This window comes from Anisomitus miae (SeqCode), from assembly GCF_054906395.1.
Genome location: NZ_JBRACL010000006.1, coordinates 6369 through 64039 on the forward strand (window position 1 = coordinate 6369; position 57671 = coordinate 64039).

Genomic DNA, 57671 nt, shown 5'->3' on the forward strand with positions numbered 1-57671 from the left:
GAAGAAGAAGGTATAAGATTACAAGTAGGAGCGAATAGGGAGCAAATGATAGGATTGAGTGTGGGGAACATGAGGAGCAGGGAGTTAGGGCTAGGAGGAATAGATGTGATAGGAGTAGGGAATGCGGAGGAAGCGATAGAGAGGATAGATGAAGCGATATCGAGGGTATCTAGTCAGAGGGCGGATTTAGGAGCGGCACAGAACAGATTGGAGCATACGATAGCATCAACGGATAATACAGCGGAGAATTTACAGGCAGCAGAATCAAGGATAAGAGACGTAGACATGGCAAAAGAGATGATGGAGTTAACTAAGTTAATGGAGTTGGAAGGTTAAATTGGAAGGTTAAAAATGAGCAAACTAAAAATTACTGATAGCTGAGATAAATAGAATAGCATCAGTAATTTATATGTGCTGATAAATCAGGATATCTTCACACTATTTGAATATTGTAGGTTTTAGAAATATTTCCTATTTCAATCGTGATAGTTCCAGCACGTGATTCTTGGAATGGACAAAATGTTCCATCAATATCAAAGATTCCGACATCACTTGTTAGTTTTAAGCTTGGAATCAAGTATACGTTTACTGGATTTAGATTTACATCGTATGCTAAAAAATTTAATTTTCTATTTTCTGTCTTGCATATTTGAAGAGAGTCTTCATAGTGAACATCTTGAATATCCGATACATACGGCAATAAATTTTTTATCATAACTGAGTTTGCTATATTTCTATTTTCCTTTGGAAGATTTACATTTTCAAGTGGATACATACCAGGCTTCCTAATCATCATCGAGGTCGATCCTCCACCATCTAGGTTTATGGCCTTATATACATCCTTTGATTTTAGAAAATCTCCGACTTCATTCAAGGACATGCCCTTTGAAAAATCTTTTTTATCCACTGTAAAAATTATTAGTGTATTTCTCTTGGTCAATCCTAAAGCTGTTCTATGACTTTTCGAAGATACAGAGGAGCTATTCCAAACTTTAGAGAAATAGTTTTCGTTAGGAACCTCCCCATTATATAGTATAAATTCATGTCCTGTAAGCAGATGTTTGATTTCTGGAGTAGTGTAATTTGAGGATTTTATGATATTAAATTTTATTTCGACTTCCATACCATTTAGTGCTCTCGAGAATAGATGTTTCTTTTTGTCATATGCAACAATAGCTAACTCGTTTTCCAGAAGTTTGTATGTAGCTGGTGCATCATTTATGATATTTGAAATTTTTCCTTTTATAGTGGTTGAGTTTTTAAACGATGTTTCTGAATTATCGGGAATTATAGTAATTACAAGAGCATCTTCCCTATCTTTCGGAAGATATATAACGGAGTTTTCGTTATTTTTATAATTGAAAATGTTTACTGTATTTTCTATATAGTCATTTCTGTTTAATGAATCTATGGGTATATGAATTTTACTTGAATCTTTATCTATAAGAGTCAAGCTATTTTTAAAAATATATTGGTCTATATCTACACGATTGTCATCAATAATTGCAAAACATGGTCTTAAGATTTCTTCATCTTTTGTTACTGGTGTCGAGAAGATTTCTTCATTTACAACATTGCTACATGAGGGTATACCAGTTTCCAAATTGAAAAAATCTCCATTTATAGCGGCTATTATGTTTTGACCATTCCTTTGTTCGGTAAATACTTGGTTGCTCAATGTATCTTTTCCATTGGTTATATTTTTTGATTTATGGCATAGGAGAGAATATGTCGAATTTAGTAAATTTAAATCCATTTCTATGTAATTTACATTTTGATGATTCGAGTTTTTTCCCATGAAATTATGAATGATTTCATTTACATAAATAACACCTGGAGCTATTTGAATATTTGATATAGTTTTTCTGGTTTCTTGAAATGATTTTGCATTGCAAACATTTTGAATATTTACAAAGGTTAAAATAATCAAAATAATTTTCTTGATTAAATTAATTTTTATCACCTCGAATAGTTTTTACTTTATTATTGGTAATTTAAAATTAAAAAATACTTAATAGATCATAGAAGATTTTAATAAAATCTCTATAAAATGACCTAATTTTAAATTAGAGATATTTTGTATTATGGATGTTGTAAAGTTTGTATTGTATTTTAAATTCATTTTTATTAGAATGGTTATTAAGTTTGTTTGGGTTAATCGAAAAGAATTATTTTGAGAGGAAGAGATTTTATGAGCGGAAGATCGGCTATTCGGGTTAAAAATTTTCAGGCAGAATATGATTTTAGAATTTGTAATTTGAGTGTAAGTATTTATTGTGTTGGCAACGGGAAGATGGTTTTAGACATGTTCAATAGACAGAGCAGGGAAGTTATTTTTCATAATGTTGAAATTAAGGATGGAACGCAGTTGATTCAGTGTGATTTGGAAGATGGAGTTTACAATTTTAAAATTTACGAAGTCTTTTCTAGTGATGATTATTCTGAAAGGTACTTATTGTATGAAACGAATTTCACTTATAGCAATCCCTATGACCCAAAAGATGGTGAAATCATAATAAAAAATATAAAATATGACGGGATGGAGTATGCCCTTAGGTATTATTATAAAATCATAAATATTGTTAAAGATGAAAAGGATGAGAGGATATCCTATGGAGATATGGTGGGATATGATAAGTTTGATATATTGAAAAGTATAAATGAGCCTTACCGAGTTAGAATAACATCTTTAGATGACGAAGTTAGAGAGGTTTTCTTAGAATTTAAAGATGAGGAAGAAGATGACTTTTTGTATTTTCTTTTCCATAGAGATAAGAGAATGCTTTTGAAGGATGAAGAGAAGATAGAACAAATCGATTATGATAAGTATTTTGAATTAATGGATGATAAGAGCAGTTATTTAACAACTAATTGTAAGTAATTAGAAAAGACCATCTCAATGAAATGAGATGGTCTTTTGGTTAAGTATGTTAATCTTATTATTTGAAAATAAGGTATGAGGATAGTGTTTTGTAATTGACAAATTATTATTCATTTAATTTAAATATCTAGGAAATAAAATGTTATTTTCAATTTGAGTATGGGCCATGATGTGGTCTTGAAGTTTATGAAGTTCGTTGTATACTAAAATTATGGTTTTGCAAGAATCTTTAGGTGGAGTATAATTATCGGTTAGCATTGATAATTCTTTTAATGTTGGACCTACTATAAAATGTTCATCTATGGCTTCTTTCATTGAATTAATCATCAATTTATATTCTTCGCTTTCTTTTGAAACCTCTCCATTATTAAATTTTATCATTGTTTTGAATATAAGCTCTTCTTCTAAAATCAGATGTCCATCAAAGATATCTTTTATTTTGCAAAAAAGTTTATGGATTCCCCAGAATAAATCTCTATGTTTTGTTATATGTGCTCTCATTATTTTTAAAAGTGGCTCATTTATTTTAGGAAATTCTCTTCTTAGTCCTTCGTGGAAATGAGATATTATAAAATCAATAATTTCTTCTGAGGATTTATTTATAAACTCAGTCGACTTAATAACTTCACTGTCACTTGAGGGTTTGAGATTGCAAGATTTTTTAATTATAGTTATTAATTCGTTCGCAATGGATTGAGAGTTGAGGTTTAATTCTACCAAGGCATCTTTTAAAAGTTTCTGTCCCTCGCAGCAGAAGTCAATGTTATATTTTTCGAAGAAATCCTTTGTGTTTGGATGTTTGTTTAAAATATCGCCTATCCTTTGTTCTAAAATTTTAAAGTCGTCAGCACTATTGTTTATATTTAGTGTTTTCATATATCTGTCCTCCTAAGACCAGGATTAAAAAAATAGTTACTAAACTTATAAAAATTGTTTAGTACTACGTAGATTATATCATTCTAAAAATAAAATTAATAATGGCTTTTGAATCTTAAAAATAAAAAGCCAATATATCGAATAAGACATATTGGCTTCAATAGGGAAAATGGAGTGTTATATTATGATAAAGTTATTGTAATCTAAAATGTACCTTTCAGTACACTGAGTATATCGTATGATAAAATAAAAAAATTAATATTTAGAAATAAAAAATTATAACTTTGGACACAATTAGAAATTATGAAATGAAAGTCTGAGGTTATTTTTATGTCATGGTTTAGGAAAATATTTGTATCTATGTATTTGCTGTTTAACATTTTGAATATTGCTAGTGCCATGGAATCCAAATTCGATGAGGAGTTAGGGAAAAACAATGAAAAGATGAGGGAGTTATACAAATCTGAGGGAAAAGTAAATGAAGAAATAGAATTTTTAGAAAACCAACTTGTGAGCATAGCCGATGAAATAAGTTCTAAACAAAAAACCATAGAAAAGTATAACGCTTCCATAGATGGATATGAAAATAGCGTACATATTTTAAATAAAAATGTAGATGAACTAAATAAAGAGATATATGACGTAGAAAATAATATTTCTAAAAATATAGAGAGCATGAATCAGCTACAGAATGAGATTGATAAATTTAAAGATGTAATAAGTAAACGTATTAGGAATTTGTATATGCACATGGATGTATACAAACCTATTCTAAGGATCTTGTATACTTCTGAAAATGTTATTGACTTATCCGAACGTATAGACAACATGATTAAATTTATAGACATTGACAGATCAATGATGGAAAAGTTTTTAAAAAACATATATGATTTGGAACTTGTGAATAGTAATACTGAAATCTTGAAGCAATCCTTGGAATCTAAGATGGCTTTAATAAACGAGAGGATCAAGGAGAATGATGAAAATTTGATACAATTGAAAGAACAGAAGGAATTAAAACAAAAGGAGTTAGACGAAATAAGCGAGTTAAATAATGAAATTAAGAATCGATATGCAGGTTTATCAGATGAGAGGAAGCTTATTCAGCAAGAATTAATAAAAATTCATCAAGATAATTACAAAATTCAAGAAGAACTTAAAAAATATTTAGATAGCCTAAATCAAGATAATAGAAATACAAATTCAAAAGTTAATTATGGAAAATATTTAAAGCCTGCCCAAGGTATAATTACGTCAAAGTATGGAGAGAGAGTTCATCCTATTGCGGTACAGAGGAGTTTTCATACAGGAATAGATATAGCAGGTAATAAAGGGGATCTAATTATGGCATCTTTGAGTGGGAAAGTGGTTAGTGCAGGGTGGTACAATAGTGTTTACGGAAATGTTGTTATAATAAATCATGGTAATAACATACAAACGTTTTATGCACACTTAGATCAAGTAAATGTTGAGGTTGGTCAGGACGTAATGGGTGGTGGAATAATTGGGAAAATGGGGAACACAGGACTAAGCACTGGAACTCATCTTCATTTTGAAATACGTGTAAATGGTGAACATGTAGATCCATTAAAAAGAATTAAGAATTAATTATTATTTATATGTAAAAATCTTTATGTATATAAATTTATGTATATAAAATATACGCTTATGAAATAAATAAACAATGTGAATTATGATTCACTTAAATCCTATTTTGAATTTATATTGAGAAAATTTTATACCAAAGTTGTTTTAAATTACGAATTAATGAGCATCATTAAAGAGAGGGTTTAATTGGTGTATTTAAAGTAATTGATAACATATAATGTACAACAGTATGAAGGGAGTGATATTTTGGTATTAGCTAGAGTAGTTTATGAAGGACAAGAAGAAATAATTGATGAATTAAGATTGGCTTTGATGGATATATCTAGGGGGAAACCTTTTCTAAAAGTATTGGAAAAAAAATATCAGAAAACCAATTTTATAGATATAGTTTGCGATCCTTTGAGATGTACGAAGAAGCTTAAGAATTCTATATTTCACGCTATAGCTCTTATAGTATATAGATTTATAATAAATATTTTTGCAGAAAAAGAAATAAACTATTTTTTTGATAATTCGTATTTTTTTATTAAGTATGATGAAATAAATGAGGTTAAAGAAAAAGTTTTAAATATTTTAATGAGTGATAATTTTCGTGATGATAGTAATATGCTGTTTATTGAAAAAAAAGCTGATATACTGAATAAGATTGAGAACTGTATTGAAGAAAAGAGTGAGATAAATATAACGGGATTTATTCGATTCAGAATGAGAGAATTGTTTCAGGATATCGAGGAGATCGTTGATAAAGTAGTTGAAAGACATATGATCGAGAGGGAATATAACGAATTTATAAAATTGTTAAAGTATTTCGTAGAGATACAAGAAAATAAAATTGATGAAGTTAATATTATAATAAATAGAGGTGGAACATATATAATTTTAGATGAAAATCAAAATAATATATACGAAATGTTCTTAGATGATTTTAGTGATTTTAATATGTCAATGGTTAATACAAATAAAGATGATTTATTAATAAGTGGTCTTATAACTAATTCACCCAAAAATATAATCATACATGGGGTGGAGAATAGTTTAAACGTAGAGATTATAGAAACTATAAAACAGGTATTTGAGGAAAGAGTTAGCTTCTGTCATGGATGCTCTAAATGTTTTAAAACATTAAATAAATTAATTAAGTGACTTTACATTTTGTAGTAAATACTGTATAATCATTACTGAATTTAAGAAGAAACTGCCGTTTCTCACCTCAGGGTGTTTCTTATTACTGGGGTATGTTTGTGATTTGAGAGTGTTTTAGATGCTTTTTAGAGGGCGGTATTTTGTTTTTTTGTACCGTCCTCTTTACTTTTTTGTAAATGGCGTGTTTATTTTTGAATTCTTAAAATATTTGGAGGTGGCTAGTATAGCGAAGGATGTTCAAATCAATGGTGATATTAAATTTAAAGAGTTAAGAGTTATAGGTAGTGATGGCTCACAGCTTGGAGTTATGCAAACTAAAGAGGCTTTGAAGATTGCTGAGAATCAGGAGCTTGATTTAGTGATTATTTCACCAACAGCTAATCCCCCTGTATCTAAGGTTATGGATTATGGCAAACATATTTATGAATTATCAAAGAGGCAGAAGGAAGCTAGAAAAAATCAGAAGGTTATAAATATTAAAGAAATTAGAGTTAGTCCATCTATAGAGGCACATGATATTAACATAAAGGCTAATAATGCTAAAAGGTTTCTCAAATGTGGTGATAAGGTAAAAATTACTGTTAGGTTTAGAGGTAGAGAAGCAGATTACAGTTACATAGGGGAGAAAATATTAGATAATTTTGTTGAGATACTCCAAGATTATGGAGCACCTGAGAGAAAGGCAAAGTTAGAAGGTAAGAATATGAGCTTGGTTGTGTCTCCGAAAAAGTAGAAATAATTTTAGATTATTAAATTTTAGGAGGTGTTTAGCATGCCAAAGATGAAAGTAAAAAAGGCAGTGGCTAAAAGGTTTAGAGTGACAGGATCTGGAAGACTAAAAAGGGCAAAGGCTTTCAAACAGCATATTTTAACAAAAAAATCAGCTAAAAGAAAGAGAAATCTTAGGAAATCTGCATATGTTTCGGTTACACAATTGAAGACTATGAAGAAATTAATTCCGTATATTTAATGATTAATTATTTGGAGGTAAGAATGGATGGCTAGAGTTAAGAGAGCGATTAACGCCCGTAAAAATCATAAAAAAGTTTTGAAAATGGCTAAAGGTTATTATGGGGGAAAATCCAAATTATTTAAAACTGCTAATGAAACCGTTATTCGTGCTTTATGGAATTCTTATGTTAGCAGGAGACTTAAGAAGAGAGATTTTAGAAAGTTATGGATAACTAGGATTAATGCAGGGGTTAGAGAACATGGTATGAGTTATTCAAGATTTATGTATGGTCTTAAGTTATCGAATATAGATATAAATAGAAAAATGTTATCTGAGATGGCTATTAATGATAAGATGGCTTTTAGTGAACTTGTTAGTATTGCTAGAAGTAATTTAAAATGATTGTGCGGCTTTTTAAAAATGTCGCATTTTATTTTACAATTTTGAAGTTCGTGAGGATAAAGATTGAGTAGGTTAAATAAATTACATCCTGTTCAAATATTAGTTCTTTTTTTCATAATTGTTATATTAATTGGGTCTGTTTTGCTTAGTCTCCCAATTTCTAATGTTTCAGGTACTTATACTAATTATATAAATTCTTTGTTTACGGCTACGTCTGCTACGTGTGTTACAGGGCTCGTTATTTTTGATACTGGTACATATTGGAGTGATTTTGGAAGAACAGTGATTTTAATACTTATTCAAATAGGTGGTCTTGGTGTGATGTCTTTCACAACTTTTGGAGCACTCAAATTTGGTAAAAAAATTTCTCTATCAACTAGTTTGCTTGTTAGAGAAGCTTTGAATTTTGAAGGATTTCAAGGACTTTCTCTGATAATGAGATATGTTATAAGTTTTACTGTGTTAGTAGAATTTATAGGTACTTTGTTAATGGGTTTTGTATTTATTCCTGAATATGGTTTTTCTAGAGGGTTATACGTCAGTCTATTCGTTTCTATATCTTCCTTTTGTAATGCGGGGTTTGATATATTTGGAAATTTTTCGAGTCTTACGGGATATTTTAGTAATTCTTATATTTTGATAATATGTATGGCTTTAATAATTATAGGTGGTATAGGATTTGGTGTTATAACGGAGTTTATTACATACCACCATACAAGGAAGGTATCATCAACGACAAAAATTGCCTTAATTGTAACGCTAATTGCGATTTTTGCAGGAGCGATTTTGTATTTTATGTTGGAATACGATAACCCAAATACTTTTGGTAATATGAACTTAAAGGATAAAATCATTAATAGTATTTTTGCATCAGTATCACCGAGGACAGCAGGTTTTAATTCTGTAAATTTGGAAAGTATGCGTTCGGGTTCTATATTCTTAACGTGTTTGCTTATGCTAATAGGTGGTTCTCCTGGATCAACTGCGGGAGGTATAAAAACTACTACTGTTGGGGTTATAGTACTTTTTATATATCATTATGTAAAGAATCAAGATAAAACAATATTTTTAAGCAAAAAAATTTCATCAAAGACTATTGATAAAGCATTTGTACTTACGTTCGTATCTATGTTTTTTATAAGTATTTTTATAATTTTGATAGCTGTAACTCATAAAGATGTATCTTTTCAATCTGTTGTATTCGAAGTTTTTTCTGCGTTTAATACGGTGGGTCTCACTATTGGTTTAACTTCAAAGTTAAATTTAATGGGTAAATTATTTATTATATTGGCTATGTATTTTGGAAGAGTGGGTACATTAACTTTATTGTTTGCTTTTACAAATAAAATTGATAAGAGTAAAAAATGTATTAAATATCCAGAGGTCAGTATTACGGTTGGATAAATTTAATATGAGGAGATGCTATTTTGAGGAAGAAACAATTTTTAGTTATAGGAATGGGAAGATTTGGTTTTAGTGTAGCTACATGTCTTTACAAGGCAGGGTATGATGTTTTAGCTATAGATAGAGATATAGAAAAAATTGAAGAAATTTCCAATGATGTAACTCATGCTCTAGCCTTTGATGCCACTGATGAAAAATCTTTATCTAGTATAAATATTGAGGATTATGATACAGCAATAATTGCTATTGGAGGTAGTATACAAGAAAGTTTATTGGTTACACTTATGGTTAAAGAACTTGGTGTAAATGAGATAATTTGTAAGGGGCAGGGGGAGTTACACGGTAAGCTGTTACGTAAGATTGGTGCTAGCAGAGTTATACTTCCTGAGAAGGATATGGGTATAAGATTAGCTAATAATCTTAAATTTCAGAGCTTATTTGATTATATAGAAATATCAAAAGGTTCTTCAATTGCAGAATTTACTGCTCCAAAAGAATGGGTTGATAAAACTATAGGTGAGATTGATATAAGAGCAAAACATGGTGTTACATTGATAGGTATAAAGAGTAGTAGAAATTCTGAAATATATGTTAATATAAATGCAGAAACTGTGATAAATGAAAATGATTTACTTGTTCTTGTTGGAAGAGATGATAAATTATCTAGACTACAAAGTAAGTTTACGTTTCCCAAAAAAGAGGATTAAAGAAATTGAGATATATTGATAGTGATGATAACAAAATGTTTAAAGAAATTTGTAAACTTAAAAATAAAAAATATAGATATGCAAACAGAAGTTATTTAATAGAAGGAGTTAAGTTTGTTCGTGAAGCTTTGAGTAATGATTGCAATATAAAGTATTTGGTCATAGATGAGTCTAAGAAAAATTCATTGTATGAAATATTTGATCTTAGTGTTTGGAATCCAAGAATTATCGTTTTACATAAAACATTGTTTTCTAAAATAAAGCAAACAGAAAATACTCAAGGTATAATTGCAGTAGTTAAGATGGATGATCCATGTTTGAATTTTGATTTTTCTAAGGGAGTGTATTTCTTAATAGATAAAATTCAAGATCCTGGAAATTTGGGAACCATTATTAGAACTGCTGTTGCAGTTGGTGCTTTAGGAGTTATAATTATAAAAGGTACAGTAGATATTTATAATGATAAGGTTTTAAGATCTACTATGGGTTCTGTTTTTAAAACAACTATTTATATGATGGAGAACTATTGTTTTTTAGATCAGTTTGTAAAGAATGATTTTAAAATATTCTTGACGGATCCTAAAAGTAAAAATATTTACTATGATGAAAATCTTACTGGTAAAATAATTATTGCTGTAGGTAATGAGGCAATAGGTGTATCTGATAATGTGAAAGAGTTTATGTATAAGGATATTTCTATTCCAATGTGTAATAATTTTGATTCTTTAAATGTGGCTCAGGCATTGAGTATAGTAGCTTTTGAATATTTGAGACAAACCAATAGATAAACATAATTTTAATAAAAATGAATTCTTCAATTTTTATTAAGTTAAAGAATATTTTGGGTGTTTTACATGCAAAATTTATGTGAGAGGTTGATAGATTTGAAGGATAAATTGTACGATTTATTTAATCGTGTTAGCCAGCAAATTAAGGAGATCAATTTAATAGATGAACTTGATGAGCTTAAGGTTAAATACCTCGGTAAGAAAAGTGAAGTAATGCAAGTCCTTAAAAATATGAAAAACTTTTCTGATGAGGAAAAAATTAGTACTGGTAAAATTGTAAATGACGTGAAACGAAAAATGGAACAATTATTCTCTACAGCCTTTGAAAATATCAAAAATCTTGATGTAGAGAAAAAGATTAAAAATGAAGTGATTGATATTACTTTACCCGGAAAGAAAATTAAAATAGGACATAAGAATCCCATACAAATCGTATTAGATGAAATTCAAAATGTATTTTTGAATATGGGATTCTTCATAGAAGATGGACCTGATATTGATACCGAGTATTATAATTTTGATGCTCTAAATATTTATAAAAATCACCCAGCAAGAAGTGAGCAAGATACTTTTTACATAGATGATAAGCATGTTTTACGTACGCACACTTCTTCTGTGCAGATTAGAACTATGGAAAATCAAAAACCTCCTATAAAGATAATTTCGCCAGGAAGAGTTTACAGATCTGATGATCCTGATATGACTCATTCACCAATTTTTTATCAAATGGAAGGTCTTGTGGTTGATAGGAATATAGATATGTCCCACTTAAAGGGGACACTTGAAAGATTTATAAAAATAATGTTTGGTGAAAATATAAAAACTAAGTTTAGAGCTCACCACTTTCCATTTACAGAACCATCAGCAGAAATGGATGTAAGCTGTTTTGTGTGTAATGGTAAGGGGTGTTCTGTTTGTAAAAATAGTGGCTACATTGAAATATTAGGTTGTGGAATGGTTCATCCATATGTTCTAGAAAGATGTGGAATTGACCCAGAGGAATATAGAGGATTCGCTTTTGGATTTGGTATTGATAGGATGGCTATGCTTAGATATAGGATAGAGGATATTAGACTTCTGTACGAGAGTGATTTAAGGTTTTTGACTCAATTTTAGTTAGTGGAGGTGTTATTGATGAAAGTATCATTTCAGTGGCTTAAAGAGTATTTCGATGAAGATTTGGATTTATATGATTTGTGCAATAAGCTTACGGTCAGTGGTACCAAAGTTGAAAAGGTTGAGTCTAGCAAGATTAAGACAACTAATGTTGTTACAGGATTTATAGATGAGATAAAGCCTCATCCAGATGCAGATAAGTTGGTTGTTTGTAAGGTTGATGTTGGCGAAAAAATTATACAAATAGTTACGGGTGCTAAAAATATGAAAGAAGGTGATATTGTACCAGTAGCCCTACATGGTGCGGTGTTACCTGATGGAACTAAAATTAAAAAAGGAAAATTACGAGGAGTAGAATCTCATGGAATGATGTGTTCTGAAGAAGAACTTGGCATCAGTAGTCATTCAGATGGGCTTATGATTATGAACAAAAATACTCCTGTGGGGCGAGATATATGTGATGTTTTAGATTCGGGATATGACATTATTGAATTTGAGATAACGTCGAATAGGTCTGATTGCTTTAGTGTGGTTGGAATTGCAAGAGAGATAAAAACAATATACGATTTTGAGATGAAAGATATCAGCAAGAAATTTATTGTAGATGATTCGAAGAAATTAGAGGATATGTTAAAAGTTAAATTAAAAAGTGACGATTGTAAGAGATATGCAAGTAGGATAATACATAATGTAAAGATTTGCAATTCACCTAAATTTATACAAGATAAGTTAATAAGCTCTGGTATAAATCCGATTAATAACATAGTGGATTTAACTAATTATGTAATGCTTGAATTTGGTCAGCCGATGCATGCTTTTGACTATGATGCGATTTCAAAGCATGAAATTGTGGTGGGTAATGCTGATAGAAGTGAAAAAATTGCGATGTTTGATGGCACTCAAAGGCATATAGACAAATCGATGCTTTGTGTGAAAGATTGTGATAAAGTTCTAGCGTTGGCTGGTGTTATGGGAGGAGATAGCTCTAAAGTTACTGCTTCTACAAATACTATTGTTGTTGAAAGTGCAAATTTCAATTTTAGCAGTGTGAGAAGTACTTCTAGGTCTTTGAATTTAAGAACAGAGAGTTCTCTGAGATTTGAAAAGGGTATTGATGATAATATTGTTATAGATGCCTTAGATAGATTTTGTAGTTTGGTATATGAGTTTTCCTATGGAGATATTGTTGATGGTACTATTGATATTGTGAATAGTTCTTATAAGCCAGTTTCTATAGACATTACGACTAGTTACATAAATGATTTTTTGAAAACTTCTATTCCTGAGAATGAAATTATAAAAATTTTAACAAACTTGGGTATGGAGGTAATTGAAAATGGTGATAAATTAACCGTTAATATTCCTACATATAGAAGAGATATTTTCATTAAACAGGATTTAGTTGAAGAGGTTGCAAGAATATATGGATATGATAAAATTCCATCATCGGAACTTGTTTGTTCATCTTCAGGCATTGGTAAAAGTAAAAAACATAAATTTCTTGATACTATATTAGATACTATGGTGGGCTTTGGATTTAATCAATCAATGGGATACTCTTTTCATAATCCAAAGATATTCGATAAATTAAATTTAGATATGGGAAATGTCCTGAGGGATGCAATAAGGATAAGGAATCCTTTAGGAGAAGATTATAGTGTAATGAGGACCACAATGATTCCATCTATGTTAGATTCATTGTGTAGGAATTATTCTTATTCTAATGATGATGTTTCGATTTTTGAGATGGGTAAGGTTTATTTTAAGAATAATAGTAATGGTATTGAAGAAAATAATATTTTATCGATTGGGATGTATGGAAAAAGTGTTGATTATTTTTCAATAAAAGGTGTTGTTGAATCTCTGTTTGAGAAATTTGGAGTAGTGTTTTTGTTGGAAAGAGAGGATGAAAAATTTTATCATCCAGGTCAATCTGCTAAAATCATGTTAGGAAGAAATAATTTAGGTAGGTTTGGAACTGTTCATCCTAGTGTTCTCAAAAATTATGGAGTAGATATAGATTTTTTTGTAGGGGAAATTAATATAGATAAGCTCTTTAATTTGTACAAGTGGGATAAAAAGTATAAATCTATTCCTAAATATCCAAGTGTTGTTTTTGATTTAAGTGTAGTTGTAGATGAAGCGGTGCTGACTCAAGATATCGAAGGAGTTATAAAATCTAAATCTGGGAATATTCTTGAGAGATTTAAGGTGTTTGATGTATATAGAGGTCCACAAATACCTGAAGGCAAGAAGAGTATAGCTTATAGTATAATTTTTAGAGATAAAAGCAAAACTTTAAATGATGCTGAGGTTAATGGAGTAATAGACAAAATTCTTAGTAGCCTTAAGGAAGATTTTGGGGCGGAGCTAAGGAAGTAATAAAAACAAAAAATGGAGGAATGTAATAATGAGATTAGTGTTATTTGATGCTAAGAAATATGATAAAGATTATTTTAATTTGTATTCCAAGGACTCTGGGATAGAGATTACATATGTTGAGGAAAAACTCTCTCCTAGTACAGCCCACATGGCAAAGGGATATGATGGGGTGTGTGTTTTTGTTAATGATATTGTAAATCAAGAAGTTATAGATACGCTTTGTGAATTTGGTATTAAGATTATTGTATTAAGGTGTGCGGGATATAATGGTGTAGATATAAAATATGCTAAAAACAAAATAACTGTTGTAAGGGTGCCGGCATATTCACCAAATTCGATTGCTGAAATAGCAACGGGTATGATGTTAAGTTTGACAAGAAAGCTTCCACAAGCTGTAAGCAAGACTAGAAAATATAATTTTTCACTTGAAGGTTTAGTTGGATTTGATTTGGTTGGAAAAACTGCTGGAGTTATAGGTACTGGGAAAATAGCCCAACAGTTTATAAAAATTTTAAATGGAATTGGAATGAATGTTATTGCATATGATTTGTTTCCTAATGATGGAGTATCAAAGGAATTAGGATTTAAATATGTAAATTTGGATACTCTTTATGGGGAAAGTGATGTTGTATCTTTGCATTGTCCTTTAACTCAGGAAAACGTCCATATGATAAATGATGCGACTATTTCTAAAATGAAGGATGGTGTAGTCATTATTAACACAGCTAGAGGAGGATTAATAGATACTGAAGCTTTGATTAAGGCTTTAAAATCTAAGAAAATATACGGTGTTGGATTAGATGTTTATGAAAATGAGAAAAACTATTTTTTCAGTGATTGTTCGGAGAATGGAATTGATGATAATGTTTTAAAAGAGTTACTTTCGTTCGAAAATGTTATAGTTACTTCTCATCAAGCTTTTTTAACAAGAGAAGCATTAACTAGTATAGCTCTTGTTTCGATAGATAACATAAAGAAGTTTTTGAATGGTGAGTTTTTGAATAATGAAGTTTTTTATGATGAGGAACAAGGTAGAATAGTTGATTTTAGACAGTAGACATGTTTTACAGCAATGAAGAATTTTTATTGCTGTAAAAATTTTTATAATAATACATAATATGTGGAAATTTGTTGTACGAGGTTTATGCCAGTGACTATGTATATTGTTAGAAGATTAAGGGTTATATTTTTAGGTATATTTGTTCAAATTGTATTTGGTCCTATGTATTTGACGTTTTCTCAATTTAATACAGGACAAGCAGCACTGAGGTATTTTGAAGATAGATTTGAAATTAACATTCCAGCACTTCCTACAGGATATGAGTATATATCATCAAGTTTAAAAGATGTAGACATAAAATTGGAAGGTACGAAATTGGTGATAAGTAATTTGGTACCGGATCAAGTTTACAATGGTGTAGAAATAATATTTTATGATAATCTAGGTAGGAAATATGAAATTGTACTCAATAATATTATAACATCTCAACCAACAAAACCTGATAATAAATTTGTTTATGACGTTTATACAAATGGTTTAGGTAGGAAACCTGATCACAGTGGGTTTAAGTATTGGTATGAAAGTTTAGAATCATTTAATGTAACTGCAGTGGAGTTTGTTAAAGAAATGGTTAATTCAGATGAATTTGCTTTGACTTATACCAATGATAGTGATCGGATAAATGCTTTGTATAAAACTATTTTGGGAAGGTATCCTGATCAAGATGGATTTGATTATTGGAAGTCTAAATTTTTAAATTTAGTTAATGGTTTAGGCTTTAGTCATAGACAAGCTATTTCGGAATTGGTAGATGAAATGGTGGAAAGTAATGAATTCATAGATATAGTTGGAGATTCTGGATTTTTGTATATGATGTAGTTGATAATGTAATTTGAATATTTCATAAAACGTAAAAGAGGACTGTATAAAATCTTAATTCAATTTTATACGGTCCTCTTTTATGTCTAGTATAATTTTATTTTCAGACCAGAGCTTTCTCCACCGAACAGATCTTGAACTTTGATTAACAGTTCGGTGTAATCTTGGACTGTTATTTTTAAATTATTTGTGATTGGAATATATTCTTCATCATTAATCTTATATAAAATGTGTTTAACCGTATCATGATTAGACGTAGTCAGATATATTCTTATAACGGAATCACTTACAGACACTGATGGATTTTTAGGTTTGTTCATTATATCTGCAATAATATTTATTAATAAATTCGAACATTTCGTTATGTCATTTGTATTGACTTCACATACTATCCTTACAAAATCTAAATTATTGGAAATTATATTTCGAAAATTATCTTTATTTGTAAACTCAGAGGAGTTAATAGAGCTAAGAGAATTATATTTTATTGATTCGTTTATAAATAATGAGAGCTTACTATTATTATCTAAATTTAAAAGATTAACTTTGTTGAGAGTATCTTCAAATTGTAGATCTAACAGTGCTATTATATTTAAATTTAAAATATCATTTATCGAAGAGTCTATAGAATTATTCATATTTGAAGAATTATTTATAAATAATATTGATAAGTTATATTCTTTTTGAAATTTTTCAAATAGTCTTAAAATTTCCATAATCACGGCTATGTTGTATGGATTAAATTCATTTTTTGAATTAAAGTATGTTGTACTTAGTAGCAAAGTTTCCGATTTTTGATTTCTACGTTCAGACCTTTTGGTAAATAGTAAATTATTATTTATAGATTTTTGGGAATGATTGTATATAATTTCTTCATTAAAACCAATATTATCAAAGACATTTACAATTTTTTTGTTTAACTTTTTGATAAAATCTGAATTTGAGTAAGAATTTTTTTTCATTTCTTCTAATTCAGTAACTGAATTTTGAATATTTGAAAAATCGAATGTTATTTCATCAATTGAAAGGTGATTACTATTTGAGTTTATATCTATGTTTACGCTGAAGGTTTTTGAAGTTGTCATACTTGAGTAATACCTGTTTGATACCACATTTTGCGAACAAGAAGTAAAACAAAATAGAATTATTATAAATAAACTTAATTTTAACTTCATTGATACTTCTCCATATGTAGTTATTTTTTATCAACACTATTCTTAAGATTGTTAAATTTATTGTTAATTGAGTTCATAAGAGTATCGGTAGTATTATCATCAAAATTTTTTATAAATATGTTGTTAGAGTCTAGAATTTTTTTAATTTCTATAAGTTCATTATCAATATTTTTTAGATCCATGTCATTATATTTTTTACCAAAGTTATGTAAATATTGTTTTATGCTATCTACATTTGAAGAAATTTTATTAACTGCCGATGATAATTGGGAAAAATTATTTTTATCCATAATTAAATCCTTTCTTAGAATAATTATAATTTATATCATATAAGGCATATTTTTTATTTTGAAATATTTAAAAATTTTTATAGGACATTTTTTAAAATAAAAAACAATAGAATGAAAGATAACACTATCATTTAGGAGGACCGATGTGGTTAATAATAAGATTAAATTGATTAGTTTTATCTTATTTGTAGATTTTGTGGTATATATTTTTTCAAATTTAGTTATTCTTGAGTATGGTACATCACAAGCTTACTCTATATTTGCACTTTGCATAAGAGATGCAATTATTTTTTTATTTTCAATTGTTGTATATTTGTATTTTTGTAATACAGAAATTAGCTCTATGATATTGTTACCAAAAATAAACAATAAAATTATTAAGAATTCAATAATTATAGGATTATCATTTTATTTTATCTCAAGTGGAATTAATTTAATTTTTACAACAATATTTAAATTTACTTTAAAGAATACATTGTATTTAAATAGTATATATGATTTGTATGATTTAGAATTAGGGTTTCTTTTATATATAATAATTCATACAATTCTCGTTGAAATATTTTTTAGATCGATATTAAATGATGGATTTAAATTTCTTTCATACAACATTAAACTTATTGTAACTTCTATCATCTTTACATTATTCTTTTTTGGATTATCACAAATTTTTTATGGATTCGTATTAGGTATTTTGTTGATAGGTTTTTTAAATAGAGTTGGTAATATTACCCCTGTAGTAATTGCAAGCACTGTAGTTAATATTTTAAATTATTTAGTGAAGTTATTTGGTAAGAAAGTTATGGTAAATTTTAGTGTAGAAAAGATATTTTTGAAATCAGATATATTCACAGATTTTTTATTTCCAATAATTATAGTTTTATTTGGCTTAATTGTATATTTTATTTTTGTAGATAAATTTAGTATGAAAAAGAGAAATAAAATAAATGATGTTCAAATTAGACAATCAAATGTAATTGAGCTTGACTTTATAAAAGGATTTAGGAACATATTTAACATATATTTACTCCTATTTATATCATCAGCAATAGTAATGATGGTAATAAGCTACGTATTTTTGGATTAATAATTTTTGTAACAAATATTTATGTATGTATATATACTACAATACATGAATTTTAAAGGAGAATGACTTCGTGTTCAGAAATAGATTAAAAAATTACGGATTATGGGTGTCAGTAGCAGCACTTGTTCCACTTGCATTGTCAGCTTTTGGAGTAAGGTTTATAGATAATCAAAAATATACAGAATTAATTAATTCATTGTTGGCTGTTTTAGTAGGATTAGGAATAGTTAATGATCCTACAACAACAAATAAATGGTTCAATGATGATAAAAATGATCCTGAGCAAATCATTGGAAAAGATGATCATGAATAAGTATTTCATTCAATAAAGTGACAGATTTCTATCTGTCGCTTTTAGTTTTTTGTATAATAATTTCTAAATTGGCAAAAAACAAGTACATAATTTTATAAACGGAGACTATATGCTAAAATATATAAAATGCTTAATATTTACATGTATTTTCATTAATCTAGTCATATTTACTCAAGGTATTCGGTGTCATTGTAAAAATGTGTACGTAGGTGAATCTGCTGATCGAGTAGAAAAACATTGGTGGGGATATAGGAGATATGTAACTAATGAACAAGTTTCAAGAATTTCTAGCCAATTCGATTTTTTAGCTGCAGAGCTAGGGTTTGTTGGAGGTATATCTATACCTATAAGTTTTTTAAATCCTTTTGCAGGAATATTTGTTAGTAGTGTTCTAGAGTTATCATCATCGTATTATTGGCTTTTATCAACCTACGTTTCAAAGATAAATAGAGGTAATGGTGTAATTATTGATTTTAGTAATGGAATTGTATTTAGAATAATTGGTATATGAAGCTATGAAATTTATTCATAGCTTTTTTATAAGTTCAACATTGAGTTCATATCGTACATACTCGGTTTCTTATCTTTCAAAAATAATGCTGCTTTTAATGCACCCTGTGCGAATACATCTCTTGACAAGGCAGTATGTTTTATCTCTATTATTTCATTGTTTCCAGCAAACATTATTTCATGTTCTCCAATTATGTTTCCACCACGTAATGAATGTACACCTATTTCATTTGAATTTCGTTTACCTTCACCTAAACGACCATATTTGAAATTAACTTCTTCACCAAAAGTTTGCTCTATAAATTCTTTAATTGTATTCATCAATATAATGGCTGTTCCACTTGGAGAATCAATTTTTTGATTATGGTGTTTTTCTATAATTTCTATGTCATAATCTTTATATAGAGATTTTAGACCTTTTTGTATAAGAATTTGTAAAACATTTATTCCAATACTCATGTTATAAGACATAAATATAGGAATTTGTTTACTTGAATTTTTAATATTTTTAATTTGCTCTTGAGTGTGACCTGTTGTACAAATTACAATTCCAATTTTATTTTTTATAGCATGACTTAGAAGCTTATTTATAGAATTTGGATGAGAAAAATCTATTATAACATCAATTTTTTCTTTAACATCATCGATATCTTTATATACTGGTATTGAGCAATTTTTGTTTACAGTATTATCGACACCACATGATATTTCAAGGTTGTCATAGTCAAAACTTAAGTTTTTAATTGCGGTACCCATTTTTCCATTTATACCATTTAAAAGTATTTTTACCATTTTTCCTCCGATAGTTTGAAGAATATTTTTATATTAAATTTATTTTTTTCATCTCATTTTTTAGAATATTAAAATTCTTTTCATTCATATCCACAAGAGGTAGTCTTAAATTTCCAACATTTTTATTAATGATATTTAATGCAGTTTTAATAGGAATAGGATTTGTTTCAATAAATAGAGCATTTATAAAATCTAAATACTTTAATTGTAATTCTAAAGCTTCTTCTGTTTTCCCATCTATGTATTTATGGGTCATGTCATGCATAACTTTTGGTATTATGTTTGCAGCAACAGAAATAACTCCTTTAGCACCAATACTCATAAACGCTAAAACTTGATCGTCATTTCCTGAGTATAGATCTATTTGGGGACATAGTTTTCTGTATAAAATTGCTTGGCTTATATTTCCTGAAGCTTCTTTTACTGAAATTACATTTTTTAATTTGGATAGATCTAGAAGTTCTTGTGGAGATATGTTCATTCCAGTTCTTGATGGGACATTGTATGCCATTATAGGTAGGTTAACTTCATCATTCACTATTTTAAAATGCTCATACAATCCTCTTGAAGACGTCTTATTGTAATAAGGTGTTATTATGAGAAGTCCATCAGCTCCAGCTTCCTTTGAAAATCTAGACAATTCAAGTGTTTTCATAGTGTTGTTTGTACCAACTCCAGCAATAACAGGAATTCTTTTGTTTACGACTTCTATAGTTGTTTTTATTGTTTCTCTTTTTTCACTGTCGCACATTGTGGAACCTTCTCCTGTGGTACCACAAACAATTATTGCATCCGTACCACTTTCAATATGCCATTTTAAAAGTTCCTCTAACTTATTAAAGTCTACGCCATTTTCTGTAAATGGAGTCACGATAGCTACACCAGATCCAACAAATAAACTCATTATTATTTATCTCCTTTTATTCTTAATTATAAATTCACCAATTTGAACAGCATTCAGTGCTGCACCTTTCAAGATATTGTCGGCAACAACCCAAATGTTTATAGTATTGTTTTGTGATTCATCTATTCTAATGCGTCCAACATAGACTTCATCTTTACCTGAAATATATCGAGGCATTGGATATGAGTTGTTTTTTATATCATCTAGTACAACAATTCCTTTAAAACTTCGGAGCTCGCTTAAAATTCTATCTAAGGTTATCTCGTTTTCAAATTCTATATTTATACTTTCGCTGTGCGAATTCTCAACAGGTACCCTTACGCATGTCGCAGTAATTTTCAAGGAATCATCATTTAGTATCTTTTTTGTTTCGTTTATCATTTTCATTTCTTCTTTGGTATATCCATTTTCCAAAAAAACATCAATCTGTGGAATTAAATTTTCCTTTATAAGATACTGGAATTTGCTTAATTGGGCTTCGTCGTCAATGTTTAAGTCTTTAATTCCATAATTTCCAGCACCTGAGACTGCTTGGTAAGTGGAATAAATAATTCTTTTAATTTTAAATCTATCATGAAGAGGTTTTAAACATACTACAGCTTGTATTGTTGAACAATTTGGATTTGCAATTATCATACTATCTAATGCATCACAACCATTTACTTCGGGAACCACAAGAGGAATTTCAGAATTCATTCTGAAAGCACTTGAATTATCAATTACAATACAATTTTTATTTGCAAATACGGAAGAAAATTTTAAACTTGTATCTTTGCCTGCAGAGAAAAATGCGAAATCTAAGTTGTCCTTAATATTATCTTCAGTCAATTCCATAACTTCAAATTCTTGATTCTTAAATTTTAATTTTGATCCAGCAGATTTCTTAGAAGCATACAAGTAAATGTTATCTATAGGAAAAGCTCTTTTTTCTAGGACCTCAAGGAATGTTCTTCCGACTTTTCCAGTTGCTCCTACAATAGCCACATTATATTTCATTGAAATAAACCTCCAAGGTGTAAAGTACATTATTTATTATATATAAATAAAATTAATAAGAACAGTCAAATTTAATAAATTATTTTATTTAAGTATTCAGTATATTTACATAGGTCATGGTTAAAATATCAATATATAAATATATACTTTTACACTTAAGAGGTGATTTTTTATTAATAACAGTAATGCTCTGAAACGTATTATAAAGCAGAAATTAAAATCTAATAAAAAATTAACAGAACTTGAGCAACTTAGAGAAAATTTAAAATATGAGATTGCGGAAGAGTTAGGACTTAAAGATAAAGTTGATCGATATGGTTGGAGTGGATTAACATCTAGTGAAACTGGTAAAATTGGTGGCATAATGACAAAACGTAAAAAAGAGCTGAATGTACCTAAAAATGTTGATATTTTAAATCAATCAAAATAATATATAAGATTGTGCTTTATTGGATATAGAGTAGTGATTGAGAGCACACTTTAATTAACAAAATAAAAGAGCAACGATTGGTCGATACGTTGCTCTTAAATTTTTTTATAATGCATATTTACAAAATTTCTGACTTGTTTATCTATAATCAAAATAGTATCTAAGTCTGGATTTTCTATCTTATCATGACATTTTAAAGATTCGTAAATTAAGGTTTCTATGTCTAGAAATTTTATTTTTTCATTCAAGAATAATTTTACGGCTTCCTCATTTGCAGAGTTATATACTGTTGTCATACTCCCTCCAGATTTTCCAGAATCAAAAGCTAGCTTTATGCAAGGATATCTTTCAAAGTCTAATTTTGTAAAGTTTAAAGTTTTCACTTTGGATAAGTCCAGAGATGATAAAGCATTACTATGAATTCTTTTGGGGTAAGATAAGGCATATTGAATAGGGTTTCGCATATCAGGTGTACCAAGTTGTGCCATTATGGTAGTATCATTAAATTCAACCATTGAATGAATTATGCTTTCTCTGTGCAGTATAACATCTATTTTTTCATAATCTATATTGAATAAAAAGTGAGCTTCAATAACCTCAAGACCTTTATTTACCATGGTAGCAGAATCAACAGTTATTTTTGCTCCCATTTTCCAATTAGGATGGTTTAAGGTTTCATTAACAGTTACATTTCTTAATTCAAATCGATTTCTATCTCTAAAGCTCCCGCCAGAGGCAGTTAATATTATTTTTTTAATTTCTTTCTTGTTTTCGCCATTAAGACATTGAAATATTGCAGAATGTTCACTATCAATAGGAATTAAGTTAACGTTATTTTTTCGAATTTTTTCGTTTATAATATGTCCTGCTGTAACAAGAGTTTCTTTATTGGCTAATGCAATATTTTTACCATTTTCTATTGCTAGTATTGTAGGGAGTAATCCAATGTTTCCAACTAAACTGTTTATTATAATGTCAGATTTATGGAAGGTAGCCACCTCAAGTAATCCTTTTTCACCGTATGTAAATTTTATATTTTGATATTCAGAAGATAACATTTCACAGTCTTCTTTATTCATTACGCATACTAATTCTGGTGAAAAACATTTTAAAATTTTTCTCAACTCATGTATATTTCTACCAATAGAGATAGAATTAAGATTAAAGAGGTTTTTATTATTTTTTATAACATCAATTGCTTGAAGTCCAATTGAACCTGTGGCTCCTAAGATTGAAATATGTTTCATTTTTATAGTACCTTTCTAAGATTTTATTTTAATAAGGCTTTGTATTTTGTTGATTATACTTTCAGAGTCTAGGTTACTCAGCTTTCTTAAATTCTCTAAGTCACCATGTTGAAAAAACGAATCTTCAATTCCAAAAATCTCTATATCGTTTTTATATTTGTGTTTTATGGCAAATTCACATATACCTGAGCCAAATCCACCTATTTTGCAACTTTCTTCAATTGTTACAATTGGTAGATTAGATTTAAAAATTTCATGAAGTAAAATTTCATCCATAGGTTTTATAAATCTGGCATTAATAATTTTGATATCTATGTTTTTGTAGGATAATTCTTTTGAAATTTCAAAAGCAATATCTACCATTGGACCAAAAGTTAGAATTATGAGATCAGTTCCTTCCTTTTCTATAGTCCAACTTCCAAATTCTATGTCCACAAAATTTTCAACGTGTGCTAGTTTAGAGTACCCTCTTGGGTATCTAAATGCTATAAGCCCTTTATCAGAGTATTTGTACAAGCAATTGTATAATAAGTTTTGTGCTTCGGTCTGATTTTTTGGCATGATAATTGACACGTTTGGTATAGGTCTTAAAAAACTTATATCGTAAATTCCATGGTGAGTGTCACCATCCCCAGTCGCAAAACCACATTTATCCACTGCTAAGATCATGTTAATATTTTGCCGAGCTATGTCATGAATTATTTGATCATATGCTCTTTGAAGAAATGTAGAATACATGAATAGTATGGGTTTTAAATTTGATAGTGCTAGTGATGCGGAAAAGGTTGTACCATGTTGTTCGGCTATTCCAACATCAAATATCCTATTAGGAAATTTCTTAGCAAAAAATTCTAATTTTGATCCTTTAATCATAGCAGGCGTTATACAGATTATTTTATCATCATTGTTGGCAAGTCTTTCCACAGTTTCTGAAATCACAGATGACCAAGATCTGTGATTTGATTTTTTATTTTTGATTTTGAGCCCCGTGGAGATGTCAAATGGTCCTATACCATGCCATGATCCTCTGTTATCGTCTTCTGCAATTTTCAATCCATTACCTTTTTTAGTTATGACATGTAGTACATGAGGTTTGTTTATAGATTTTAAATTTTCGAGACTGTTTATTAAGTCTTTCATGTTATGTCCGTCAATTGGTCCAGAATACCCTATGTTTATATTTTTGAATAAAGTTTTTATGTTTCTGTGATAAGGTAAATTCATATTTTTAAGATTTGAAATTTCGTGTAGAGAGTTATGTAAATTTAAAAATGGTTTTTGAGTACTGGGATTCATTGCAGATATATTTGGAGAGATTGACATTTGGTTATCATTTAAAATTATGATTAATTTTCGCTGTTCGTATCCAATGTTGTTTAATGCTTCTAATGCCATTCCCCCTGTAAGAGCACCATCTCCGATTACAGCCACTATATTTTCATTTCTGTTTTTTAAATCTCTATTTATTGCCATTCCCATACATGCAGATAAGGACGTTGAACTATGACCAGTTTCCCATACATCGTATATGCTTTCATCTCTTCTAGGGAATCCAGATAATCCTCCAAATTTGCGGAGATTTTTGAAAAATTTTGCTCTTCCGGTCAGTATCTTATGTGTGTAACACTGATGACCAACATCGAATATCAATTTGTCTTCATCAAAATCAAAAACGTAGTGTAGTGCAATTGTAAGTTCAATTACTCCAAGATTAGCGGAGACATGTCCACCAGTTTTACTTAAAGAATATATTAAAAATTCTCGTATTTTTTTCGCTAATGAATATAAGTTTTCTATTGATAGAGTTTTAATAAAATTGGGATTTACTATATCATACAAGTAATTAAAATTTTTCATTTTTATCCATCCTAATAATGTTTTTAAAGATTAAAACACGTTTAATTATAACACATAAAATTATAATTAAAATTTTAAACTGAAGTATTTGACTATAAAGTACCAAAAAATTATCTGAGTATATGAAATATACTGAACATATGTAAAACTAAAATATCATTTGTATTTTTATGAATACTCACAATATTAACTATGGATTAACTGATATAGAAAAAAAGATAAAATTTTTAATAATTTGAACAAGTTAGTTTTTTATTGAAACCATAATAAAAAATATAAAAATAGAGAAAACTTACTAATAGTAAAATTAAGGAGGAAATTAATTTGGGAAATAAATTAGCTAGAATTATAGTTGGTTTTTCTATTGTGATATTTTTTAGTTTAAATAATGTAGTGATTTCATTTTCACTCCCATTTTCAAAAAATGTAAAGGGGTATAAGCTCTTGAGAATAGATTATGTTGATACAATAAAATCAAAAGTTTTATTGTATGAGCATGAGAAGAGTGGAGCACAAGTTATTCACATAAAAAATGATTCTAAGGTTAAGCTTTTTGATATAACGTTCAAAGTTCCTACAGTTAATAACAAGGGGACTAATCATATTTTAGAGCACATATTTTTTTCTGGGTCAGAGAAATACCCAGTGCGAGATGTTTTTCCTGCATTGTTTTATTTAAATAATTTGGAAAATATAAATGCTGCAACGGATACAAATTATGTTACATATTACGTTTCTTCGAGAGATAAAAATCAACTTAAGACAATCATGGATTATTATTTGAGTGCATTATTTCATCCAATTGTATATAGAGATGAAAATGTTTTTAAGCAAGAGGGATGGAGAATTGAGTTAGAGGAAGTAAACTCCCCTATAAAATTAACGGGAGTTGTCTTAAATGAGATGAAGGGATATGTATTTAACGATGAATTCTATAAATCCATTGCTTCCGTGGATAGTTTGTATAAGGGAGCACCAGGAGCTTTTAATGGCGGTGGAGATCCTTATGTTATTCCTGAACTTACAGTCGATGAGCTCATAGAATCTCATCAAAAATATTATACTCCTTCAAATTGTTTGATAATTTTATACGGTGACATGGACACTGAAGAAGTTTTAAAATTTATGGATATAGAACATTTATCCTTTCATGGTAGGAGAGAAAAAATAGAAGAGTATTCTATAAAGGAAAACTTAGATGAGAAAGTCTATACGAGGTTTAAGTATCCTGTTCCTGAGAAAGATTTGAAAAATAATAAACACATTTTCATAAATGCATTTGCTACAGGGAAGGTTAATAACGTTAAGGAAAACTTTGCACTCAAGTTTCTAGTTTCAATGATGGATACCGAATTTTCTGGTATTGAAAAAAGGTTTATTGAGAGAAACTTGGGAACAGATTTTGCTATTGATTTTAGAAATATAGGATCCAAACAATCCTATGTGATGTTTTCTGCAAATTCTGAAGATGAAAAGCAACAGGAATTTGAAAATTTTGTATACGAGGAATTGGAAAGATTTAGAGATAGCATTCTTACAGAAGAATATTTGAAAAATTATTATAAAATCACCAATAACGTAATTGATAAAAAAGTAAGTGACTCTCCTGAGAGCTTTATTATGTGGAATATAATAAATACTTGGTCTTCTGGTGGAGATATAATCGAAAGTGTAAAATTTTATGAAAATTTGGATTATTTACAAAATTATGGGGTAGAAGATTTTATTAACCTTATAGATATGCATTTTATTAATAACAAACACTCTTCTTTCATTTGTCTTGAACCAGAATTTGGAATTATAGAAAGTAAGGAGAGGACTTTAAGAGAGAGTCTCGATAATTATAAGGATTCCATGAGTGAAAATCAAAAAATAGATCTTGTAAATCAAACAAAGGATTTTAATTTATGGATCGAGAAAGATGATTCGCCTAAGATATTGGAAAAATTATCTAATCCATTTAAAAATGAACATGAAAAATTAGGTGATGCCCGAGTTCAAAATAAAGGTGGTGTTTACGAATATGTTTGGGGAAAGATTAGTGATGATAAATTTATAAACGTGTCGTTGAATTTTGATTCTCGAACTATTCCAAGAAGTAAAATCCATTATTTAGCTCTATTTTCAGATTTGCTCAAAGAAGGATTTGGAACTTCAAATAAAACCAATATAGAGCTTATGAGTGAACTAAAACAAACTCTGTCAAATTTAAATATTACCTTGGACGAAAATTTAAACTGTTTTGATGGTAATGTATATAATCCAATGTTTAAAGTGTCTTTTGATACTACGAGTGATAGGATGAAAGAGTCTACGGAAATATTGAATGAATTTATAAATAATATAAATTTTAAGAATGTAGAGCTTGTGAAATCAAATTTGAATAAATTGAAGTCATACTATGAGTCAAATCTTATAAATCCAAACATTGTATATTATGAAATAGATGGTTCAAATTATGATGGAGGAAAATACAGAAATTATGTAAAGGGACTTCCGTACATAAAGTTTTTGATAAATATATTCAACAAATTAAATGAAGATCCAAATTTTATAAACAATATTGTTAAAGATATAAAGCTGGTAAATGATATTGTGTTTAACGTAAATAATTTGAAGATAGGAATTATATCTAATAATGAAAATTATAAAAACGTTAAAAAATATCTTGAGGCTGAGCTTATTCCAAATCTAAATACTGAAATCAATAGAAGATATAAATATAAATTTGATACGGTAAGAGAAAGGATATCTATTAAGGCTCCTTCCACTAATGTAACTCTGTATGCTCTCTTGAATTTTAGGGCTAGTGGTAGGAATTATACTCCTAAATTTTTGGTTGCGGAATCTATACTTGGAGAGTACTTATACAGAAATTTAAGAGTGAGAAATGGAGCTTATCAAGTCAATTCTTTGGCAACGACTCAAGGAACATTAGCAGTAGTAGCAGGATTCTCTCCAGTTTTAACTGAGCAATTGAAGTCCATAAATAACATAGGAAAGTATTTAAGTGATATTGATATCTCGGAGTCTCTTCTTGAAAAATATAAAATAATTACGATATCATCTCTTGCAAATACCTGTGATGAAATAGATAGGGCAAGGACTGAAATACATAATTATTTGACTGGAATGACTAAAAAGGATTTTAAAAATATGGTAGATCAAATAAAGACTACGACAATTCAGGATATAAGAAGTATAGGGAAGACAATTTTGGATATTGGATTTAATAAAATTGGTGTTTTTGGAAATGCAACTGTGATAGAAGATAGTAGTAAAAATTTAAGTAATGTTTTTACTATTCCAGTAAAGAGTTAATTTGTAAGGCAACGGATACTTTTTAGGTATAGTTGCCTTTTATTTTGTTAAAGTAACAAGTAGTTAATGATTTCATATATTTAAGTATGTATTTAAATAAAGAGAGGATATGAATGTCTGAGTACTTAGAAAGATTGAAGAAATTGGTGGAAGAAAATTATGATGTAACTGTACTCAATATTATTAAATTTAAAAATGTATATAAGATTATTGCAGTTGAGGGGAATCTTTGTTTAAAACAGTTTAAATACAGTTTTTGCAGACTTAAACATGTACTTGAAGTATTTGAACATTTTCGTGAAAAGAATTTTGAAAATATATTAAATGTAATTTCTTCCAATACAAATTACAAATACGTAGAACTAGATGGTGTATATTTCTATATGACACATTGGGTGGAGAGCCGAGAACTAAATTATAGTAATATTTATGATATTGCCAAGGCTTCTAATCATATTGCAAAGTTTCATAATTATAGCACTAATTTTAAGAATTCGGATGATACAAAGGGAGATGTTAGATGGTTTAGATGGATTGATATATTTAATAGGAAGATAAGCGATATTTTAAAATTTAGAGATGAAATTTTAAAAAAAGAATATTTATCAATTTTCGATAAGATATATTTGAAAAATGTAGAAAAGAATATAGGTATGGCTAATGAGTCTATTGAAAATTTGTATAAATTTGATTATAAAGAAATCATGAAAAAGCACATACGGGAAAATTATATATGTCATCATGATTTGGCAAATCACAATATTTTGCTTGATGGGGATGATAAAATTTATTTTATAGATTTTGATTACGTTATATTAGATACCTTTCTGCATGATTTTGCAAGCTTTATTATGCGTTCAATGAAAATTGGAAGATGGAATATAGATAAATTTAAAATTATAGTCGACTCTTATAGAGATGTAAAATACATGTCGAAACAAGAGCTATCTTTAGCCATGTCTTTTTTATTATTTCCAAATGATTTTTGGCAGCTTGGATTTCAGTATTACGTGGAAGAAATTAGATGGAATGAAGAAAAATTTTTAAGAAGGCTTACACGATTTGAAAATGATAAATATGATAGAGCCGAATTCATTAGAGATATAATTTCAAAGCAATAACCTTGGGAGTTTTTATGAGTTTTAGAAGTTATGTAATGTCTAGAAACATATATGATGATAAACAAATTTTTAAATCCAAAATACAGAATTTTACAGATGAAATTTTAACCAAACATATTTATACTTTATGTGATTTGCATGGAAGATTGAGAGGATGTACCATACCGATTAACAATATGATAAATAAAATGGTTGATGATTTTAAAATTTCGAGAATATTTTTGGAGAGAGACCTGAGGAGATACAAAGATAACTATCACAATGAGTTTGAATATAGCGTTGGAAAATTTGGGGACAAGATGCTTCGAAGAATTGAAACTGTACTTGATGTCATTGAAAATAATGATTATGAAAATGTAATTTTAAGAAGTATAAAATCCAAAGAAATTTCTGTATACAATGTTTTTCCCCATCAAGTTTATGCAGATCAAAATTCAAAAATTTATGTGAAGAATATAGATGAATTTTGTGAAAACATTATTGAATATGACTATATAAAATTTTTAACTAAGATTAAAAGAACAGGAATAGACATTGATTTTATTAAAATCTGTACTCGTATATGCGAACTAGAAAAATTAGATATTAATAGTTGCAATATTATCATGGCTTGTGTTAGTTTTCCTTATGAATTTATTAGGGTTATATCAAAATACAGAGATTTAGGTGAAAATTTATCTGATTATTCAGGAAAAGTGGATTTTGATATGGTGTTAAAAAAAGATGGTGAAAGTCTTGTGTGATTTTGGAATTATTGAAGATGAAAGATTTGATTTATGCAAGTATAACTTGTCTTATGACTTTATTTACGATACAGTTGGTTTGCATGCATTGGAGTGTTACCCAGTTAGAGGTGGGTTTCAAATAATTGACGAGCATAAATGTAATTATTTTTTAACCAAGGTAAGCAACGAAAATTTTAAAAGATACAGGCACATTCATAGTATTTTAAAATCTCTCAAAAACAAAAATGTTGATATATTAGATATTTATTCACGATACGACGGGGAATATATTTTTGGTGATGAGTACGGAGAGCAATATTTAATTTTTGAACTTGGAAGTGGAGTTTATAAAAAACACCACGAATTTAATTTGTTTGATGTGTCGAACAGTATTAAAAATTTTTATGAGGCATCGGGAAACTGTACACTTGATTATGATTATATAAATTATTTCTCAGATGATATGAATGAGATAGATATCATAAATAATCACATAAAGAATTTAAACAAGGTTGATAAAATAATTTCCTTAAAGTATAGCAAGGATTGTTTTGATTTGAATTATGATGTGAGCCGCGAGATTATATTTGAAAGGCTATACTTTGCTAAGGATTTCTTTTCAAGTGAGGAGTATATTTCTTTTTTTGGAGATCCCAAAAATTTAAAATTCATACACGGTAATCTCTCTAATAGATCATTCATATACCAAAATAACGATTGCCTATTGTCAAATTTTCTGAATTCCTCAATGGGTCTAATCATAAAAGATATTTCAATACTGGTGATTAATATGGAATATAATATTGACATTGTAGATCTGATTAATTTCACGAGATTATTAATTCCAGATTTTGATATCAATATGAGGTTTTACAAGAGAGCTATATTGAGTTATTTAAACATATACAATAGTACTTTCAAATTAATCAATGGGAAGTATTTGTGTAATGTTGGTTCTCAAAATATGGTAATGACTAATGAGAAATTAGATGAATTTAAAAATTACAATACTAAGCTAAATGATTTTGTAAAAAACATATCCTTCACATAATTAATGTGGAGGATTTTTTATTTAAAAATGTTTCTCAATTATATATTTTAACAAACAGTCACAACCGTTTTTAATAAGTTCATACGTTAAATCAAAATTTCCTGTATAATAAGGGTCAGGAACATGATCATAATCGGAATCATTTATGAAATCTGTTATTTTATAAATCTTCTTGTTAGATATAATTTTCAAAACATCCTTCATATTTGAGTCATCCATAACAACTATGTAATCACTGTCAATTAGATCACGTTTTGATAATCCTTGGGAGTAAATATTCGAAAAATCTATTTTATGTTTTTTCAAAATATTCTGAGTTCCTATATGTGGAGGGTTTCCGATATTGTAACTTGAAGTGGCTTTTGATGCAATAGAGATCTTGTCTTCAAGATTATTTTCCCTAACGATGTGTCTCATATATGCTTCGCTCATAGGAGATCTGCAAATATTTCCCAAACATATAAATAATACTTTAACCAATTATGCATTCACCTCGTGTATATCTAGATGTGTCAATTGTAACATAAATAGATCGTTTTGAGAATTTAGGATATTGGATTTATTTTGTTTGCATAAAATCAATAAGCTATTTTAATAATAAATTTTAGAGGAGGTATTCTATGGACACATATTCACATTTAAATATAACTGACGTGTTGGAGATAATAAGGAAAGTAGATCCTGTGAAGATACTCGATGTAAATGTCGGGTTTGGAAGATGGGGAATACTCTGTAGAGAATTACTTGAGAGAGATAACAATGGTAAGATTAAACGACCTGATTTGTGGAATATGAAGATAGATGGAGTAGAAAATATAGATACTAATTATCTACATACTTACCATGATATTTTTTATGATAACATTTATAGACAGAGTGTACAGAATTTTTTAAAAAATCACGTAGCTTTATATGATATAACTATTTTTTCAGATGTATTAGAGAATACACAAAAGCAGGTTGCAGTTAATATGATTAGGGATGCAATGGATATATCGAGATTTATTTTAATTTATGTTAGATTGGGTGATCATAACAAATCAGAATTAGATATCAATAATATAAGCTATTGGGAGGAAGATGATTTTTTAGATTATTCTATTGTTAGCAAAATAATTTTAAGTGATAGGTATGGAAATAGATATGGAATATTTCTCCTAGAATGTGATACAATCAAGAGAATACACAATAAGAAAGTTGTTATATACGGTATAGATGATTACTTTGATTTATGTGTGAAGCCATTTATAAATGAGCATAACATAATATGTTTTATGGAGGATAACGTTTTTAAACAGGGATTATTTTTCATGAATAAAATGATTTATACTGTTAGAGGAGTAAAAAAGATAAAGGAAGATTTTATCATCATAATTTCAAGTGTATTTTATAGAGACATAAAGCGTAGGCTCGAGGCAGCTTATTTGTATAATTTTATATGATTCGTGGAGAAATTAGTTTATGAAAATACTTATTGTTGATGATAATAAACAAATAACATCTATTTTAAAAGAGTATTGTGTTAAAGAGGGATTTGAACCTGTAGTAGCGTTCGATGGTGATGATGCTATCAATAAATTTAATGCGTGTGCACCGGATGTATTATTATTGGATGTTATGATGCCAGGTAAAGATGGGTTTCAAGTATGTCGAGAAATAAGAAAGGTATCTAGTGTACCGATTATAATGATAACAGCGAGAGGAGAAGATTTTGAAAAAATAATGGGTCTTGAGATAGGGGCAGATGATTACATAGTAAAGCCGTTTTCTGTCTCAGAAGTTATGGCTAGAGTTAAGGCGATTCTAAGAAGAATTAAAACTGATGATAGAAAAAAAGAGGTTTTTAGTTTTGATAATCTTACGATAAATTTAGGAGATTATACAGTTCGTATAGGTGGCAGTGTTGTTAATCTTACTAAGAAAGAGTTTGAAATATTATGGACGTTGGCTAATAACAAAAATAAGGTATTTTCTAGGGATAATATCTTAAATCTTCTTTGGGGATACGACTACATAGGTGATAATAGAACTGTTGATAACCATATAAAGAGATTACGATCTAAAATTAATGAGTTCGAACATGATTCTTGGACGATCTCGACAATTTGGGGAGTGGGCTATAAGTTTGAAGTTAAAGCAGGTGTTTAAGGAGAAAATTACTAAGAGGTTGACAATATATATTTTGTTTATATTAATAATATTTTCTGTACTAGTGATAGGTATATTTGCAGGGTTATTTAAAGGTTATGTTATAGGCAGTGATTATATTGTTAATAGTAACAAGGATTTTGTCTTGCGAAATTCTAAGAATATAGCAGAAAGTATATACATAGATGGTGATAACAAAGTGCTTGTAGATAGGCGTGCTTTATCTATAGAGAAGATTGATAATTTGTTTTCGTCTATGTCAGGATTTAGATTTTTAAGTTTAGATGGTATATATATTTGGATTTTAAATAATAAAAGAGAAGTATTAATATTAGATGATGTTTTTGAGATTAAGTTGGATCAAAGGAATAGTATAACTCAATATGAAAAGTCTGTGTTAGACCCTGTTTTCTACGGGGACGAGGTTATTTCAAGTGATTTTTCACATTTTACAAATCAGATAGTGACGACTGTTGGTGTACCAGTTTATAATTTAGAAAATAGAATAAATGGCGTCCTTTTAGTTCAGTATATATCGAGGTTTAGTGATATGATGCTTAGTAGTGGGGTACTTTTAGTTGTTTTGAGTTTTTTGATTGCACTTGCTTTTTCATACATTTTGTCTATAGTTTTTTCGTACAAGTTTACAAAACCTCTTCATAAAATGAGAGATAATGCTATTGAATTATCAAGAGGAAATTATGATGTAAGAAATAATATCTGTCAAGATGATGAGATTGGTTATCTCGCAAATACATTGGATTTTTTGTCGGAAAAACTTAAAGAGGCTGATGAGCAAACAAAGAAATTGGAGAAAATGAGGAGTGACTTTATATCTAATATATCACATGAGCTTAGAACACCAGTTACTGTAATGGTAGGTTCGCTTGAGGCACTAGCAGATGATGTAATTAGGGATGATTCAACTAGGAAAGAGTATTACAAAAGTATGTTGAATGAAGCTAAGTTCTTGAGTCGATTAATAAAGGATTTTTTAGAAATAACATGTTTGCAAAATGTAGATTTTGTTATAGAGAAAAGTAAACTTAATGTCGCTGATGTTATGGATGACGTCGTAAGAAGTCTTAGGCAGATAGCAGTTAAGAAAAATGTATTCATAAATTTGCAGAAGTTTAGTTTTAAAAATGAGATATATGGTGATTATGGAAGGTTAAGGCAGATGTTCATAATTGTGTTGGATAATGCTATTAAGTTTTCTAAAGAAAATTCACAAGTGGATATAATATTGCTCGATGATGAGGTAAGGATAAAAGATTACGGGAGTGGAATTAAAGAAGAAGATCTTCCCTACATATTTGAAAGGTTCTATAAGGAACGTTCTGAAAAAAATAAAGTTGGTACTGGGTTAGGGTTGTCTATAGCAAAGAATATAGCTATAAGACATGATATAGAACTTTCTATAGAAAGTGTGTATGGGGAGTATGCGGAGTTTATTTTTAAATATTAAGTATTTTGTGGTAGTTTAAAAAGAGACACAGATTTTAAATCTGTGTCTCTTTTTCTTATGAAAATGAACTTCCTAAATAATTTACATCACAATTCAAATTTTGGAACAAAGGTTCTATATTATTTCTGAATTCAGTTTCTGTAGAGTTCATAGGTTGATTGAATAATAATTGTTCTGTTTTGTTGTTAAATACCAGTAGATTTGTTGAAGATGATTCGTAGTTTATCGATATATCGGTATTATTATGTTTTATGTACTCCATCAGATCATCAAATGATTCAAACATATCGTTCCTCCATTAAAGTTAATATTATGATTATTTCAACTAGCTTAAAATTTATACAACAATTTATTGTGATTATCAAAAATAGATATCAATAACTTGTATTTTGCATTAGATTTTTAAAAATTAACTTTGTGGGAATGTAAAATCATATGTTTTTCTAAATACAAATTTGTGCTCATTATTTTCATTTTGATTCACTATTGAATAAAGGCTCTAATACATCGGCATGCTCTTTAAAAATATTAAGTAAATATTTGTTCCAATGTCGTGCATCTTTTTCAGAACTACCAAATACATAATCTTCTTGACCATAATCAATAACATCAAATCCAGGAATTGCTTTACTCGCTCCTTCAGTTCTGTAATTCGTTACATCCTTAAGTGATAAGGAGACGATTCCAGAATCTGATAAACTCACCCAACTGCTTATATCGATTCCACTTGGATTTTCAGATGTTCCATTTTGTATCTGTTTTTCTGGCTCAGCTTTCGTGATCTCAATAGCATCATTTACATATTTACCATACATCTGATCAACGTATAGTGAGAAAGAATTACCGAGAGTCTCGGAAGGAACATGTCCACCATCCCACTGCCATTCGAGTTCTGTATAAACTCCAGCATTTAATAAAGCAATTTGGAGATTTAAGGAATTTAACATGGAGATATCCCCTTCTGAGGCACCCATAATTATTTTTGTCCAGGTTGGGTCTTTGCCATCTTCTATGCCTATATACATCATTGGGTTGTATAAATTAACAATGTTATTTCCATATTTATCTCCTGAGTAGATCTCTTTAATGTCTGATTCATATTCATTTATCATTTCTGTATAGGTTGCATAGTTTAAAGAATCATCACTACTTCCTGTGTTAGATTGAGTTGTACCACCATCTGGTGTGCCCACAATATTTTCATTAGGTATAAGTTGACCGTTAGCAGGACCTTCGTTCATTTCTCTAGGACCATTTCCTATACCACCAGCTGGATCACCATTAGGTCTACCCATAATTCCTTTTTTATTTGATCTAGTATATCTACCTTCGATAAATGCTTGAACCTTATCATTATTAGTCATCTTTGATACTTCATCATCACTAAGAGCATTTCCACTAGAATCAAACCAAGTCCAATCATTTGCATAATTGAGATTATCTAAATACCATTGTAGGTTTTGTGTAAATTCTGCGAGGTATAAATCGAGATATGTACCATAATATCCATTAGTTTCAGGATAATTCTCAGGATCGTATTGTATAGTTAACTTAATTTCTGATTCCATTTTTCCATCACCGTTAAGATCAAAACCAACGTCGGATTCTTTCACTGATATATTTTGATCATTTATATATTTCATATAATTCTCAGATAGATACTCAGCAAGTTGTTTTTGAAACGGAGTCTTAAATGAATAATCACTATTTAAATAATATTCAAATGCTAATGCCATATCTGCTTCGTATAGAGGGGTGATAGCAGAATAAGCAATGAATCCCCAAGCACCATCAGAAATATCATAATCTTCACCATTGATAGTTACAGTTGTGGAATAGGATCCGTCATCATTTTTATAAACTCCAACTGCACCTACTTCAATTTGATAGTCATAAAAGTCTGAACTATCTCCAGTTACAGCGAACATAGTAGCATGAGCTCCTCCACCTGATCCGCCAGTGGATATGAAATAATCTATATTACCAGGCAAGTTTCCAAGAAGGATATTATATTTAATGTATCGAGCTGCTGATTTTTGGTCGACAAGACACGAAGGTGCATCACCTGTGTAATACATATTGCCATCTGCGTCTATGGCAGTATCTTTCTTACCTCTATTTCCACAGGATACATTTATGTAACCGTCTGCAGCATATTTTGTTGATGAATCTGAGTTGTTTTGGGAACCGTATCCAGCTGCACCAGTATTGATGATAACAGGAGCGGTTGATGCTGTATACACTTGACCATTCGTATTTGTTATCTTTGTATCATAATCGATTACGAGGGAACCTTTTGCACTCTCGTTTATGTCACTCGATGTTATATCTTCTTTTCCATCACCAGTTGTGTCTATGCCTTTTACATACGCACCAGGAACGCAAACAGAAACTCCTTGTTGATCTGGAAGTTCAAGGTAGGCGACTGCAGATACAGACGAGAGAATCCAAGCATCACTATCCGAATCATATTTCCATTCTTGATTTTTATTATTAGCAAGATTTAGAGTTTGCTCAATGTATGACTTATTGGAATTTACTTCTACTGCATTGCCATTTTTAGAGCATGAATAAAAGCCCGTGACCATTACAGAAGTAAGAATCAAGGCAATTAACCTTTTACAATTTCCCATATATAAACCTCCTTGATATTGACGTTAATTACAACATTGTTATTGTAAGAATTGAAACTTAAAATAAGTTAAAATGTTTTGCGATTTAATATTTTTGAACTTTATCTTTTCGTTTATATTTGATTTAGATATGTGAAAATGCTTATTAATTATAATTGGAAAAAGATTGAGTTTATGATGGTAAATTAACATGAACTATGCTAACATATATCTGAGATTTTATCAAATTTTGGAGAAATTTATGGAAAGATGGATTTTGAGAAATAGGAATACGGTAATACAAGATTTTGATAAATTGGATATTTCCTCTAAGGTTCTAAAAATTCTCGTAAATAGGGGATTTAAAAGTTTCGATGAAGTTTATAAATACATAAATCCAAGTGATGATGTTTTGAGAGATGCCATGGACATGAAGGACATTGATGTGGCTGTAGATATATTGAATAATTTAAAAATTAATAATGGCAAAGTCAGAATTGTTGGAGATTATGATGTCGATGGTGTTATAAGTGTCTACATTTTGTATAAAACTTTTAAAGATATAGGATTAGATGTTGATTTTGTCATACCAGATAGGGTTAAGGATGGATATGGAATTAATACCAAGATAGTCCAAGAAGCTAAAGATGATAATGTACAAGTTATAGTTACTTGTGATAATGGAATAGCTGCGTTTGATCCTATAAAATTTGCAAAAGATATCGGAATTACTGTCATAGTAACTGACCACCATGACGTTCAAATAAAACATTTAGATGATGGAAATTTTCAGGAGCTATTGCCAAATGCTGATGCTATATTAAATCCTAAACAGAGTGATTGTACGTATGGTTTTAAGAAATTGTGTGGTGCGGGTGTTTGTTTTAAATTATGTTCTGTGTTGTATAGAGTCTTTGGGATGGAAGATATGGTTATGGATCTTCTTGAATTTGTTGCTATTGCAACTATTTGTGACGTTGTAGACTTGGAGGATGAAAATAGGTTTATAGTAAAACACGGAATTAATTTGATAAATAAATCAAATAATGTTGGGATTAATGCTATAATAAATGCTAATTCCATAGTAAAGGGTAATATCTCTTCATACGAGATTGGCTACTTGGTTGGTCCATGCCTTAATGCTTTAGGGAGATTGGAAAGTGCAAAAAAGGGATTGGACTTATTGTTGATGGAGGATGTTAATAAGGCGTATGAGCTCGCAGTGGAAGTGAAACAGTTAAATGACAAACGTAAATCTATGACAAGAGATGGACTAATGGAGTGCATTGACATAATATCAGAGAGTTCATATGAGGAATCTAAGATTATAGTTGTATACAATGGGAACATTCATGAAAGCATTGCAGGAATAGTTGCTGGTCGCTTAAAAGAAAGATATTATAGACCAACTATTGTCATAACTGATAGTGATAAGATATGTAAGGGATCTGCTCGTTCGATAGAATCTATAAATATTTTTAATTTACTGTCTGACAATAGGCGTTTATTAAAATCTTTCGGAGGTCATCCAATGGCAGCGGGAATTTCGATAGAAAGAGAAAATATAGAACTTTTAAGAGAGAGTTTAAATGAAGCTCAAATTAACGAAGATAGTTTTGTGAATAATGTTTATATCGATTTGTTTTGTCCCATACAGAATGTGGACTATAAATTTGTAAAAGATCTTTCTTTGTTAGAGCCATTTGGAAAATCAAATTTAAAGCCTTTGCTTGGTGATAAAAGGGTTAGGTTATGCTCTTTAAAGAGAATTGGTAAGGAGCAAAATTATATTTCTTTAAAATTGATTTCAATAAATAATAAGGTTTTTGATTTTGTTTATTTTGGTGATGCCGATGAATTTGATAATAAGCTGAAAAATTTTTATGGTACTAAGTATCTTGATAAATTATATTCAAACAAATGTTTTATGAATTCAGATATATTCATGGACATTATTTATGAAGTTAAGCTAGATAGTTATAATTTTAATGAAGATATTAGATATTTTTTATTAAAATATAGATTTTAAAAGGTGAGATTATTTTTATGGATATTTGTAGTGGAGTACGTGGTGACATAATAGATTCATTTAATGATATCATAGTAATTTCGGATTGTGAAAATATCATAAGATCGTATAATAAGCGAGCTTATGAATTTTTTTCGTATGATGAAAATTTCCTTAAAGATAAGAGTGTTATGGATTTTATGAAATCTTTTGAGATAAATGTTTATGATAGGTTTTCTACAGAGAATAATTTTGATTTTGATCAAATTATAACTGGGAGTATTTCTAGGAAGGATATAAAAACCGTTGTTTTGAAGAAAACTGTAAGAAGAAAAGACCTATTTTTCAAACTTGGAATATACGAAAACAAGACTTGCGATGACAGCAATGCTCAAAACATTTTTATTCTAACAGATATAACAGACATTTATAACACATATAGAGATATGCACAAAAATAATGAGCTTATAAAGCAATATATAATTGAAATGAAAGGAATAATGGATATACGCCAGAGAACAAGCAAAAAGAAAGAGAATTATGCAATACATGTAAGCAACATAGTGAATAATTTGCATGAAGCAATAATTGTTGTTGATAATACATTTAAAGATATTTATTGTAACGATGCTTATAAGAATCTGTTTAATTTTACTCCGATTGAATTTGTATCTTTGAAATTTTTAGATAATTATAAGGTTGAATGCATAGGAGATATTAAAAATGATATAAGGGACTTTTTGAGAAATCTTAGATATAAAAATGATAAAAGGAGTGAGAAATTTTTATTTAAGAATGTTGTTGATGGAACAGAACGGTATTTTCAGATTACTTTAAATTCAATAGAGTCTAATAGTGTATCTAATATAAAATATTATAATGTAATTGCATTTTCTGACATAACGGATTTGAAACAGCAAGAGATTCTGAAAGATGATTTTTTTAATATGGTATCTCATGAGTTAAGAACTCCGATAACTCTTATAAAATCATCACTTCAAGCTATTGAAAATATTTGTAAAGATGAAATTACATTAAAAATGAAGAAATATTTAAATATGATGAATAAAAATAGTTCGAGATTGTTAAAACTTATTAATAATATATTAGATTTATCAAAGGCAGAGTCAGGTTATATGTCACCGATTGTTAGTTATTTTGATATAGTAGTTGTAACTGAGGATATTGTCACATCTATTAATGTCCATGCTAACCAAAAGAAGAATATAAAGGTTATTTTTGAACCAAATGTTGAAGAGGCATATTTATTTTTTGATAGAGATATGTATGAAAAGATTTTATTGAATTTACTATCAAATGCTATAAAATTTACGCTAGATAATAAGTTTATATATGTTGATTTAGTCATAAAGAATCAGGGATTTGTTTTGAAAGTTAGAGACCAGGGGGTTGGTATACCTAATGATAGACTAAATGATGTGTTTAATAAATTTGTACAAGTAAATTCAGTTTTAAGTCGTGGTGCTGAAGGAAGTGGCATAGGTTTGTCTCTTGTCAAGAAATTCGTAGATATTTTAAATGGAAATATCTACCTCGAAAGTAAGATCGGGGTAGGTACAGAATTTGTAGTTGAATTTAGTAATTTAAATATAGATAAGTATCCTCAAAAAGTTAAAGATATTATGATAAATGAGGATGTTAGTGGGCGAGTAGATATTTATTTTTCTGATGTATATCCTTAAGATTCAAAAAGTTACTTATGATTTAAAGAAGGTATTTATATGGGAAAGAAGATAGTTTTAACTGGTGGCGGAACAGCTGGTCACGTGATTCCGAATATTGCAATTATTCCTAGGCTTAAGGATGAGGGGTATGAAATTATTTACATTGGTAGTATCAATGGCATTGAAAGAAAACTAATAGAAAACGAAAATATTAAATACTATGGAATAAGTACTGGTAAGTTTAGGAGATACTTTGATTTGGATAATTTTAAAGATCCATTTAAAATTTTGAAGGGAATCTTTGAAGCAGCTCACATATTAAAATTGGAAAAACCTAATATCGTATTTTCAAAGGGTGGTTTTGTTTCTGTTCCTGTGATATTTAGTTCCTATAGATATAAAATACCAGTAATATCGCATGAATCCGATGTTACTCCAGGACTTGCAAACAAAATATGTATGCCATTTGTTAGGAAGATATGTGTAACTTTTCCTGAAACTAGAAAATTTATGAACAATAATAAAGTTGAATTCACAGGTACTCCCATAAGGAAAGAATTGTTTTCAGGGAGTGAAATAAAAGGAAAACGTCTTTGTAGATTTAAAAATGACAATCCAGTTATTCTGATCATGGGTGGAAGTCAGGGGTCTGCATTTATAAATAATTTTATGAGAGTTAACATGAAAAAACTATTAAAATCTTTTAATATAATTCATATCTGTGGTAAGAGTAACGTTGATAAATCTATGATTAATTTAGAGGGATACGTTCAATTTGAATATGTAACAGAGGAACAGACACATTTATTTAAATTGTGTGATATTGTAATATCAAGAGCAGGATCGAATAGTATACATGAGTTACTGGCTTTGAGAAAACCAAATATTTTGATACCTTTGACAAAAAAATCAAGTAGAGGGGATCAAATTTTAAATGCTGAATCCTTCAAAAAGAGGGGATTTAGTGAGGTTATATATGAAGAAGACTTGATTGATTTTCAAGTTTTATACAGTAAGATAAAAGAGGTTTATGAGAGAAGAAGTGAGTATATTAGTAATATGAATATAAAATATGGGAATCCTATCGAAAATATAGTTGATATAATAACTAAGAATGTGAGATGAATGTAAATCGCTAGTAGAGTTTTTGTTTGTAACAAAATTTGATATTTTTCATATAAAGGTAAATGATGACTTTAAATGTCACATTACCTTATTGTTGAATATTTAAAGGGATAAGATCTTTAAAACCACAGGGCTTTAAAGATGAGGTTTAAGATATGAAAAATAGTTTTGTAAAAGTTATAGGATTATCTGTAATTATCATATTTATAGTTTGGCTCGGTGTATTTATAGGAATTGATTTTTCTATAAAAACCTTGCTCATAGTTATGGCAATAGATTATTTGATTGGAATGGCCTTGGCTATGATGGGTAGTTCTAAACATGGGCATGGGGGATTATCTAGTAAGGTAGGATACGAGGGATTAATAAAAAAGATGATAGTTCTATTATTAATTGGATTAGTAGTTATAGTTGAAAATTACTTGATATCTTTAGGAGTTCAAATTGAGTATATAAAAAATATGGCTGTTGTTGCGTTTGTTATAAATGAAGTTATCTCCATAGTAGAAAATGTTAAATTTGCAGGTATAGAAGTACCAATTGTATTTTTGAAATTTGTAGAAAATCTCAAAAATATTAAATTTAAAAAATAGAGGAAAGTTAATGTTTTTTAACTTTCCTCTGTTTTTTTATAAGGTATATAAGAGCTAATAGGAATATTTGTTAAAAGTAAAATATAAAGAAGGATTTTATACTATATTTAACGTAATAATATATTTATATAACAAAACTTTTGTATAGTCCAGATGTTAAAATATTTATTAATTTTTCTGATAAGATTATGTACCATCTTTCATTTTTTTTAACCATTTTGATAGTTATATCTGTAGATATCTTACATTTCTCGCTTTTGATAAATTCTATAAAATTAGAATAATTTCTTTCAAAAGGTTCTTCAGTTTTGAAAAAATTTATAATAAATTTTGAAGTATCATAGTAATTAAGATTTACTTTTACATTGGATTTGTTGAAGAATGTTTTTGATGACAATATTTCATAATTTATTAAATATATCATATTCTGAAGTGTAGATATTATTTCAGATTGAGAGCTGCTTGAGTGTCTATTAATTGCTTTTAGGAAGATGTCATTAATATTAGGTAGCTCTTCATTTAGTATGTATGTGTTCGCAATATCTAATTCTTTAGATTTATATGATTCCATGAATTTTATAAAACAGTTCGTTATAATATTTTGGTTTCTAGATATAATTTTATTATAAAACAAGGAAAATACGGAAATTGTAGTAATTAAAAATACAAATAAAATTTTCAAATTGGTGTTTTTACGTACAAAATTCATTTTGACCATTCCTTTACAAAGTTTATTGGTATCATTTCGATTATTTTAAATTTGCACAAATTTATAAGATCTTCAAGGTGGTTTCATGAGGAATAAATGTAGAAAGATATATGATATAACAGATAGACAGTTTATTAGTTTGCGTTTAAAACAAATAAGACTGTCGACCAAATTAAATGCTCCAGATTTGGAGTATAAAATTAATAGTTTTAATAATTTAATAGAATTGTTAGAAGATGATCAGTTTTATGAAGAAAATCAAAAAAGGCAGTATATTGAAGATTTAAAAACAAAAAATTATAGATATATAAAGGACGTTAAGGAACTAAATTTAAATTTGAATATAAATTTTCAAAGTGATTTTAAGGATCTTACATACAACTTAAGAAAAATTATGTGCGTGGGTGATTATGAAAAGGCAATAGAAATTGGAAATAAAGTAGGGGAACTTTACCAAAAAAAGGATTTAATATGGTTTTTAATTGCGTTATCTTATGATTTGAATGGAGATAAAGAGGAGAGTGTATTCTATTATAAGAGGTCTATATTACTAAATGAATATGAAACAAAATATTATTACTACCTAGCTAATGTATACATAGATATTGAAGATTTAGAAAATGCTAATAAATATATTTTATATGCATTAAAATTAGATCCTGATAATTGCTATATTCTTGAAACCTATGCATACATTTTATTAAATAGTAACAAGTATGATGATGCGATTAGTATTTTTAAGGAGTTACTAAGTATTGTTGAAGATCATAAAGTTTTAAGAAGACTCATATCGATTATTTATTACCTTAAAGGAGTAAATTATTCTTACAAAGCAAAAGATGGTTATCTTTATAATATTGATAAGAATGATATTTATAATATGATAGCTTGCGTGGAAAGAGCTATGGAGTATGATTCAAGCGACTTATATTTTAAAAATAGTATCGTTGAAGCTAAGAATTCTTTGAAAATGTGTTTCGATCTAAAAAGAATATGGATCCTATTGATAGTGAGCTTGTTTTATGTTTTGAATGTACCGTTTATAAAAATAGGCGTAGTTATATTGCTTTTTTTAATATTCATATCTAGTTTTAAAATGGTATGTACATTAGAAAAATTTAGAATTACCAATGAAGGAACAAGAATAGATAGTTTTTGCGATAGTATAAATAAGATTTTTCGTTGTAAAAAAATTAAGAATTAGGGTTTTAAGAGTTTGGAGGTAAATGCTTTGACAACTTTGTATGAACATAAATTATTGGGCTCCAAAATTTACATGATAAGTGCTAATTTCAATATACCATTCCTAAATGGTGATGGTAATATCTGTTTATATGAATTTGGAATAACTCTTTTAGATAAAGATGGTAACGAGAAGTACATACTAGAGTTAAATGGTTTTGAAGTTGAATATGAAAAATTTATAAATATACGAAATTTGAAATACTTGGATAGAGCTAAGGTATTTTTAAAAAATATTAATTCTGCTCATGTTAAAATGAAAAATTTACCTAAATGCATTAATAAGGTTTTTTATGGTAAGTTAATAATTTTTATACCCCAAGTTGGCGATATAGTGTTGTTTGATAATCAATCACTTAAGTACAGAAACTTCTACGATAAAATACAGTTGTTGAAAAATGGAATAAATCCTTTATATAACTCGAATAATACAAAGAAAAGCAATATTATGAATATTTTTAAATTAAAGTTTGGTATGAAAAATCATATTAAACGATAAATAAATTCTGACTTTTGGTAAATATCAATTGATATTTACCAAAAGTTTTTTTATAAAAATGAATATTATTAATTAAATTTAAAAAAATATCAATGTGTTTTAATTTTCGATAGATAGGGAGTAAGTTCCTACTCCATTGTCATATTTCAAATCTATAAAATATGTAGTTTCTTTTTCAGGATTTAGATTTACACTAGCCTTTTTAGCTGAATCTATGAATAAATATTCAGTTCCTTTTTCATCTACTACGGTTATAGAAGTTTTTCCAGTTCTAAGTTTTAACTCACAATTCAACTTAACGGATTCAGAAATTGTGAATTTATAAGACTCACTTCCTGAAAATTTTGAAAAATCTGTATTTATGGGATTGTTCAATGATAACTCTCCGAGCATGGTTCTTGATTTTTGTGAATTGTTAGAACACGATATCAACAAAATACTTAATGTTAGAGCCAATGTACTGAGTACTAAAAATTTAAATTTCATCATCAATAGGTCTCCTTTACATAATCATGCACTGAGAGTATTCCACAAAATTTATAAAAATTTCTATGGAATAGATATATTTAACAATTATTTTAAAAATTTGCAAGAGAGAAAGGAATTAGAAACTCATGAAAAATTTTTTTAAGTATATTAACTTGGTACTCTTACTTGTCTTTGCTTTAAATTTTATCTTTGAAGATGGAGTTTATGTTAATAGTGAAGAACAGACGAGATTTTCAAGCATGGAGTTTGGTACAAATGGTGTTTCCTTTAATTCGGCAAATTTTTATTGGAGATATCCTGAAAATGTAAGTTTTGATATGGGAGATTATTTGAATTTAATATTGATTGATAAAAGTATTGGAAAGCATGGAGAGATTCCTGTATTTTCTGAAGCACACAATATGAATAGTGTGAATTTGAAATCTGTGACAAGCTTTGAGGCTAATTATCTCAAGCCAGAAACTTCTTATTTAGCTCAGCTCGAAATTGTAAAGGGTAATGGAGATAGTTATGTTCATGAAACTGAATTTACTACTGAGAAATTTGAAATTTTGAATATGAGTTTTCAGAATGCAGATAAAGGTGTGACGAATAAAAAGAGTGTTAGATTAGTTTGGGATGTAAGTAATTCCAATGTTAAATTTGTTAACGAAGATAAAATAGAAATCTTCATAAAGAAGTTTAGTGATAATGACTTTCATAAAAGTCCAATTTTTAAATCTAATGAAATGGTTACAAGAGCTGATATTGAATTGCCAGATTTTGAGGAATTATATGATTTTAAAATTGTTTATACGATTGGTGGTAAGGATATTGAGAGTGAAGTATTCGGAATTGATGTTTTTGCTGGGGGTGTTAATTTAAAAATTGAAGATGTTACTACAAGTTCTGTTAAGTTACGATGGGAATTCGAAGATGAAGAAATATTGAATGGCAATAGCAGTATGCAAATTTTTATGAGAGAGGATCGAAAGATTGAGTATGATACTGTTCCCTTTTTAGAGATTAAGGGTAAGGATGAATTGATTAATAAAAAAGAGCATTTAGTTGAAAATCTAAAATTCAATACAAAGTATAAATTTAAGTTTAGATTTACGGTAGAAGTTACTGAAAATTTTGGTGAGAGTTTGCCTATATTTAAGGAACACGAATATGAATGTGAAACTAAGAAAGTTTCCTTAAAGGATCTTAAAATTGAAAGTGTTTCCAATAATAAATGTAACTTAACTTGGAATTATGAAGGTGAGAATATTTCATTTTCTTCTAAAGATATTTTAGGAATTTACATAAAAGAAAGTTCAGATAATCAATATTCACAACCTGTGTTAACCTTTTCAGAAAGTTTGATTGATACTAAGAGTGCAGAAATTACATTGCCAAAGTACAATACAGCTTATGATATAAAGGTTAATTTATCAATTGGTGGAAAAAATTTGTTTGAGTTTATGACCTATACAATCGAACCTCCTAAAATAATTTTCGGAATCCAAGATATAACAAAGGAAAGTTTAAAATTCATACCTAAATTTGACAACATATCGTTTGAGGATGGAGACAAAATTCAAATCTTTATAAAAAAGGATTCGGATAATAGTTATCCAGAAAATCCTAATAAAGAAATTCAACAATCCTCTTCTGAGATTATAGTGAATTTAAAAGAGATTAATTTGGATAAAGAAATTTTTAAAACGGTTCAATTAAGTGAGGTTAGTGATTCTAAAGAAAATGAGAATAATTCTCAAAATCCACAAGAAAAAGGGCAGAAATATGATTTTAAAGTTATCGTTATAAAAAGTGGGGTATTGTATCAAGAAGAAATTTATTCTGTTGAAATGATAGAGAACAAATTACAAATTGTAAAAGTATCTTTTGAGAATCAAACCGAAAAGAAGGTTAAAGCTACCGTTGAATATGCTCCTCATAATTTTGATTTTAAGGATGTTGAATCTTTGAGTTTATATAAATCGTTGTCAGGTGTAGCTGATAGTAATCAAGAAAATTTAGTCAATACGATAAAGGAAAATTTTAAAGATAACAATACTTTTATTGTAGAATTTGATAAGTTTAAAAATTATAATTTGAGGTTTGTTTATAAATTCAAGAAAGATAGTCAATCTGCAGAAGGTAAAGTTACAAGAGATGCAAATGAGATAGAGGTGCAGGATGATCCTAGTAATGCTGTTAATAAAAGCGACGACGAAAACAATGATAACACCACTACAGAATCAGGCACTCCAGAAGTTAAAGCTGATGGTAAGACTAGTGATTTGGTAGATAGTTCAGAGGATTCTCAGGAAACGGCTAGTGACAGTGGATCAGAAGGTTCAGGTGGATCTGGTACGAATGATACAGAACAATCAGATTCAGCTACTTCTGGCGATCAAACAAGTAGTGGAAGTACATCTGGGTCTACAGGAAGTTCCACACCCGTAAATCGAGAGGATGTTGTAAGAGATGAGGTTTATAATCATAAATTTGATGTTATGATTTTTAAGATTCAGGACTTGGTAATGAGCGAAATAAAATTAAAGATACAATTTGAAAAGTATTATTCGGTTAAAGATGGAGATAAAATTGAAATCTTCTTAAAGAAAGATGGAGAAGATAAATTTCCAGATTCTCCTATCACAACTTTTGAGCATGGCAAAGACAGTGTAAATTTAAGTGATTTTGATGCTGTAGACATAACTGGTTTAGACCACGGGACAAAATACACATTCAATGTTAAGTTTACACCGATTGATTATAAGGATAAAACAATTGAAAAACAAATCGATGTGACTACAAATGATATGGAGTTTTCGGATATAAGCATTCGTCATGTTAGCGATATAACAGCAGTTATTGAATGGAAATTAGGTGATAATTTTGAATTTCATCCAAATGATGTTTTGAACATTTTCTATAAGAAAGAAAGTGAAACTGAGTATCCTAAGAGACCTTATGAAACCGTTAACGATATATATCTTCAAGATGGAGTATTTGTATATTTAGACAATATAGATACAAAATACGATATTAAGCTGGTATTCCAAAGTGGAAGCAAATCATTTGAGAAAGAGTTGGAGTTAAATACAGAGGTTGACGTTATGAATGCAGAGATTTCAGAAATATATGAGACATCTGCATATGTTAAGTGGAATTATCCTGAAAATTATTTGATAACTAATGGGGAATCGATTTCGATTTTTATTAAGGAGAGCAATAGTTCGTCTTATGGAGATGAGCCTCAATACTATATGCAATATGACGAAGAGAAGGCAGAGATTTTACAAGATTTTAAAAGTGCTAAATTGTTTGACCTCATACCAAATACTAATTATGACGTTAAGGTACTACTTGATTTTGGTGAAGTTGGAAAGAGGGAAAGGGAATTAAGTTTTAAAACAAAAGGTTTAGAGATGGGAGATATAAGCATTACTGGTATGAAGCCTTTTGAATTTAACATTTCTTGGGATATTAATTTAGATACGGTTGATTTCGATGAAGAGAGCGACTTTTTAAATATTTATATGAAGACTTCTGATCAGTCTTGGAGTGAGGAGAGATTATTATATAAAGTTTCAAAAGAATTAAATAATTTTAATAAGGCACGATTTATAGTTGATGATCCTCAACTAACTTATGACGTAAAGGTAGAGTACGATTTAGCCGGACAAAAAATATCTAAAATCATTTCTATAAAATTGTTTACGGTAACTTACAAAGAGGCAAGTTATGGGAATATCGATGTTTTATTGAGCTATCCTTCACCACTAGAATTTGAGGAAGGAGATCAGGTTGTGCTTCTATTGAGAAAACCAAAGTCATCATCTTATGACCAAAAATTTGTATCTAAGCATTCTGTGATAAATGATTTAAATTCTATTCTTAAAGTATCCCTTGAGGATATTGAACAGACATCTCATATAGCGTGTTGCATAATCAGTAAAAAGGTAAATATATTTCCATCACAAATTATTTATGATACGAGGGCGGAGAATTCTTCCACTTTGGAAATTGTAAGTAACCTTCAAGGAAGTAGCATTGATATAGAATTGCCAACTGATTATGAGCTTGATGTAACTTCGGAAGTTCGAAATAGTATTGGAGGTAATTCGTATTACGAGGAACTGGATGACAATAGTTATGTAATAGTTATAGATGGTATAGTTCCAGGGAAAACGTACCCTGAGACGATGTTACTTACAAATGATGTAGATGGGAATGAAGTGGCACTGTTCCTTAATGAATTTACATTGGAGCCGAGTAATTTGCTTGAAGAATTTTTAAGAAATTCGTATTTCTTTGCATTTGATAGAGAACCAGACGAAGGTGGATACACTTATTGGAAAAATGAACTTGTTAAGCAAGGAGATATAACTGGAAAGTATTTTTTAGTAAATCTTATGTTTGCTGAGAAGGAATTTTCGGATAGAAATTTAGATGACGAAGATTTGATAAAAGTTTTATATCAAATAGTTGTAAACAGGGAGTATGATTCTAAGGGATTGAGTTACTGGGTAGGTGTATATAAACAATATTTGGTGAAGTTTGATAATGATCAATATGAAGCTAAAAAGACTGTGGTTCTAAGAATGGTTTATGAACCAGAGTTTCAGCAATTATGTGAGCGGATGAATGTGAAGTGGTAATAGAAACTTAGGAGGGTAAAAATGTTTAAATGGATTAAAAATTTTACAATGAGGGCACTAATATTAATTTTTATACTTGAAATTGTGCCTATACCTATAAATAAAAATAATTCATTTAAAAGAATAGAAGAGGCGAAAGCCTTTTCTACCCAACTTGATTCCATAGCACCTGGATATTCAATAAACATGGAAGGTGGAAACATAACATTTGATTTGAGCAGTAGACTTTCCGAGACAATGACAGTAGAATCGTTTGATTTCAGGAATGCAGATCCTAAAAAGAATCAAAATAATAAACCGGAAGTTAAAGATCAGTATTTGAAAGATGCAAAATGGATATCAAGTGATGTATTGGAAGATGGAAATACTTATGAAATAGAAGCAGATATATATGATTCAGATACGGGTAAGACAGTAAAACATATAAATTCATTTAAGTATCATGATAAAAATGCTATGTATAGACCTCGTCTAAGAATTACGGATTTAAACACAAGTGGTGGTAGGTATGAAAATCAAGATATAGAGATAGATTACAAATTATCATCGTATTTAATCAGTAAATGCCAAAATATACAAATAGAAATATTGAATGCAGACTATAGTCCGACTATGATTAAAAAGTCAAGCATTTCTTCAGAACAGTTAATAAGAAATAATTATTTATTTAGAATACAGTACGGTAGTGTTATGTTAGAAATGAATAAAGACTATGTAATAAGAACTAGCTTTGATGGAGATATATGGGATACGCTAATGTCAGCTGTTGTAAAGAATTCTAAAAATGTATATAACGTTTTTACACCGTCTTCATTAGGAAAAAATAATAATATTCAATTTAATTCTGGAACTATTTTTAAAGCAGCAGTAGACATTTCAGTTCATGAAACCTTTAAATTTAATATGAATAATCCTACAAGAATAAAAGCATTGATAACATCTTCAGATGATAGTTTGCCTATGGCAATAAATTATGGAGTTCCTAGTGCTAGACTACGAGCGGGTATGCATTCTTCATACATAGGGAGGACGGATCCATCTAATTTAAGAATTATGTTAGTTGATTCCGACGATACCATGGTTTTATCAGATACAACAATTCAATTTACTGTGCATGAAAATGCTACAGCTAAGTTTTGGGTAGGTATTGGTGATATAAATGTTGAAAAAGCATCCGATGGATATAAAGTTATGTCTATTAATACTGTAAATGATGATAAAATACAAATTCCACATTCCTGGGATGAATTTCCACGTGTTCATTATATAACTATGTATAACGGAGATAAGAGCAAACAGATAGGAGGAGAATATAGAGTTGACGTTATAAAAGATAGAGATGAATTTATTAATAGAACGCATGATTTGAAGAATTGTAATTTTAAAATAAAGTATGAAGATATGAAACAGGGGTTTAATACATTTTACTTTAAGGTCGAATCTAGTAACTATCATAAGGATTGGGCTTGTGCGTACATACCATTCGTTGTATATGCCGATGTAGTACAGCTTAATTGCCTGCAAGTTGATGTTGTTAATGTAAGTAATGCGAACAATGGATATAACTTTTCATTTAAGCCAGTGAACTTCTCACTCAAAGATGGAGATAAGATGTCTATAATTGATGATAATGGAACGGAACATATATCTGCTGCTAGCTATGGAGGAATGGTAAGTTTTAAAAATGTGCCATTAATGATTGGTGGAAAGTATGTAATAACTTACGATAAGTCTAGTTCTTTGATACATTTTAATTCTCTAGAGAAATCATTATTATTTAATCCTACGGTAGTTGGAACTAATGTTGATTATCAAGAGGGGATTGAGGTAGTCTTTGATAATAAATATAAAGAATTATTTAATTCAAATAATTCTAATAACAAGGTTAGAATACTTCACATGAATGGAAATGCTACAGGAAACGAGCATTCTAACATTTCGCTTGGATCAAATAAATTTAAGTTATCAAATAATTTGGTTAACGGGAATTCTTATATTTTGGAGTTCTCAAATGGTAGCGAGACTTATAAATCAACATTTGAGTATACTCCCCTTAAATTAGAGGTCGAATCGACTTCAGGTACTGAGGTTACACTTTCTTGGAAGTATCCTAACAACTATTTAATAATGGATGGAGATATTTTAAATATATACTTTAAGAAAGAGGGATTCAATTATGCAGCAGTTCCTACCGCTAAAATAGCACATGGATTTCAAGGAATAAATTTTGATGAAATTAGAACGTATACAGTTAGCGATTTGAGTCCTAACGTCAATTATACTGCCAAACTTGAGCTTGTTACAAGTGAAGGAGTTAAATATGTAAGTGAATCTGATGAATTTGTAACGAGTGATTTTCGTATTTTAAACGAAGGAATTGTTGATATATCTGACGATGGTAATGTGTATAACAAAGGTATAGATATCATATGGGATATAAATCAAGCAAACATGGAATTCTCATTTGATGATAGATTAGATATATTTCTGAAATTAAAATCACATGATGTGTTTCCAAGAACACCTGAATATACAACTTCAGAAAACCTAGGCAGAATTAGAAGGGCAAACATAAAAGTCCCAACTTACAGTGAAGATTACAGTGTAAGGATTGTTTATGTTATAGGTGGGGTTAAGCATTATAGTAAAATAATAGATTTCAGAGTTGAATTTGGACAATTTGAGTTGACCACTTCTGACGTAAAACCGTTTGAGACTACGGTAAATTGGAAATACTCGGATGACTTTACTTTCGATAACGGACAAGAGCTAAGAATATTTTTAAAAAAATCAAATGATCCATCATATCCAAGCACTCCAGCTAAACGATATGCCCATTCTGGAGGTACGGACTTGAGCAAAATATTAAATCATAAATTTACAGGTTTGCAAGAGGATACAATTTATCAAGCTAAGATTGAATATAAAATTGATGAAAAGACTGTGGCTGGATTGAAAGAAGAGGTAAAAAAAGAAGCTGAAATTGAATTTAGAACTCCTAAAATTATAATTGATAAATTTTCTATATCACGGATGAGCGAAAAGAGTATAAACCTTAGTTGGAATATGAGAGATGATTATGTCTATGGGAATGGTGATTCAGTAAGAATTTATATAAAAGAGAGAAGCAATGCTGTTTATTCTAATGGTCATGTTGCAGGTATTGAACAAAAGGATTTGAAGCCTTTGAATAATGTAGTATTTAGTTTGCCTAAATATGGAACGGACTATGACATAAAAGTTTCATATACGTTGAATGGTAAAACAGTTGATTTTTATACGAAATATAAATTGGATATAGGGAGTATTACTTCAAGAATAGATGAAGTAACAGATAATTCTATTTCTATTTCTTGGGAGTATCCGACTGGATACACGATTCAGTCATCTGACAAACTCGAGATAAGCTATAAGGAATATGACAAAACAGAATGGAAGAAACATTTTTACGAAATACATTCGAGTGGATTAGATCTACTCAAATATACCAATACTAAAATAACCGGATTGGAAAAAGATAAAAAGTATAATTTGAAAATTGTGTTTAGTCCATCTGGATTAAATTCAATGGAAAATGCGTATGAGTTCAATTCAACAGGTGGATTTCAAATTTCATCTATAAATTCTTTAAGCGTAAATTCTTCATCAGTTTTAATTCAGTGGGAGACTTATTGTCCCAAAAATTTTAATTTCACTACAAGTGATAAAGTAGAGATCTTTGTGAAGGAAAAGGACTCTGTTGTTAAAGATAGTGTTGTTGATGGAGATTTGAAATATACTGAGACTTCAAATTTGAAAGAGTTTAATCAGTATAAAGTTGAGGGTCTTAAGGTTGGAGTCGAGTACGTATTTAGAGTTAAATATACACTTTTAAATAATACTACAGACAGTAGTGGAACCGAAAATAAAAAGGAAGTTTATAGGGAGGTAATTGGTAGACCGGAGTTTGGCCAATTGGAAGCTTATGTTGTTGATAATGGTATTACGAATGTTAAATTAGAAGTTTTGTACCCTGAGAATTATGAGAAATTGCAAGGAGATATATTGGATGTCTTTATTAAAAAGAAAGAAAGCCAATCTTATGGAGTAAATCCAAATTTCTCTGCAGTACATGGTGATAAGGAAGGTCAGGTTGATCTAAATGAGGTAAGCATACTTGAAATTTACGGTTTAGGACCAAATACTAATTATGATGTTAAAGTTGTTTTTTGGCCTGATGGTGGAAAAGGTTTGAAAAAAGAATATGAAGCTTCTTTTCGCACGGAGTACATTAAAGGGATATCAGAGCTGAATATAATTGAGGTTAGAGATTATGTTGTAAGAATAGGTATTAAAATGGATTCTGAGAATTTGGTTTTGAATAGCGATGATTCTTGTAAAGTTTATATAAAGAAAAAGTTGGATCAAGAGTATCCTAGTACTCCTAATGGCGAGTCGTCAGGAGATGCATTCAATGAAGATAATTCTGTTTTTGCATATTTTGATGAACTAAACCAAGAATATGAAATTAAAGTAATTGTTAATATCAGTGGATCTACCTATGAAAAGGTAATTGATTTTGTGAGCAAGATTGATGATCTAGTAGCCGAAGTTAAAGAAATTAATCCGATGACTGTACAATTAGAGTGGAAGTATCCAGACAATTATACATTTGTAGATGGTGAGAGTATAAAAATATTTATTAAATATAAGAGTGATGAAAGTTTTTATGAAACTGCAGATTTTGAATTGGTTCAATCGCAAAATGTAAATCTTGTAGATACAAATCTAGTCGAGTTGTATCAACTTATACCTGATACGGAATATGAAGTTAAGGTTGTACTGAGTTTGCTTGAAATAAATTTACCTGAAATCGTAAAGGAATTTAGAACTGCTACTTTTGAAATTAAAGATCTTGCTATTAAGAGCAATACAGATGAGGGAGTGGCTATAAGTTGGAAAATTAATACTGAAGAAGTTGATTTTGTAGATGAATTTGATAATTTATCAATATACGTGAAAAATCCAGGAGATGAGAAGTACGATTTTTCATCACCATCAATTGCGTACACTAAAGGATTAAATGATATAAGGTCTGCACTTATTAAAATAAATAAGGAAATGACTGTTGCGGATATAATGGTTTCGTATTTAATAGAAGATTATGAGACTCACTCCGAGATACAATATGGATCTGTAAAAGTGCGTGTTGATGAAGATGAGGAGGGGGTATTTGCTGAATGGGAGTATCCGGATTATATAAAATTTACAAATGGAGATAAGATTTCCGTATACCTGAAAGGAAAGGATGATTCATCATATGACAAAGATCCTATATTTGAATGCATACACGGAGAAGACGGAGAAGATCTAAATGAAGTTAAGAGTATAGGGTTTGATGACTTGAAGAGTGGGGAGTATTTATTGAAGTTTATTTTAATAACCCAAGATGTTTCGTATTCCCCTGTGGAGGTTAGTTTTAAGGTGAAACAGAGCATTAAAAATGATTCTGAGCCTGTAAAGCTTGAAAAGAAATCTGCTTCAAGCGGTAGAGGATTGGTCTTGACGACTGATTACGATGTAAGTATAGATTATAATAAGAAAATAATTACGAATCCATCCGGAATAAAAGTTGAGGAATTTAAAAATTTAAATGATGACGATTCGTTTATTAAACTTAGTAATTTGGTTCCAGGCAAATCCTATGAATCAATTTTAATAGAAGCATCATTAGTTGATGGAAGAAATGTAAAATTGGTTGTCGAAGATGTAAAAATAGAAGCTGAGAGTTTGATTCAGCAATTCTTAACTAATATCTATGATTTTGCATTTGAGAGATTTCCAGATGAAGAAGGATATACTTATTGGTTAGATAATTTGTTAGATAAAGATCAAATAACAGGAAAATATATAGTTTATAACTTGATGTTTGCTGAACGAGAATTTACAGATAGGAATTTACCAGATCGTGAAATGATCAAAGTCTTATATCAGATTGTTGTGAATAGAGAATACGATCAGGAAGGTCTTGAGTATTGGGTTAAGGAATATAACGAAAATTATCTACCACAAGTAAATAATGATAGTTTTGAGGCTCAGAAATTGATAGTTATGAGGATGCTCTACGAACAAGAATTCAGAAATTTATGTGATAAGATGGGCATTTTATGGTAGGAGAAATTTATGTTAGTCACTGGCTCTTATAGGCAGTGGCTAATTTTATTTTTTGATATTACCTAAAACGCAACTTCAATTCAGAAAGTATAAAGTGTATGATATTATAGATAATATAAAATATGGAAGCACATATGACAGAGATATGGAGGAAGTCTATGAATATTATAACTGTTAATGTAAATGGAGTAGAATACAGACTAAAAGGTGAGGAATCTACTGAATATTTAAATGACATTGCACGTGAAGTCGATGATAAAATACGTGAAATGATTAATTCTAATAGGAATTTTACGATGCAGTCTTCTGCAGTTTTGCTATCTATGAATTATTGCGATAGAATTCGTAA

Annotated in this window: 48 protein-coding genes (1 of these 48 only partly in view); 34 read left to right on the forward strand and 14 right to left on the reverse strand. The window is 29.1% G+C overall.

The window, feature by feature from the left end; translation table 11 throughout:
- Nucleotides 1-336: flagellin (locus tag AALI31_RS02680; protein WP_489884987.1), on the forward strand; the 336-nt coding region annotated here is incomplete at its 5' end.
- A 97-nt stretch (nt 337-433) separates the two neighbouring features.
- Here the strand turns inward: AALI31_RS02680 and AALI31_RS02685 are convergent.
- Entirely contained in the window at nt 434-1930 is a 1497-nt protein-coding gene (locus AALI31_RS02685; protein WP_489884988.1) for a phosphodiester glycosidase family protein, read from the reverse strand.
- 261 nt (nt 1931-2191) lie between these two features.
- Here AALI31_RS02685 and AALI31_RS02690 point away from each other — a divergent pair, with 261 nt between their 5' ends.
- Nucleotides 2192-2881, forward strand: coding sequence for a hypothetical protein (locus AALI31_RS02690; RefSeq protein WP_489884989.1), 690 nt, complete (start codon nt 2192-2194; stop codon nt 2879-2881).
- 114 nt (nt 2882-2995) lie between these two features.
- Here the strand turns inward: AALI31_RS02690 and AALI31_RS02695 are convergent, their stop codons facing one another.
- A complete protein-coding gene (locus tag AALI31_RS02695) occupies nt 2996-3757 on the reverse strand; it encodes a DUF542 domain-containing protein (protein ID WP_489884990.1) in 762 nt (253 codons plus the stop codon).
- Between the two features lie 360 nt (nt 3758-4117).
- On the opposite strand from AALI31_RS02695, the gene AALI31_RS02700 reads away from it, so the two are divergent.
- The 12 genes from AALI31_RS02700 (at nt 4118) to AALI31_RS02755 (ending at nt 16138) form a co-directional block, all read left to right on the forward strand.
- Nucleotides 4118-5365, forward strand: a complete 1248-nt coding sequence (locus AALI31_RS02700) for a murein hydrolase activator EnvC family protein (RefSeq protein WP_489884991.1) — start codon at nt 4118-4120, stop codon at nt 5363-5365.
- Nucleotides 5366-5611: 246 nt separating this feature from the next.
- Nucleotides 5612-6508, forward strand: a complete 897-nt coding sequence (gene ytxC, locus AALI31_RS02705; RefSeq protein ID WP_489884992.1) for a putative sporulation protein YtxC — start codon at nt 5612-5614, stop codon at nt 6506-6508.
- Nucleotides 6509-6716: 208 nt separating this feature from the next.
- On the forward strand, nt 6717-7241 hold the full coding sequence (gene infC, locus AALI31_RS02710) for a translation initiation factor IF-3 (RefSeq protein WP_489885356.1): 525 nt from the start codon (nt 6717-6719) through the stop codon (nt 7239-7241).
- Between the two features lie 39 nt (nt 7242-7280).
- Entirely contained in the window at nt 7281-7478 is a 198-nt protein-coding gene (rpmI, locus tag AALI31_RS02715; RefSeq protein ID WP_489884993.1) for a 50S ribosomal protein L35, read from the forward strand.
- Nucleotides 7479-7505: 27 nt separating this feature from the next.
- Nucleotides 7506-7862 carry a 50S ribosomal protein L20 gene (rplT, locus tag AALI31_RS02720; protein ID WP_489884994.1) on the forward strand — a complete coding sequence of 119 codons (357 nt, stop codon included), beginning with the start codon at nt 7506-7508 and terminating at the stop codon, nt 7860-7862.
- A 63-nt stretch (nt 7863-7925) separates the two neighbouring features.
- On the forward strand, nt 7926-9266 hold the full coding sequence (locus AALI31_RS02725) for a TrkH family potassium uptake protein (RefSeq protein ID WP_489884995.1): 1341 nt from the start codon (nt 7926-7928) through the stop codon (nt 9264-9266).
- A 23-nt stretch (nt 9267-9289) separates the two neighbouring features.
- Complete coding sequence (locus tag AALI31_RS02730; RefSeq protein ID WP_489884996.1) at nt 9290-9973, forward strand: potassium channel family protein; 684 nt, start codon at nt 9290-9292, stop codon at nt 9971-9973.
- Nucleotides 9974-9978: 5 nt separating this feature from the next.
- On the forward strand, nt 9979-10761 hold the full coding sequence (locus tag AALI31_RS02735; protein WP_489884997.1) for a TrmH family RNA methyltransferase: 783 nt from the start codon (nt 9979-9981) through the stop codon (nt 10759-10761).
- A gap of 96 nt (nt 10762-10857) precedes the next feature.
- A complete protein-coding gene (gene pheS, locus AALI31_RS02740; protein WP_489885357.1) occupies nt 10858-11877 on the forward strand; it encodes a phenylalanine--tRNA ligase subunit alpha in 1020 nt (339 codons plus the stop codon).
- An 18-nt stretch (nt 11878-11895) separates the two neighbouring features.
- Nucleotides 11896-14259 carry a phenylalanine--tRNA ligase subunit beta gene (pheT, locus tag AALI31_RS02745; protein WP_489884998.1) on the forward strand — a complete coding sequence of 788 codons (2364 nt, stop codon included), beginning with the start codon at nt 11896-11898 and terminating at the stop codon, nt 14257-14259.
- Between the two features lie 28 nt (nt 14260-14287).
- Entirely contained in the window at nt 14288-15316 is a 1029-nt protein-coding gene (locus AALI31_RS02750; protein ID WP_489884999.1) for a 2-hydroxyacid dehydrogenase, read from the forward strand.
- Nucleotides 15317-15379: 63 nt separating this feature from the next.
- Nucleotides 15380-16138: a DUF4214 domain-containing protein gene (locus tag AALI31_RS02755; RefSeq protein ID WP_489885000.1), complete on the forward strand. Its 759-nt coding sequence runs from the start codon at nt 15380-15382 to the stop codon at nt 16136-16138.
- An 86-nt stretch (nt 16139-16224) separates the two neighbouring features.
- On the opposite strand, the gene AALI31_RS02760 is transcribed toward AALI31_RS02755, so the two are convergent.
- Nucleotides 16225-17313: a glucosamine-6-phosphate deaminase gene (locus AALI31_RS02760; protein ID WP_489885001.1), complete on the reverse strand. Its 1089-nt coding sequence runs from the start codon at nt 17311-17313 to the stop codon at nt 16225-16227.
- Nucleotides 17314-17333: 20 nt separating this feature from the next.
- Complete coding sequence (locus AALI31_RS02765; protein ID WP_489885002.1) at nt 17334-17603, reverse strand: hypothetical protein; 270 nt, start codon at nt 17601-17603, stop codon at nt 17334-17336.
- A 145-nt stretch (nt 17604-17748) separates the two neighbouring features.
- Here AALI31_RS02765 and AALI31_RS02770 point away from each other — a divergent pair, with 145 nt between their 5' ends.
- The 3 genes from AALI31_RS02770 (at nt 17749) to AALI31_RS02780 (ending at nt 19514) form a co-directional block, all read left to right on the forward strand.
- Nucleotides 17749-18690, forward strand: coding sequence for a CPBP family glutamic-type intramembrane protease (locus tag AALI31_RS02770; RefSeq protein WP_489885003.1), 942 nt, complete (start codon nt 17749-17751; stop codon nt 18688-18690).
- Nucleotides 18691-18760: 70 nt separating this feature from the next.
- Nucleotides 18761-19003 carry a phage holin gene (locus tag AALI31_RS02775; protein ID WP_489885004.1) on the forward strand — a complete coding sequence of 81 codons (243 nt, stop codon included), beginning with the start codon at nt 18761-18763 and terminating at the stop codon, nt 19001-19003.
- 199 nt (nt 19004-19202) lie between these two features.
- Nucleotides 19203-19514 (forward strand): hypothetical protein, encoded by a 312-nt coding sequence (locus tag AALI31_RS02780; protein ID WP_489885005.1) that lies wholly within the window; start codon nt 19203-19205, stop codon nt 19512-19514.
- Nucleotides 19515-19540: 26 nt separating this feature from the next.
- Here the strand turns inward: AALI31_RS02780 and dapB are convergent, their stop codons facing one another.
- From dapB to AALI31_RS02795, 3 genes are read right to left on the reverse strand one after another with little or no spacing between them, the layout of a single operon-like run.
- The gene (dapB, locus tag AALI31_RS02785; RefSeq protein ID WP_489885006.1) at nt 19541-20305 is read right to left on the reverse strand and encodes a 4-hydroxy-tetrahydrodipicolinate reductase; all 765 of its coding nucleotides are present in this window, start codon (nt 20303-20305) and stop codon (nt 19541-19543) included.
- A gap of 28 nt (nt 20306-20333) precedes the next feature.
- Entirely contained in the window at nt 20334-21209 is an 876-nt protein-coding gene (gene dapA, locus AALI31_RS02790) for a 4-hydroxy-tetrahydrodipicolinate synthase (protein ID WP_489885007.1), read from the reverse strand.
- Between the two features lie 6 nt (nt 21210-21215).
- Nucleotides 21216-22205, reverse strand: a complete 990-nt coding sequence (locus AALI31_RS02795; protein WP_489885008.1) for an aspartate-semialdehyde dehydrogenase — start codon at nt 22203-22205, stop codon at nt 21216-21218.
- A gap of 190 nt (nt 22206-22395) precedes the next feature.
- On the opposite strand from AALI31_RS02795, the gene AALI31_RS02800 reads away from it, so the two are divergent.
- The gene (locus AALI31_RS02800; RefSeq protein ID WP_489885358.1) at nt 22396-22635 is read left to right on the forward strand and encodes an alpha/beta-type small acid-soluble spore protein; all 240 of its coding nucleotides are present in this window, start codon (nt 22396-22398) and stop codon (nt 22633-22635) included.
- Nucleotides 22636-22730: 95 nt separating this feature from the next.
- Here the strand turns inward: AALI31_RS02800 and AALI31_RS02805 are convergent, their stop codons facing one another.
- Together AALI31_RS02805 and dxs are read right to left on the reverse strand one after the other, a co-directional pair.
- On the reverse strand, nt 22731-23882 hold the full coding sequence (locus AALI31_RS02805) for a 1-deoxy-D-xylulose-5-phosphate reductoisomerase (RefSeq protein WP_489885009.1): 1152 nt from the start codon (nt 23880-23882) through the stop codon (nt 22731-22733).
- A gap of 15 nt (nt 23883-23897) precedes the next feature.
- Nucleotides 23898-25739 carry a 1-deoxy-D-xylulose-5-phosphate synthase gene (gene dxs, locus AALI31_RS02810; RefSeq protein WP_489885010.1) on the reverse strand — a complete coding sequence of 614 codons (1842 nt, stop codon included), beginning with the start codon at nt 25737-25739 and terminating at the stop codon, nt 23898-23900.
- A 324-nt stretch (nt 25740-26063) separates the two neighbouring features.
- Between dxs and AALI31_RS02815 the strand changes: the two genes are divergently transcribed.
- The 4 genes from AALI31_RS02815 (at nt 26064) to AALI31_RS02830 (ending at nt 31957) form a co-directional block, all read left to right on the forward strand.
- The gene (locus AALI31_RS02815; protein WP_489885011.1) at nt 26064-29060 is read left to right on the forward strand and encodes an insulinase family protein; all 2997 of its coding nucleotides are present in this window, start codon (nt 26064-26066) and stop codon (nt 29058-29060) included.
- A gap of 113 nt (nt 29061-29173) precedes the next feature.
- A complete protein-coding gene (locus tag AALI31_RS02820) occupies nt 29174-30181 on the forward strand; it encodes a CotS family spore coat protein (protein WP_489885012.1) in 1008 nt (335 codons plus the stop codon).
- A 14-nt stretch (nt 30182-30195) separates the two neighbouring features.
- Nucleotides 30196-30924 (forward strand): spore coat protein, encoded by a 729-nt coding sequence (locus tag AALI31_RS02825; protein WP_489885013.1) that lies wholly within the window; start codon nt 30196-30198, stop codon nt 30922-30924.
- Entirely contained in the window at nt 30905-31957 is a 1053-nt protein-coding gene (locus AALI31_RS02830) for a hypothetical protein (protein WP_489885014.1), read from the forward strand. The genes AALI31_RS02825 and AALI31_RS02830 overlap by 20 nt, the downstream gene beginning before the upstream one ends.
- 21 nt (nt 31958-31978) lie before the next feature.
- On the opposite strand, the gene AALI31_RS02835 is transcribed toward AALI31_RS02830, so the two are convergent.
- Entirely contained in the window at nt 31979-32437 is a 459-nt protein-coding gene (locus AALI31_RS02835; protein ID WP_489885015.1) for a low molecular weight protein-tyrosine-phosphatase, read from the reverse strand.
- A gap of 140 nt (nt 32438-32577) precedes the next feature.
- Between AALI31_RS02835 and AALI31_RS02840 the strand changes: the two genes are divergently transcribed.
- From AALI31_RS02840 to AALI31_RS02850, 3 genes are read left to right on the forward strand one after another with little or no spacing between them, the layout of a single operon-like run.
- Entirely contained in the window at nt 32578-33399 is an 822-nt protein-coding gene (locus tag AALI31_RS02840) for a hypothetical protein (RefSeq protein ID WP_489885016.1), read from the forward strand.
- 19 nt (nt 33400-33418) lie between these two features.
- A complete protein-coding gene (locus tag AALI31_RS02845) occupies nt 33419-34105 on the forward strand; it encodes a response regulator transcription factor (RefSeq protein ID WP_489885017.1) in 687 nt (228 codons plus the stop codon).
- Nucleotides 34083-35573, forward strand: a complete 1491-nt coding sequence (locus tag AALI31_RS02850; RefSeq protein ID WP_489885018.1) for a sensor histidine kinase — start codon at nt 34083-34085, stop codon at nt 35571-35573. Before AALI31_RS02845 ends, AALI31_RS02850 begins: the two co-directional genes overlap by 23 nt.
- A 55-nt stretch (nt 35574-35628) precedes the next feature.
- On the opposite strand, the gene AALI31_RS02855 is transcribed toward AALI31_RS02850, so the two are convergent.
- Nucleotides 35629-35859 carry a hypothetical protein gene (locus AALI31_RS02855; protein ID WP_489885019.1) on the reverse strand — a complete coding sequence of 77 codons (231 nt, stop codon included), beginning with the start codon at nt 35857-35859 and terminating at the stop codon, nt 35629-35631.
- Between the two features lie 184 nt (nt 35860-36043).
- The gene (locus tag AALI31_RS02860) at nt 36044-38206 is read right to left on the reverse strand and encodes a hypothetical protein (protein ID WP_489885020.1); all 2163 of its coding nucleotides are present in this window, start codon (nt 38204-38206) and stop codon (nt 36044-36046) included.
- Nucleotides 38207-38447: 241 nt separating this feature from the next.
- Here AALI31_RS02860 and recJ point away from each other — a divergent pair, with 241 nt between their 5' ends.
- The 4 genes from recJ (at nt 38448) to AALI31_RS02880 (ending at nt 43596) form a co-directional block, all read left to right on the forward strand.
- A complete protein-coding gene (gene recJ, locus AALI31_RS02865; RefSeq protein WP_489885021.1) occupies nt 38448-40214 on the forward strand; it encodes a single-stranded-DNA-specific exonuclease RecJ in 1767 nt (588 codons plus the stop codon).
- 17 nt (nt 40215-40231) lie between these two features.
- On the forward strand, nt 40232-41896 hold the full coding sequence (locus AALI31_RS02870) for a sensor histidine kinase (RefSeq protein ID WP_489885022.1): 1665 nt from the start codon (nt 40232-40234) through the stop codon (nt 41894-41896).
- Nucleotides 41897-41935: 39 nt separating this feature from the next.
- Nucleotides 41936-43003 (forward strand): undecaprenyldiphospho-muramoylpentapeptide beta-N-acetylglucosaminyltransferase, encoded by a 1068-nt coding sequence (gene murG, locus AALI31_RS02875; RefSeq protein ID WP_489885023.1) that lies wholly within the window; start codon nt 41936-41938, stop codon nt 43001-43003.
- Nucleotides 43004-43158: 155 nt separating this feature from the next.
- A complete protein-coding gene (locus AALI31_RS02880; RefSeq protein ID WP_489885024.1) occupies nt 43159-43596 on the forward strand; it encodes a phage holin family protein in 438 nt (145 codons plus the stop codon).
- Nucleotides 43597-43720: 124 nt separating this feature from the next.
- On the opposite strand, the gene AALI31_RS02885 is transcribed toward AALI31_RS02880, so the two are convergent.
- Nucleotides 43721-44167 carry a hypothetical protein gene (locus AALI31_RS02885; protein WP_489885026.1) on the reverse strand — a complete coding sequence of 149 codons (447 nt, stop codon included), beginning with the start codon at nt 44165-44167 and terminating at the stop codon, nt 43721-43723.
- Between the two features lie 223 nt (nt 44168-44390).
- Here AALI31_RS02885 and AALI31_RS02890 point away from each other — a divergent pair, with 223 nt between their 5' ends.
- Together AALI31_RS02890 and AALI31_RS02895 are read left to right on the forward strand one after the other, a co-directional pair.
- A complete protein-coding gene (locus AALI31_RS02890) occupies nt 44391-45509 on the forward strand; it encodes a tetratricopeptide repeat protein (protein ID WP_489885027.1) in 1119 nt (372 codons plus the stop codon).
- Nucleotides 45510-45536: 27 nt separating this feature from the next.
- Nucleotides 45537-46046, forward strand: a complete 510-nt coding sequence (locus AALI31_RS02895; protein WP_489885028.1) for a hypothetical protein — start codon at nt 45537-45539, stop codon at nt 46044-46046.
- A 99-nt stretch (nt 46047-46145) separates the two neighbouring features.
- Here AALI31_RS02895 and AALI31_RS02900 read toward each other — a convergent pair whose 3' ends face one another.
- Complete coding sequence (locus AALI31_RS02900) at nt 46146-46535, reverse strand: hypothetical protein (protein WP_489885029.1); 390 nt, start codon at nt 46533-46535, stop codon at nt 46146-46148.
- 125 nt (nt 46536-46660) lie between these two features.
- Here AALI31_RS02900 and AALI31_RS02905 point away from each other — a divergent pair, with 125 nt between their 5' ends.
- The 3 genes from AALI31_RS02905 to AALI31_RS02915 all read left to right on the forward strand — a co-directional run.
- The gene (locus tag AALI31_RS02905) at nt 46661-51169 is read left to right on the forward strand and encodes a DUF4214 domain-containing protein (RefSeq protein WP_489885030.1); all 4509 of its coding nucleotides are present in this window, start codon (nt 46661-46663) and stop codon (nt 51167-51169) included.
- A gap of 21 nt (nt 51170-51190) precedes the next feature.
- Nucleotides 51191-57322, forward strand: a complete 6132-nt coding sequence (locus AALI31_RS02910; RefSeq protein ID WP_489885031.1) for a DUF4214 domain-containing protein — start codon at nt 51191-51193, stop codon at nt 57320-57322.
- Between the two features lie 158 nt (nt 57323-57480).
- Nucleotides 57481-57671, forward strand: the start of a protein-coding gene (locus AALI31_RS02915; RefSeq protein ID WP_489885032.1) for a cell division protein ZapA. It continues 343 nt past the right edge of the window; only the first 191 of its 534 coding nucleotides appear in the window; it begins with the start codon at nt 57481-57483; its stop codon lies beyond the right edge, outside the window.

What these genes read in the sequence shown, in the direction of transcription:
- AALI31_RS02690 (WP_489884989.1), top strand. Translation starts at nt 2,192, where the DNA reads ATGAGCGGAAGATCGGCTATTCGGGTTAAAAATTTTCAGGCAGAATAT.
- AALI31_RS02695 (WP_489884990.1), bottom strand. Translation starts at nt 3,757, where the DNA reads ATGAAAACACTAAATATAAACAATAGTGCTGACGACTTTAAAATTTTA.
- AALI31_RS02700 (WP_489884991.1), top strand. Translation starts at nt 4,118, where the DNA reads ATGTATTTGCTGTTTAACATTTTGAATATTGCTAGTGCCATGGAATCC.
- rpmI (WP_489884993.1), top strand. Translation starts at nt 7,281, where the DNA reads ATGCCAAAGATGAAAGTAAAAAAGGCAGTGGCTAAAAGGTTTAGAGTG.
- rplT (WP_489884994.1), top strand. Translation starts at nt 7,506, where the DNA reads ATGGCTAGAGTTAAGAGAGCGATTAACGCCCGTAAAAATCATAAAAAA.
- pheT (WP_489884998.1), top strand. Translation starts at nt 11,896, where the DNA reads ATGAAAGTATCATTTCAGTGGCTTAAAGAGTATTTCGATGAAGATTTG.
- AALI31_RS02750 (WP_489884999.1), top strand. Translation starts at nt 14,288, where the DNA reads ATGAGATTAGTGTTATTTGATGCTAAGAAATATGATAAAGATTATTTT.
- AALI31_RS02760 (WP_489885001.1), bottom strand. Translation starts at nt 17,313, where the DNA reads ATGAAGTTAAAATTAAGTTTATTTATAATAATTCTATTTTGTTTTACT.
- AALI31_RS02765 (WP_489885002.1), bottom strand. Translation starts at nt 17,603, where the DNA reads ATGGATAAAAATAATTTTTCCCAATTATCATCGGCAGTTAATAAAATT.
- dapB (WP_489885006.1), bottom strand. Translation starts at nt 20,305, where the DNA reads ATGGTAAAAATACTTTTAAATGGTATAAATGGAAAAATGGGTACCGCA.
- dapA (WP_489885007.1), bottom strand. Translation starts at nt 21,209, where the DNA reads ATGAGTTTATTTGTTGGATCTGGTGTAGCTATCGTGACTCCATTTACA.
- AALI31_RS02795 (WP_489885008.1), bottom strand. Translation starts at nt 22,205, where the DNA reads ATGAAATATAATGTGGCTATTGTAGGAGCAACTGGAAAAGTCGGAAGA.
- AALI31_RS02805 (WP_489885009.1), bottom strand. Translation starts at nt 23,882, where the DNA reads ATGAAACATATTTCAATCTTAGGAGCCACAGGTTCAATTGGACTTCAA.
- dxs (WP_489885010.1), bottom strand. Translation starts at nt 25,739, where the DNA reads ATGAAAAATTTTAATTACTTGTATGATATAGTAAATCCCAATTTTATT.
- AALI31_RS02820 (WP_489885012.1), top strand. Translation starts at nt 29,174, where the DNA reads ATGTCTGAGTACTTAGAAAGATTGAAGAAATTGGTGGAAGAAAATTAT.
- AALI31_RS02825 (WP_489885013.1), top strand. Translation starts at nt 30,196, where the DNA reads ATGAGTTTTAGAAGTTATGTAATGTCTAGAAACATATATGATGATAAA.
- AALI31_RS02830 (WP_489885014.1), top strand. Translation starts at nt 30,905, where the DNA reads ATGGTGAAAGTCTTGTGTGATTTTGGAATTATTGAAGATGAAAGATTT.
- AALI31_RS02840 (WP_489885016.1), top strand. Translation starts at nt 32,578, where the DNA reads ATGGACACATATTCACATTTAAATATAACTGACGTGTTGGAGATAATA.
- AALI31_RS02845 (WP_489885017.1), top strand. Translation starts at nt 33,419, where the DNA reads ATGAAAATACTTATTGTTGATGATAATAAACAAATAACATCTATTTTA.
- AALI31_RS02855 (WP_489885019.1), bottom strand. Translation starts at nt 35,859, where the DNA reads ATGTTTGAATCATTTGATGATCTGATGGAGTACATAAAACATAATAAT.
- AALI31_RS02860 (WP_489885020.1), bottom strand. Translation starts at nt 38,206, where the DNA reads ATGGGAAATTGTAAAAGGTTAATTGCCTTGATTCTTACTTCTGTAATG.
- recJ (WP_489885021.1), top strand. Translation starts at nt 38,448, where the DNA reads ATGGAAAGATGGATTTTGAGAAATAGGAATACGGTAATACAAGATTTT.
- AALI31_RS02870 (WP_489885022.1), top strand. Translation starts at nt 40,232, where the DNA reads ATGGATATTTGTAGTGGAGTACGTGGTGACATAATAGATTCATTTAAT.
- murG (WP_489885023.1), top strand. Translation starts at nt 41,936, where the DNA reads ATGGGAAAGAAGATAGTTTTAACTGGTGGCGGAACAGCTGGTCACGTG.
- AALI31_RS02880 (WP_489885024.1), top strand. Translation starts at nt 43,159, where the DNA reads ATGAAAAATAGTTTTGTAAAAGTTATAGGATTATCTGTAATTATCATA.
- AALI31_RS02885 (WP_489885026.1), bottom strand. Translation starts at nt 44,167, where the DNA reads ATGGAATCATATAAATCTAAAGAATTAGATATTGCGAACACATACATA.
- AALI31_RS02890 (WP_489885027.1), top strand. Translation starts at nt 44,391, where the DNA reads ATGAGGAATAAATGTAGAAAGATATATGATATAACAGATAGACAGTTT.
- AALI31_RS02900 (WP_489885029.1), bottom strand. Translation starts at nt 46,535, where the DNA reads ATGATGAAATTTAAATTTTTAGTACTCAGTACATTGGCTCTAACATTA.
- AALI31_RS02905 (WP_489885030.1), top strand. Translation starts at nt 46,661, where the DNA reads ATGAAAAATTTTTTTAAGTATATTAACTTGGTACTCTTACTTGTCTTT.
- AALI31_RS02910 (WP_489885031.1), top strand. Translation starts at nt 51,191, where the DNA reads ATGTTTAAATGGATTAAAAATTTTACAATGAGGGCACTAATATTAATT.